General features: G+C 66.8%; 53 protein-coding genes, 1 tRNA gene and 1 pseudogene (1 of these 55 only partly in view). 38 read left to right on the forward strand and 17 right to left on the reverse strand.

The window, feature by feature from the left end; genetic code table 11:
* From NX1_RS15390 to NX1_RS15465, 16 genes are all read left to right on the forward strand, one after another.
* Positions 1–492: the 3' portion of a Gp37-like protein gene (locus NX1_RS15390; RefSeq protein WP_068058960.1), read on the forward strand. It extends 1,188 nt beyond the left edge of the window; the window shows 492 of its 1,680 coding nt (coding positions 1,189–1,680); its start codon lies beyond the left edge, outside the window; it ends in the stop codon at positions 490–492.
* 86 nt (positions 493–578) lie between these two features.
* Positions 579–1,016: a phage gene 29 protein family protein gene (locus NX1_RS15395; protein WP_084501453.1), complete on the forward strand. Its 438-nt coding sequence runs from the start codon at positions 579–581 to the stop codon at positions 1,014–1,016.
* Positions 1,013–2,398 carry a hypothetical protein gene (locus NX1_RS15400; RefSeq protein WP_068058964.1) on the forward strand — a complete coding sequence of 462 codons (1,386 nt, stop codon included), beginning with the start codon at positions 1,013–1,015 and terminating at the stop codon, positions 2,396–2,398. Before NX1_RS15395 ends, NX1_RS15400 begins: the two co-directional genes overlap by 4 nt.
* A 146-nt stretch (positions 2,399–2,544) precedes the next feature.
* Positions 2,545–2,880 carry an LtfC-like domain-containing protein gene (locus NX1_RS15405; RefSeq protein WP_068058966.1) on the forward strand — a complete coding sequence of 112 codons (336 nt, stop codon included), beginning with the start codon at positions 2,545–2,547 and terminating at the stop codon, positions 2,878–2,880.
* A 76-nt stretch (positions 2,881–2,956) separates the two neighbouring features.
* Positions 2,957–3,307: a phage tail fiber protein gene (locus NX1_RS15410; RefSeq protein WP_068058968.1), complete on the forward strand. Its 351-nt coding sequence runs from the start codon at positions 2,957–2,959 to the stop codon at positions 3,305–3,307.
* A 22-nt stretch (positions 3,308–3,329) separates the two neighbouring features.
* Entirely contained in the window at positions 3,330–3,836 is a 507-nt protein-coding gene (locus tag NX1_RS15415; protein ID WP_157119762.1) for a hypothetical protein, read from the forward strand.
* A 115-nt stretch (positions 3,837–3,951) separates the two neighbouring features.
* Positions 3,952–4,983 carry a hypothetical protein gene (locus tag NX1_RS15420; protein ID WP_157119763.1) on the forward strand — a complete coding sequence of 344 codons (1,032 nt, stop codon included), beginning with the start codon at positions 3,952–3,954 and terminating at the stop codon, positions 4,981–4,983.
* Between the two features lie 454 nt (positions 4,984–5,437).
* Positions 5,438–8,407: a hypothetical protein gene (locus tag NX1_RS15425; protein WP_068058974.1), complete on the forward strand. Its 2,970-nt coding sequence runs from the start codon at positions 5,438–5,440 to the stop codon at positions 8,405–8,407.
* 257 nt (positions 8,408–8,664) lie between these two features.
* Positions 8,665–9,225, forward strand: a complete 561-nt coding sequence (locus NX1_RS15430; protein ID WP_157119764.1) for a hypothetical protein — start codon at positions 8,665–8,667, stop codon at positions 9,223–9,225.
* A gap of 262 nt (positions 9,226–9,487) precedes the next feature.
* Positions 9,488–10,234: a hypothetical protein gene (locus tag NX1_RS15435; RefSeq protein WP_068058978.1), complete on the forward strand. Its 747-nt coding sequence runs from the start codon at positions 9,488–9,490 to the stop codon at positions 10,232–10,234.
* Positions 10,235–10,859: 625 nt separating this feature from the next.
* Entirely contained in the window at positions 10,860–11,222 is a 363-nt protein-coding gene (locus tag NX1_RS15440; RefSeq protein WP_068058980.1) for a hypothetical protein, read from the forward strand.
* A gap of 101 nt (positions 11,223–11,323) precedes the next feature.
* A complete protein-coding gene (locus tag NX1_RS15445) occupies positions 11,324–12,097 on the forward strand; it encodes an N-acetylmuramoyl-L-alanine amidase (RefSeq protein WP_068058982.1) in 774 nt (257 codons plus the stop codon).
* The gene (locus NX1_RS36280; protein WP_068058984.1) at positions 12,097–12,306 is read left to right on the forward strand and encodes a hypothetical protein; all 210 of its coding nucleotides are present in this window, start codon (positions 12,097–12,099) and stop codon (positions 12,304–12,306) included. The genes NX1_RS15445 and NX1_RS36280 overlap by 1 nt, the downstream gene beginning before the upstream one ends.
* A complete protein-coding gene (locus tag NX1_RS15455; protein ID WP_068058986.1) occupies positions 12,307–12,606 on the forward strand; it encodes a hypothetical protein in 300 nt (99 codons plus the stop codon).
* Positions 12,607–13,265: 659 nt separating this feature from the next.
* Positions 13,266–13,652 carry a hypothetical protein gene (locus NX1_RS15460; RefSeq protein WP_068058988.1) on the forward strand — a complete coding sequence of 129 codons (387 nt, stop codon included), beginning with the start codon at positions 13,266–13,268 and terminating at the stop codon, positions 13,650–13,652.
* A gap of 419 nt (positions 13,653–14,071) precedes the next feature.
* Positions 14,072–14,446 carry a hypothetical protein gene (locus tag NX1_RS15465; RefSeq protein WP_068058990.1) on the forward strand — a complete coding sequence of 125 codons (375 nt, stop codon included), beginning with the start codon at positions 14,072–14,074 and terminating at the stop codon, positions 14,444–14,446.
* Between the two features lie 183 nt (positions 14,447–14,629).
* Here NX1_RS15465 and NX1_RS15470 read toward each other — a convergent pair whose 3' ends face one another.
* Both NX1_RS15470 and NX1_RS15475 read right to left on the reverse strand, forming a co-directional pair.
* Complete coding sequence (locus tag NX1_RS15470; protein ID WP_068058992.1) at positions 14,630–15,715, reverse strand: glycoside hydrolase family 183 protein; 1,086 nt, start codon at positions 15,713–15,715, stop codon at positions 14,630–14,632.
* A 169-nt stretch (positions 15,716–15,884) separates the two neighbouring features.
* Positions 15,885–17,720, reverse strand: coding sequence for an acyl-CoA dehydrogenase (locus NX1_RS15475; protein ID WP_068058994.1), 1,836 nt, complete (start codon positions 17,718–17,720; stop codon positions 15,885–15,887).
* 231 nt (positions 17,721–17,951) lie between these two features.
* Here NX1_RS15475 and NX1_RS15480 point away from each other — a divergent pair, with 231 nt between their 5' ends.
* Entirely contained in the window at positions 17,952–18,548 is a 597-nt protein-coding gene (locus tag NX1_RS15480) for an alpha/beta hydrolase family protein (RefSeq protein ID WP_068058996.1), read from the forward strand.
* A gap of 48 nt (positions 18,549–18,596) precedes the next feature.
* On the opposite strand, the gene NX1_RS15485 is transcribed toward NX1_RS15480, so the two are convergent.
* From NX1_RS15485 to NX1_RS15495, 3 genes are all read right to left on the reverse strand, one after another.
* Positions 18,597–19,292 carry a class I SAM-dependent methyltransferase gene (locus tag NX1_RS15485; protein ID WP_068058997.1) on the reverse strand — a complete coding sequence of 232 codons (696 nt, stop codon included), beginning with the start codon at positions 19,290–19,292 and terminating at the stop codon, positions 18,597–18,599.
* Between the two features lie 76 nt (positions 19,293–19,368).
* Complete coding sequence (locus NX1_RS15490; protein ID WP_068058999.1) at positions 19,369–20,475, reverse strand: glycoside hydrolase family 183 protein; 1,107 nt, start codon at positions 20,473–20,475, stop codon at positions 19,369–19,371.
* A 143-nt stretch (positions 20,476–20,618) separates the two neighbouring features.
* A complete protein-coding gene (locus tag NX1_RS15495; RefSeq protein ID WP_084501463.1) occupies positions 20,619–21,383 on the reverse strand; it encodes a crotonase/enoyl-CoA hydratase family protein in 765 nt (254 codons plus the stop codon).
* A 134-nt stretch (positions 21,384–21,517) separates the two neighbouring features.
* Between NX1_RS15495 and NX1_RS15500 the strand changes: the two genes are divergently transcribed.
* From NX1_RS15500 to NX1_RS15510, 3 genes are read left to right on the forward strand one after another with little or no spacing between them, the layout of a single operon-like run.
* On the forward strand, positions 21,518–23,050 hold the full coding sequence (locus NX1_RS15500) for an acetyl-CoA acetyltransferase (RefSeq protein ID WP_068059004.1): 1,533 nt from the start codon (positions 21,518–21,520) through the stop codon (positions 23,048–23,050).
* Positions 23,047–23,811 carry a crotonase/enoyl-CoA hydratase family protein gene (locus tag NX1_RS15505; RefSeq protein ID WP_068059005.1) on the forward strand — a complete coding sequence of 255 codons (765 nt, stop codon included), beginning with the start codon at positions 23,047–23,049 and terminating at the stop codon, positions 23,809–23,811. The genes NX1_RS15500 and NX1_RS15505 overlap by 4 nt, the downstream gene beginning before the upstream one ends.
* Positions 23,812–23,815: 4 nt before the next feature.
* Positions 23,816–24,457: a TetR/AcrR family transcriptional regulator gene (locus tag NX1_RS15510; RefSeq protein WP_068059007.1), complete on the forward strand. Its 642-nt coding sequence runs from the start codon at positions 23,816–23,818 to the stop codon at positions 24,455–24,457.
* Positions 24,458–24,477: 20 nt separating this feature from the next.
* On the opposite strand, the gene NX1_RS15515 is transcribed toward NX1_RS15510, so the two are convergent.
* On the reverse strand, positions 24,478–25,269 hold the full coding sequence (locus tag NX1_RS15515; protein ID WP_068059009.1) for an alpha/beta fold hydrolase: 792 nt from the start codon (positions 25,267–25,269) through the stop codon (positions 24,478–24,480).
* Between the two features lie 98 nt (positions 25,270–25,367).
* Here NX1_RS15515 and NX1_RS15520 point away from each other — a divergent pair, with 98 nt between their 5' ends.
* From NX1_RS15520 to NX1_RS15530, 3 genes are all read left to right on the forward strand, one after another.
* Positions 25,368–25,592: a hypothetical protein gene (locus NX1_RS15520; protein ID WP_068059011.1), complete on the forward strand. Its 225-nt coding sequence runs from the start codon at positions 25,368–25,370 to the stop codon at positions 25,590–25,592.
* Positions 25,579–25,875, forward strand: coding sequence for a hypothetical protein (locus tag NX1_RS15525; RefSeq protein WP_068059013.1), 297 nt, complete (start codon positions 25,579–25,581; stop codon positions 25,873–25,875). Before NX1_RS15520 ends, NX1_RS15525 begins: the two co-directional genes overlap by 14 nt.
* Positions 25,876–25,940: 65 nt before the next feature.
* Complete coding sequence (locus NX1_RS15530; protein ID WP_157119765.1) at positions 25,941–26,324, forward strand: hypothetical protein; 384 nt, start codon at positions 25,941–25,943, stop codon at positions 26,322–26,324.
* A 56-nt stretch (positions 26,325–26,380) separates the two neighbouring features.
* Here the strand turns inward: NX1_RS15530 and NX1_RS15535 are convergent, their stop codons facing one another.
* Entirely contained in the window at positions 26,381–26,683 is a 303-nt protein-coding gene (locus NX1_RS15535; protein ID WP_068059017.1) for a DUF1905 domain-containing protein, read from the reverse strand.
* Between the two features lie 54 nt (positions 26,684–26,737).
* On the opposite strand from NX1_RS15535, the pseudogene NX1_RS35420 reads away from it, so the two are divergent.
* The 4 genes and pseudogenes from NX1_RS35420 to NX1_RS15550 all read left to right on the forward strand — a co-directional run.
* A pseudogene (locus tag NX1_RS35420) lies at positions 26,738–26,938 on the forward strand (50S ribosomal protein L11 methyltransferase); the annotation flags it as partial.
* A gap of 265 nt (positions 26,939–27,203) precedes the next feature.
* Entirely contained in the window at positions 27,204–27,461 is a 258-nt protein-coding gene (locus NX1_RS15540; protein WP_068059019.1) for an acyl-CoA dehydrogenase family protein, read from the forward strand.
* 30 nt (positions 27,462–27,491) lie between these two features.
* On the forward strand, positions 27,492–28,031 hold the full coding sequence (locus NX1_RS15545; RefSeq protein ID WP_068059020.1) for an NADPH-dependent FMN reductase: 540 nt from the start codon (positions 27,492–27,494) through the stop codon (positions 28,029–28,031).
* On the forward strand, positions 28,024–28,548 hold the full coding sequence (locus NX1_RS15550; RefSeq protein WP_068059022.1) for a flavin reductase family protein: 525 nt from the start codon (positions 28,024–28,026) through the stop codon (positions 28,546–28,548). The genes NX1_RS15545 and NX1_RS15550 overlap by 8 nt, the downstream gene beginning before the upstream one ends.
* Positions 28,549–28,569: 21 nt before the next feature.
* Here the strand turns inward: NX1_RS15550 and NX1_RS15555 are convergent, their stop codons facing one another.
* Entirely contained in the window at positions 28,570–28,824 is a 255-nt protein-coding gene (locus NX1_RS15555) for a hypothetical protein (RefSeq protein ID WP_068059024.1), read from the reverse strand.
* Between the two features lie 92 nt (positions 28,825–28,916).
* On the opposite strand from NX1_RS15555, the gene NX1_RS15560 reads away from it, so the two are divergent.
* Genes NX1_RS15560 through NX1_RS15570 form a run of 3 tightly spaced genes read left to right on the forward strand, consistent with a single transcriptional unit; the run spans position 28,917 to position 30,716 of the window.
* Complete coding sequence (locus NX1_RS15560) at positions 28,917–29,378, forward strand: hypothetical protein (protein WP_245668518.1); 462 nt, start codon at positions 28,917–28,919, stop codon at positions 29,376–29,378.
* Entirely contained in the window at positions 29,356–29,880 is a 525-nt protein-coding gene (locus tag NX1_RS15565) for a DUF6879 family protein (protein ID WP_068059026.1), read from the forward strand. Before NX1_RS15560 ends, NX1_RS15565 begins: the two co-directional genes overlap by 23 nt.
* Positions 29,877–30,716: a helix-turn-helix domain-containing protein gene (locus NX1_RS15570; protein ID WP_068059029.1), complete on the forward strand. Its 840-nt coding sequence runs from the start codon at positions 29,877–29,879 to the stop codon at positions 30,714–30,716. Before NX1_RS15565 ends, NX1_RS15570 begins: the two co-directional genes overlap by 4 nt.
* A gap of 239 nt (positions 30,717–30,955) precedes the next feature.
* On the opposite strand, the gene NX1_RS15575 is transcribed toward NX1_RS15570, so the two are convergent.
* From NX1_RS15575 to NX1_RS15585, 3 genes are all read right to left on the reverse strand, one after another.
* Complete coding sequence (locus NX1_RS15575; protein ID WP_068059031.1) at positions 30,956–31,504, reverse strand: MmpS family transport accessory protein; 549 nt, start codon at positions 31,502–31,504, stop codon at positions 30,956–30,958.
* A gap of 705 nt (positions 31,505–32,209) precedes the next feature.
* A tRNA-Gly gene (locus NX1_RS15580) sits at positions 32,210–32,280 on the reverse strand.
* A gap of 112 nt (positions 32,281–32,392) precedes the next feature.
* Positions 32,393–33,871, reverse strand: a complete 1,479-nt coding sequence (locus NX1_RS15585; RefSeq protein ID WP_068059032.1) for an FAD-dependent monooxygenase — start codon at positions 33,869–33,871, stop codon at positions 32,393–32,395.
* Positions 33,872–33,940: 69 nt separating this feature from the next.
* Here NX1_RS15585 and NX1_RS15590 point away from each other — a divergent pair, with 69 nt between their 5' ends.
* On the forward strand, positions 33,941–34,621 hold the full coding sequence (locus NX1_RS15590; RefSeq protein ID WP_245668519.1) for a TetR/AcrR family transcriptional regulator C-terminal domain-containing protein: 681 nt from the start codon (positions 33,941–33,943) through the stop codon (positions 34,619–34,621).
* Between the two features lie 85 nt (positions 34,622–34,706).
* Here the strand turns inward: NX1_RS15590 and NX1_RS15595 are convergent, their stop codons facing one another.
* Positions 34,707–35,357: a phosphatase PAP2 family protein gene (locus tag NX1_RS15595; protein WP_157119766.1), complete on the reverse strand. Its 651-nt coding sequence runs from the start codon at positions 35,355–35,357 to the stop codon at positions 34,707–34,709.
* 120 nt (positions 35,358–35,477) lie between these two features.
* On the opposite strand from NX1_RS15595, the gene dcd reads away from it, so the two are divergent.
* A complete protein-coding gene (dcd, locus tag NX1_RS15600; protein ID WP_068059034.1) occupies positions 35,478–36,077 on the forward strand; it encodes a dCTP deaminase in 600 nt (199 codons plus the stop codon).
* A gap of 109 nt (positions 36,078–36,186) precedes the next feature.
* On the opposite strand, the gene NX1_RS15605 is transcribed toward dcd, so the two are convergent.
* Positions 36,187–36,636: a hypothetical protein gene (locus NX1_RS15605; RefSeq protein ID WP_068059098.1), complete on the reverse strand. Its 450-nt coding sequence runs from the start codon at positions 36,634–36,636 to the stop codon at positions 36,187–36,189.
* Positions 36,637–36,911: 275 nt separating this feature from the next.
* Here NX1_RS15605 and NX1_RS15610 point away from each other — a divergent pair, with 275 nt between their 5' ends.
* The 3 genes from NX1_RS15610 (at position 36,912) to NX1_RS15620 (ending at position 41,364) form a co-directional block, all read left to right on the forward strand.
* On the forward strand, positions 36,912–38,249 hold the full coding sequence (locus tag NX1_RS15610; RefSeq protein ID WP_084501457.1) for a helix-turn-helix domain-containing protein: 1,338 nt from the start codon (positions 36,912–36,914) through the stop codon (positions 38,247–38,249).
* 35 nt (positions 38,250–38,284) lie between these two features.
* Positions 38,285–39,541 carry a pyridoxal phosphate-dependent aminotransferase gene (locus NX1_RS15615; protein WP_068059039.1) on the forward strand — a complete coding sequence of 419 codons (1,257 nt, stop codon included), beginning with the start codon at positions 38,285–38,287 and terminating at the stop codon, positions 39,539–39,541.
* A gap of 542 nt (positions 39,542–40,083) precedes the next feature.
* Complete coding sequence (locus NX1_RS15620; RefSeq protein ID WP_068059041.1) at positions 40,084–41,364, forward strand: YibE/F family protein; 1,281 nt, start codon at positions 40,084–40,086, stop codon at positions 41,362–41,364.
* Positions 41,365–41,643: 279 nt separating this feature from the next.
* Here the strand turns inward: NX1_RS15620 and NX1_RS15625 are convergent, their stop codons facing one another.
* Together NX1_RS15625 and NX1_RS15630 are read right to left on the reverse strand one after the other, a co-directional pair.
* Positions 41,644–43,074, reverse strand: coding sequence for a DUF7159 family protein (locus NX1_RS15625; protein WP_068059043.1), 1,431 nt, complete (start codon positions 43,072–43,074; stop codon positions 41,644–41,646).
* Between the two features lie 146 nt (positions 43,075–43,220).
* On the reverse strand, positions 43,221–44,543 hold the full coding sequence (locus tag NX1_RS15630; RefSeq protein ID WP_068059045.1) for a UDP-glucose dehydrogenase family protein: 1,323 nt from the start codon (positions 44,541–44,543) through the stop codon (positions 43,221–43,223).
* Between the two features lie 141 nt (positions 44,544–44,684).
* Here NX1_RS15630 and NX1_RS15635 point away from each other — a divergent pair, with 141 nt between their 5' ends.
* From NX1_RS15635 to NX1_RS15645, 3 genes are all read left to right on the forward strand, one after another.
* The gene (locus tag NX1_RS15635) at positions 44,685–45,221 is read left to right on the forward strand and encodes a YdcF family protein (RefSeq protein WP_068059047.1); all 537 of its coding nucleotides are present in this window, start codon (positions 44,685–44,687) and stop codon (positions 45,219–45,221) included.
* Positions 45,222–45,419: 198 nt separating this feature from the next.
* On the forward strand, positions 45,420–46,649 hold the full coding sequence (locus NX1_RS15640; RefSeq protein ID WP_068059049.1) for an acyl-CoA dehydrogenase family protein: 1,230 nt from the start codon (positions 45,420–45,422) through the stop codon (positions 46,647–46,649).
* Complete coding sequence (locus NX1_RS15645; RefSeq protein ID WP_068059051.1) at positions 46,649–47,797, forward strand: acyl-CoA dehydrogenase family protein; 1,149 nt, start codon at positions 46,649–46,651, stop codon at positions 47,795–47,797. Before NX1_RS15640 ends, NX1_RS15645 begins: the two co-directional genes overlap by 1 nt.
* A 12-nt stretch (positions 47,798–47,809) precedes the next feature.
* Here NX1_RS15645 and NX1_RS15650 read toward each other — a convergent pair whose 3' ends face one another.
* Positions 47,810–48,379: a PIN domain-containing protein gene (locus tag NX1_RS15650; protein ID WP_068059053.1), complete on the reverse strand. Its 570-nt coding sequence runs from the start codon at positions 48,377–48,379 to the stop codon at positions 47,810–47,812.
* Positions 48,379–48,900: a helix-turn-helix domain-containing protein gene (locus tag NX1_RS15655; protein WP_068059055.1), complete on the reverse strand. Its 522-nt coding sequence runs from the start codon at positions 48,898–48,900 to the stop codon at positions 48,379–48,381. The genes NX1_RS15650 and NX1_RS15655 overlap by 1 nt, the downstream gene beginning before the upstream one ends.
* Positions 48,901–49,060 lie beyond the last annotated feature (160 nt).

Below are 49,060 nucleotides of genomic sequence, written 5' to 3' on the forward strand. Positions count from 1 at the left end.
ACGACCGCGGTGGTGGACACCATCGCGATGGCGCTGCTGTCCGACACGCTGTTGGCCTGGATGGAGTTCAAATCGCCGCAGCGGGAGAATAATTCGGGCTGGTCGCACTACTACGAGCATTTCGAGAACAGCGCCGATCGCGCGTACACGCTCGGCTCGCTGCTCACCCTCGGTGAGGGTCTGTGGAAGACACGACGCCACTTCACCCACAAGTTCACCGTCGCGAACGGCGAACCGTATCTGATCGGCGATCAGGGCCAGGGGCACTTCTTCCTCGGCGACCGCGTCGGTTCCACCGTCAAGGGCATGCCCGAGGGCTCGATTTATGTCGACCAGGTCACCGAGCTCGAGCTCGCATGGTCGCGCACGGCCAGTCCCGCCTGGCAGATCACCATCGGTTCGGACCGCGATCACGACATGCCGTTCGCGAAGTCCATGCGGGTGGTCGCCGACATCGTCGACGACATTCACGCTCTCGCCGTCCAGATGTGATCCCGGCCGAGCTCGCCGCACCGCGGGCTCGGGACGGTCGAACAGGGCGGTCTCGCCAAATCTCATTTCTATTGCCGGAGAGAACTATGCCTATTCCCTTGCACGAGGACTGCGATCCCAACGATCCGTACGACGCGTTCGTGTGGGCACTCGTCGGATTGCCCGGACCGCGGAACTCGCCATTGCTGGTGCATCCCGACGTACTTCGTCAGTGGTCGAAACACCTCTGGGATCTCGGTTTTCGGCACTACGCCGACGAGCAGACCAAGGAATACATCCCGCCGGCGCGTGGCGTCACCCATTGGCTCAACGGCGCGGGCCAGTGGGCCGAGAAGGGCGCCCCCCGGCCGCCGGAGACCTCGGCCCCCGACGTGGCCCAGCTGACCCCGGACGAGCGGGCGGCGCTGGTGGAGCAGTTGCGCGAGTCGGGTGAGCTCAAGCATCTGGTCGATCCGCGCGAGCTCGACCTCAACCACGCGCAGGTCGGCGATGCCGAGAGTGCCGCGTCCGGTGGTGACAGATGACGAGTCCCGACAAGAAGATTCCCGCGGGCGCCTATACCGGAGGCTCGATCCGCAACCTCCAGAAGGTCACTTGGGCGTCGGCGCAAGCATCGATCATGTCCAATGTCATGCAGTCCTTCGCCGGCGTGGACGCCATCGGCGCGAACCTGAACTCAGCGACCAGCCGTGCGCTCGACGCGGCGAATTCGGCGCAGACCGATGCCTCCGACGCGCAGTCGACCGCGAACGCGGCGCAGAACACGTCGGCATCGAACGCGGCGGCGATCGCCAATCTGCAAACCGACCGGACGCAGAGCGAAGTGGGCGGCGCGGCGGTTACCGACAGCTTCGAAACCTGGGACACCACGAAGTGGTCGGTCGCCAAGTGGGCCGACGGAAGTCACACCGTGCCCGACATGGTCATCGTCAGCAACCAGGCTGGGATCGCGAAGAGCGGAAATACTGGCACGGGCGGCAATTTCGCGCTGTACAAGACCCCGCTCATGACCGACTCGCAGTCGGTGTCATTGGTGTTGGGGCGTGCCAACCAGGCCGGCTATTTCACCGGCAGCGGTGTCATCATCCGTGCGGCTGTCGACCTGTCGACCTTCGTACTGGTACAGATCGGGACGAGCAAGATCTCCCTCCAACGCGCGACGATGGTCAATGGCGAGCTGACCGTCACGGTCTGGACCGAAAAGACGAATCTTGCGCTGAACACCGGCGATACGGTGACTGTCGCGGCGACGGGGTCGTCCTACGAGGTGCTCGTCAACGGTGTCAGCAGGCTTGGCTACCAGGACACGGCTGTCACGTCCCCGGTCGGCGCGAGCAACCGCTGGGTCGGGTTCTTCAGCGCCTGCCTTGTCAGCACGAGCTGGTCTAGCACCACCCTGTACTTCGGTTTCGACATCGAATCCTTCGCCGCGGCCGACACATCATCGCCGCCCGTCGTCGGCACAGGCTGGTCGCTGTATCGCCAGAGCACCACGGCGATCTCGCAAAGCGCGGGAAATGCGCGGTACGGCACCATCTTCGACACGGTTCGTCAGGCGAACAAGGTCAACGTCCTCAATCTGGCGTCGGGCCAGATCCAGATCACCAAACCCGGCTGGTATGTGATGAGCGTCGGCGCCCAATGGGCGCAGGCTTGCGGATCGGGCTACAACTACAACGTCTCGTTGTGGTCCGCGCCGAGTCCCGAAGGGCAATGGAAGGTCGTTCGCAACAGCGGTGAGACCGCAGGAGACGCGGTCTACCGCGTTTCGGGAACATTCGTTGTTTTCGCGGGCGCGGGAAGCGTCTGGGCGCCGGGCTATTACATCCCCGGCGCCAACCAGATGTACGGCGACGCATCCGGCACCCACACCTATTTCGACGGGACGCTCAGCTCCTTCTCCTGAGTCCGGTCCACCTGCCGAAGCGCTTACCCGTCTGCGGTGCGCCGCGAGTGCGCGATCCGCATCGAATCGGCCGCAGTTAGGCCGAATCCCTGGCCGAACCTGTCCAGCGAACCCATGGACGAGGTCGAACAAAACAGAGGAACCCTATGAGCACACCGAACGATCCCGGATACCTGGGCTATCAGCCCACCCTTCAACCGCTGAAGCTGACCACCGGCGCCAGCTTCGTGCAGACTATTCAGCCCTCCGACGGAGCCGTTTTTCCCGCGGGCACTCAAGTTTCCATCGTGCTGACCGCGCCGGGCGGCACGTCGATCGGCGCATGGTCGGCCAACGTCAGCTCGACCACCGCGACCTGGACCGTGCCCGCCGCGACCTGCGACGAGATCCCGACCAACTCGCGGTACACGATGCTGGTCACCTACCCCACCTCGCCGGCGACCACCTACGCCTGGTACGCGGGCACCGTCATCCGCACCTAGACCCGAATCCGAAGTCGTTCCCGGCCTGCGGGTTCGACGACTCGCTGTTTCCATCACCTCGACAAGGAGCTCGACAATGGCCATCGCCGTCACCTCGACCAAGAACGCGCTGTGCACCGCCTACGCCAACATCGCCACCACCGTCTACGTCTCGGTCCACACCGCCGACCCGGGCACCAACGGCGCCAACGAGGCGTCCGGCGGTTCGCCCGCCTACAAGCGGGTCGCCACCACCTGGTCCGCCCCCGCCAACGGCCAGATCACCGGCAGCCAGGTCACCATCGACCTGCCCGCGGGCACCTACACCCACGCGGGTCTGTGGAGCGCTCTCAACGGCGGCACCTTCATCGACAAGGTCGCCATCGCTTCCACCACCCTCGGCGCTCAGGGCACGCTGCTCATCACCCCGACCTTCACCATGAGCTGACCGGCGCGAATCGGAGAGTTCGATGACACCACCAGGTCAGGTGATCACGGCGGCTCTGCCTGCGCCGCCGACGGTGGCTCTTTCCGTTCCGGCGCCGTCAGCCCGCGCGGGGGCGCTACCGAGGACACCGGTCACCGTCATCGACGGGACGCGGGTCCCAGTCGTGCCCGCCTTCGTGTACGCGGCCTTCGCGGGCGTCGCCGGTCCGGCCGCGCCCTCCACTCCGTCCGCGAGAGCAGCGGCCGCCGTCGGTGAAGCCGGTCTGCTGACGGCCGTGACGCGATCGTCGCAATCGGTCGTCCCCGGTTTCGGCGACACCGCGTCACCTACGGCGCGTGTGGTCGTCGGTTCCGGTGGGGCTGTGGTGCTGAACGCGTCGTTCGACGCCGACAACCGTGGTGTGGCTGCCGATGCCACGTTCACCGGTACCGGCGAGCTTTCGGCGGAAAGCGCGATGTACTGCGATGCGTTGCCGTCGTTCTACGCGCTGGGTACCGCCACGGCGGCTGTCTCCAGCAATTCCGGGTAGTCAGGGCCTTCGACCCGCAGGCAGAACCCGGGCGGCGCTTGCCGCCCGACGTGGTGCCGCGCTCGGCCAATGGTCGGGCGCGGCATTTCGTTTCCCGGAGTCTTCGTTTCCCGCCTTGGGCTCCATGCTCGCGGTTGCTCGCACGGGAGACGTGAATCATTGGATACCAATCGTTTTGAAGGAAGTCGCTGTGGCAGACCCTGCATTCAAATCGGCGAGACTGCCTGTGTCGCCATCGGCTACTCCAGCAATCCCGGCGTCGCCCGCCAGCCGCTCGGCGTTGCCTTCGGCGCCGGTGGCTTTCGTTGCGGGCAAGTACATTCCCGTAGTCATCCCGTTCATCCGTGCTGACACGACGGGTGCCGGCGCGCTGCTCGCGTCGGCCGTCGCATCGACATCCGAACAGGGCATCAGCACTGCGTCAGGACAATTGGCGGCACAGCACACCCCGAGCCAGTCCGGTGTCGTTGGCTTCGAGAGCGGCGGTTCGGCGCGTGCCCAGGTCGCGGCGGGGCTTTCGGCGAAGGTGCTGGTTTCCGCCGGGTTCGGCAGCGATGGCCGCGCGGCGGCGATCAACGCGATCGCGCGCGGCGCGGGTGAGTTGTCAGCCACCGTCGTACCGCATTCCGGTGCGGTGTCGGCGTTCTACGGCACGGCCACCGCGACCGGTGCGCTCGTCCTTCCGCCTGTCGCGGCTTCCGCGCAATTGGCAGGTAGCGGCACTCTCACGGCGACCGCCGCGCCGGGCTTCCGGCCGTCGGGAATGAACAAGAGCGGGACCCAGCCCGGGCCAAACGCCCAGAACGCCTGGGTACAGGTGATCAACTGGACCGCGGACACCGCGAATTACCCGGGCTCGACCGTGGATACGAATGCCCTGGTGAGCCAAGGCGCGCACGCCTCGGCCACGATCGTCGGCAGCGCTGGCTGGACGAACGGAACGTATTCGAACGCGATTGCCGTGCGCCTCAAGAAGAACAACACGGTCATCGCCACCGGTACGTCGGCCAATCCGGCGACCGCGAGCGCAACCGTCGCGGTAGCGCAGGGTGACCGAATCACGCTCGAGGTCACCGATACCAGTCAGTGGCCCGCCTTCTCGACGGCCACGATCAACGCGGCCAATACTTACCTGCGGATCACCTGACCGGCCGGCCCGCTACCCACTCGCTGTTCTACTTCCGCGTGCCGTCGACTGCGGCACTCCTGCCCGATGACGCACCTGTGCCGCTACTCGATCGCTTCGGCCGCCGGGCGTCTGATCGGCGGGGGGACCTCTGGATTAGAGGGGATGAGCCGTGTCTAACAACCGCATCCAGATACTGCCGATCTGTCGGTAACGGTCGGACTCGACCGTATCCCCGCCGACGTTCCTGCGGGGTATCGCCAGCGGCGCCTAACGGCTGGGTACGCCCCCTGAATCGGCGAACGGCCCATCGACATGCCGCTTTTCGGCCCCTCGTCGGGCCGGTCAATCGTTCCTTACCGCGTGATTGTCAGGCCGAATTGTGCACTGCGGCAGCCCCTCTGAGACCGGCTGGCTCTTGCGGCATTTCGAGCCGGATTCTGCGCGCCTGAAACCTTCGAGGAGGCGATGAGCCGTGGCAGATATCTACGGCCTGCCCGACACCACTGGCCGCAAGGAGGGCGATACGTGGACCACCACACTGCCCGACGGGCGAACCGTAGTGAACACGATCCCGCAGGGAAACGGTAATCAGACCGTCGACCAGGTCATTACCAATCCTGATGGCAGCAAGACGAACTCGCGTGTCGCGGGCAACGGACTGGGAGGTTGGCAACGGTGGAATGACGACTCCACTGGGACCTCTTCATATGCCGGCAAAGACACCCAGGACAGCGACGTCTACGGCCAGCACTTCAATCCAGGAGAATCGACCTCGGGTCGGCCGAGTCACGAATTCGGAATGTCGTCCGACTACAAGACTACGGCCACCGCCTCCTACGACCAGCAAGGCAACAGAGTCGGCACCGACGTAGGTCACGCCAACACGAACGGCCTCTACGACAACGTCCACGTCGACAACTACGGCAACAAGACGTTCTCCGCCACCACCCGAGACGGAAATGGCGGGCTGGTCAGCACATTCACCGGTCAGGTCGACAGTGACGGGTACGGCTGGAAGATCCTCGGCGACAAGCGATGGGATGTGTCCCCGGACAGTCAGGGCAAGCCGGTCCTGACCCGTACGGAAACGACCGACAAAGGTGTGCATCTATACCGTATCGACGAGAGCGGCAAGACCACTCATGAATTCCGCGGTAACAAGCCCGGTCAGTGGTACCGCGACACCATCGGCACCGATGCCGAAGGCAAGACGACGATCACCCGCCTGGATGTGCACCTCGGTGTCACCGTTTACGACACCGAAGGCAACATCCTCGAGGGAGGCCCCAAAGTCGCTCCGGGCACCATCGACACCCTGGGTATCGCCGATAAAGTCATCGACACAGTCTTCTTCTGGAACCCCATCGCCAAAGGCGGAAACAAAGCGGGCGTCCATGCCCTTGTCGGTCTCGGCGCCATGGCCGGGTTGTGGGACGACGTATCGGTGCCGCTGAATCTGCCGACGCAGGAGCAAGCCTTCGACGGTCTCGTCGACACCGGGAAGAACTTGGCGAAGGAATACCTCTACCTCGGGGGAACCTTCAAGGACACCAACGGGAATCCGATCTACAGCCCCGACGGCAAGCTCGACCAGCAGCACGCAACACTGAACTTCTACAACGACCTGTCGAAGGCCGTCATCGGCACCGACTGGAGCCAGTTTCCAGACAAACCCCTCGAAACACTCGGCACCGCAGGCTTCGGCATCGCAACCTTCTTCATTCCCGGGCCGAAGGGCTTGACCGGCCTCGCGAACGGTGAACGTCTCGCAGCAGGCCTCGGTGAGGCAGGTGCCCGTGCCGCCATACCCGACCAGCCTTGGCCGAGCCTGCCGGAACGAATCGGCGGTGCCACCGACGAAGGTGGTGTCGCGGCCGGAGGAGGCACCCGCAGTCCGGGAGCGGTCGATCGGGCTATGGCTGCGGCTCGTGAAGCTATGGAAGCGTTGCGGCGGCCGTGGGAGTCGCCCAAAGAGGCTTGGGAGGGAACGGGATTCGGACCAGGAACACCGCGCCGTAACCAACCGATGGACAGCGAGGGCGTGCTCGGCCCTGGCGGCGGACATCCCTCGGCCGGACACGGCGGAAACGCGCCCGAGGGCGGGACCGCGCCGCGCGGGCCGCGGCCACCGCTGCTGCCCGAGGGTGCGCTGGACCCACACCCGGCTCCGGATGCAGTGTCGCCCAGCGATCTACCGCGTTTGCCGGACGGCACGATGTTCGACGAGAACGGAAAGATCGTCTGGGACGGAAGTCTTCCCGATACGGAGACAGGCGTTCCGCTGGGCATGAAGCTCAGAGACGACGGCAAGCTGGTTTGGGATGGTTCCATCCCCGGCACCAGGAACGGAGCCATGCCTCCACGGGAAAAGTTGCCTGGTGGAAAGCAGCCGACCACGACCGGGGATCCAAAGCAAACAAAGCCGAACCCTCCACTACCTGAGCAGCGTGCACTCGAGCGTGTTACGCCGCCGGACCGCGACGGCATGGTCCAGAACCACCCTGACTGGAACGTCGAGAACATTGAGAAGGATTCCAATGTTCGAGGCTTCGTCGGTGACGCGCTCACACGGGCAAAACTCTTGCTGCAGGGCTATAGGATCATCGCGGCCGGAGAAAAGGCGAAGATTCCCGTTCCTGGGAAGCCTGGAGAGTTCTTCAAGCCGGATTTCATTGCGGTGGACAAGAATGGCAATCTTGTCTTGGTCGAATCGAAGTTCAATAAGTCACAGTATCAGCCAGACCAGTTCGACGGCTACCGATATTATGCGGGTAACGGCAAACAACTGGAGATAGACCTCGCTGAGAATCCGGATTTGCTCGCCCGCCTTCGGCGCAATCGGGTCGACCCGAGCGATATGGTTGTCGACCGTGTCGAGACAGTGCGCTGGGACGACCAATGGGCGCCGACGGACGAGGTACTCAGGCGAGCGGCCGACGATCCGACGATTCTCGGGGACCTGGTCGACGGTACGGTCAAGAACCCGGAGTGGCGAGATTCGGCGCTGAGCGCTTTTTCGGAACTGAATGCGGAGGCTGCTCGGCGCTCTTTCAATCTCGGAGACTATCCAGCTGCGGTCCATTATCAGGCTCGATATCAGGCGCTGGAATTGATTCGAAATCTCAGGCCAAGCCTGCAGGCGCTGGAAGAAAGCCTTTTGGGTGCGGGTGCTCCCCCTGGCCGTTCGATCGGAAGTCCGCAGGGAGGCAATATCAGTGCGTCCCTCGATTTGCGCGACGCGGTAACCGAGGGCGCTAATGGGCTTTCATTTTTGACGAACTCGCTGTCTGCGCCGAGTGGAGTGCTGCGGTCGATTGCGCGTGGGGTCGAGCGGCCGGTGGATCAATCGATGATCGTGAACATCCGAACTCCGCCTGCCGCTCCCGATCAGATCACCCGAGCCGAGGAACTGCGAGCGATGACTCATGCCGCGCATCTCTAGGGTTTGAACTGCCTGGTCAGGAACCTGGTCAGGGGTTGGTCTAAGGTGGTGGCGGCCTACTTCGAGAGGGGACAGTGATGGCCGTTGGTGAAGCACGGTTGACGACGATTGTGGTCCAGAGACTGACCGAGGCTTTGGCAGCGGAGGGCTTCGCTCCCTCGGGGCCTATGGACAGTTTGGGCACTGCTGGACCCACGGCCGAGAACCCGTCGTGGGTCAGGATCTGGTTTGTCGGGCCCGACAGCGGGGTGTCCAATATGACGTCCGCAGTGATGGCCACCATCCAGCGAAACGGTCACGGTGGCGTGGGGATCGCCGCAACCGCTTGGATCGTGTCCTCGGCCGTCGAGGAGGTTGTGCGCGATTGGCCAGCGGAAGCGTTGGCCAAGGGCGGCTGGGATCGAAACTATATGGAGTCGGTGGAGTTCGGGTACTTCGAGCGGCCTCTCGACCCCGGGGAAATTTCGGTGGGGGGTGAACCCGGCGTTGATCACGCCGTCCGGGAATTCATGCGTCTTCTCAAAGGGCCTGTCGCTGACTGGTTCTCTCAATTCGACAGTCCAGACAAGCTGCTCACGGCCGCGCGAACGTCAGCCACTCAAGACGACTGGGATCGGGAGAATCCAGATCCTGTTCTCCTCCGTGCGGCAGTTGTCCTGTCCGTTTTGAACGGCCAGGTAGAGGACGCGGCGACTCTGATGGAGTGGTACTTGAGTCGAGACAGGTTCCACCAGTGGGATTCTCTTGATCGCGCGCTGTCCTTCGACGCGGCGATGATCGAGCGCTTCCCAGTCTATGCCGACGCACGGGGACGCTGACGGGCGGGACCATCGCACCGGAGCGCACAGGCGAGTTGCGGGCGAGGAGATGTCACCCGCGCGATGCGGGCGGCTGCGAGAAGAGGTCGGCCACTGACAGGCCGCAGCCGGGCGGTAACACCCAGACCAACTGGAAAAGCTTAGTTTTCGCTTGCGCGACCATGGGCGGTGCAAGCGGCTGCAGACCAGCGCGTGGCCAGGCGGCTGGGCGATCTCGGTCGGCGCCGGATGATGACTACCGACAAGAATGCGGAGGTGACCGATGACGGTCGGGGAGCACGATCGTATCGACCAGGTCGCTGTGGGGCCGGACGGCCGTCTGGTATTGGTGATGGTCGAGGAGCGGTCGTATCGAGAGGGCGATCTCGCGGTGTTGAGCGAGGACTTTCGTCAGAAGTTGAACAGCTATGTTCATGCGGTTCGGTCGGGCTATGCGGAAGAGCTGGCGCGGGAGCGTGGGCTGATAGAGATCGCCGGGGTGGATATCGTCCTGTTCTGTGACACGCACCCACCCGGGATCGTGGAGCAGATGATCGGTTGGGTGAATCGCGAGCTGTCCAACGAAGGTATCGCCGCACGGTGGGAGTCCTGGTCGCCCGGGGCGGTCGGTATCGATGTCATCGAGCGTGCCCTCGTGACCGAGGCTGTCGAGATAATCGGCAGCGGTTGGGATTTCGCCCTCTTGTGGGTGACGCTGGTGGGCTCGTCTGGTGCAGCGGGCGTGCAGGTGCGGCGGGTCGACGGGACGGTGGTCAACGTGCGCCCGTCCGAGGGCCTGCTTCAGTTGCTGACCGAGCACAAGCGTGCTTCGTACGACGCGGAGACCGGAACTTGGTTGAGCGGCCAGATTTCGATCGCTGATCCGGACCGCTATCGGGCGGCGTTTTCGAACTCGGAGATTTCCGAGTGGATGCCCTCGCCATCCGTCGATGAGTTGCGTGCGGAGTTCACAGCCTTCAGCCGTCCGGACAGTGCGATCCCGGACTGGGTTCGACGACAGTTGTCGTAACCCGGCTCGCGGCGCGACGGGAAGGGGCGGCGGTAGCGTCGTGCCCGTCTCCTGCACGCCCGAATCCATCTGTTTCGGAATGGGTTGTCGCCTCGGCCCTGCCGCTCGAAAGCGGTTGTACTACAGACATCTTGGCACGATAGCCCGGCGGTTCGATTTGCGTAGCCGACCGCGCATACCGCCCGTTGTGCAGGTCGCCCCGCGATCTGCGAGACCCGAGGACGCGGCGTTGATCGAATCGCTTCGTCCGCTGTTCCGGCGGCGTCTCGGCATCGGAACCTGGTTTGGTGAGTCCGCCGAATGGGCCTGACCGCCGCACTGCGGATGAATTGACTGCGCCGCCGCATATTCCTTAGCTCGGCTGCTCGACGGTTGCCGACGTATCAAGGAATCATTCCGCGGCGAACACCGCGTAAAGAGGTCAGCGGCATCGAGCCGTCCGCCCGCGCGAAGAACATTCCGCGCGGCCATCGCCCAGGACCAACTATACGACTTCAACGGCACGGCCTTGAAGCACCTCCATTTGCGGTGGAACGGGTGCGCCGACGAAGCACCACGCGCGACCGCGCGGCGGTGGGTTCGGCAGGGAGCGTTTCGCACCTGCCCTGATCATGGGAGTTGTTCCATGACGAGAATTGTTCGCATCTCTATCGTCCCGAATACCGAGTGGTCCAGCATCGAGGTGCCTGCGGGCGGCGAGCTCGTGTGGGCCGAGCCGGGCGGTGGCGTCGTCGTCGGGGGCGGCGGTGGTGGTGTCCCGAGCGGCATCGCCACTTACTGGCGTACCGAGGACTTCACGTTCGGCGTCGAGCGGTGTCTGATTCGCCAGGGTTCGCGGACTAATCCAACGTCGCCGGGAGAGGAACCCAGCGAGTTCGAATACGTGGAGTCCGGCCTTCAGGGCGCGATCCCGTTCATGAACACCGACTATCTCCTGTGGTGGAAGAAGAGCATGTACGACGCCTTCCCGCCGAACTCAGGCGCGTAGCGAGCACGCCGCGAAGGCGTCGGCGTGCTGAATCGCCGGTGCCTTCGCGGGCGCGAATATCGCGCTCGCACAGCAAATTCGATTGGAAAGGCAGGGCAACCATGTCATGGACCGGCGATCCCGTCTGGTTGGCGGACGTCCTCCGTGAGGAGGGTTTGCGAGTCGTCGAATTCCCCGGCTGGCGCGAGCGCGGGCATGGAGATTTCGGCGAGATCTGGGGCGTCATCGCCCATCACACCGGCGGCTCCCACACGCCGTGCACCGAAATCGCTTACGGGTTACCGGATTTGGAAGGTCCGCTATCGCAATTGCACCTCGACAGGGACGGCACTGTCACGGTCGTCGCCGCGGGTGTTGCCTGGCACGCCGGGGTCGGGCGCTGGCCGGGGCTGCCCGAGGACGACGCGAACTTCCACACCATCGGCATCGAAGCCGTGAACAACGGCACCGAGGGCTGGTCGCCCGAGCAATACGACGCGTATGTGGGCTGCTGCGCGGCGATTCTGCGCAGGCTCGGCCACGGGGCCGATCGGGTGATCGGCCACAAGGAATGGGCCGGATCCAAGCAAGGCAAATGGGATCCCGGCGGCATGGATATGGACCAATTCCGCGCCGATGTCGCGGAACGATTGAAAGGTGGTGTGCTGGTGGCACTTTCCGACTTGGAGCAACGAGAACTGCTGGACAAGCTGCGCCGGGTGCACTTCGAGCTCACGTACGGATTCCAGTCTCGGGTGGCCGATTCGGAGTACCGGGACACGGTGGCCGGCTATGTGCTCAATTCCGACGCCGCCGATTACCGCAACGAGCAGCGTCTGAAGGCGCTCGAACTCAAGATCGATCGCCTGCTCGACGCCATGGAAGGAAAGAACTGATGGCCGTCACCAAACTTCCCGAGCCCGCGCTGATCCGCTCGGTGCTCGTCGCGATCACCGGGGTGATCGCCTTCGTCGTCGGCCATCGGATCGATGTCTCGTGGATCGAGTCGGTGCTGACGCTCTACGGCCTGCTCACCCCGGTGATCGCGGGTGTGGTCATCCGGCCGGCGGTCACGCCGGTCGCTCGGCCGGACGGCGGACGATGAATGGCGCAGAGTTGGTTGAGTCCGGAATTCGTGCAGGCCTTCGGCGCCGCTGCGGCCACGGTCATCGGCGCCGTCACCGCCTGGCAGGCGCGTGAAGTCGCGAAACTGCGCGCGCGGATCGAAACTCTGGAGAGCCAGGCGGTCGACGACAAGAAGCGCTTCCGCGACGCCATCCGCCTGATCCGCGCCCTCCAGCAGCACATCGACGAACTGCGCGGCTTCCTGCGCCTGCACGTTCCCGGCCAGGAACCCCCGGCGGCCCGCTACGAGATCCCGCCTTTGTTGCAAGAGGAACTCTGAGCGGTTATCGGGCCGCTGGGACAGCCCCGTCTCCCGGGTGGGAGGCGGGGCGTTTTGTCGTTCCAGGCGGGAAATCTGAGGTCGAACCGCGCAGCGACTACTTTCGAGTGCAAGGTTCGAACAGAAGCTTTCGTGGCGAAGCTTTCGAGGCGAAGCTTTCGAGGCGAAGCTTTCGAATTGTCGGAGTATTGCCGACGGCTTGCTTTCAAACTTCCCGTCATTTGGCCAGGTGAAACGTTACATATTGGTTTTGTGAAATAGATCTCACCGGTCGATCCGGTCTCCGACCCGTTAGTAACATTGCGCGCTTGTGGTCGAGTGAAGGTCTGGCATCGATGGTCGGCGACGGTGCGGTCCGGTCCGGAAACTGGCGGACTATAGACCGTATTGGGAGGTATCCGTCCTGGTAGGGAGGGCATTTGGGGTGATGTGCTGGCACTGGGGATCAGCTGTTCGAAGGCTCGGATCGACCGTTGAAAACCGTGAGCCGACCATTTGTGAACCTTTCATCCCGAGTTGCTCGCAGATTCCGGACTGCGCGCAACCGTTCGAATTGCTACCGGTTCATCGTTAACGCTTGGACCCCTGTGATAGAACAATCCGGTCGGCCGCCAGCCGGTTGCCGACGGAGGAAAAACTTCCAAGGGGATATCTCGAAGATGAAGATGATTCGTTCGTTCGGTTTCGCTTTCGCCGCCGCTGGAATCGTGCTGGCCGGACCCGGCCTCGCCAGTGCCGCCGATACCGGTTCGGCCGCCGAGCCCAACGGCGTCATCGCCAACGAAACCACGACGGGTTCGGCGGAGTTGCTGTCGACTCTGGTCGAGGCATTGGCGTCCGGTTCGGCCGCCAAGCCCACCGCGAACGCCGCCATCGCGAACGAAACCACAACCGGTTCGTCCGAGGTGCTGACCGCGCTGGCCGAGAACCTGGCGTCCGGCTCCGCCACGAAGCCCACCGCCTCGGACGCCGGTTCCTCGGAGTCGACGACCAAGCTGCTGGAGACGCTCATCACCGGTTCGGCGAACCTCGACCTCACCAAGTGAGCGCGTAGCTCGAATACGCCCCGCCTCATCGAGGCGGGGCATTTTTTCGTTTCGGGGGAGTCCGCGAGTTTGCTGAAACACTACTCGCTATACCGCGCCGAACAACCCATCCAATCAGCGCGATCGGATATCCGCAGCTTCGAAATCCCTTCTGCGCGGAAGTATTTGCCGACCGGCTGGCAATCGGCGTGAACCCGATGTCGCATAAGGTCCGCTATCGCCGCACGTCATCGCAGAGATCCAGGCACGGGCGTCAGGGGGCGAGTTCACGCGTCGGAACGCGTGAAGGTGAACTACCCGTAACTGAGCATTTGCGATGCGTTCATCATCACGTCGTGGCCCGCAAATCTTGCGTGATAGACATAGGCGCGTCGGCCGCAGGGTGTAGTCGACGAGAACTTTCCAGGAAGAAGAATTCCATGAGCAAGATTCGCGTGCTCGGCATCGCTGTGGTCGCCGCCGGTATCGTCCTCGGTGGTTCCGGTGTGGCCTCGGCGGAGACCGGTTCGGCCGCCGGTTCGTCCAACTTCGCCACCGGTCTGTCCAACCTGCTGGCGACCGGTTCGGGCGGTGTGAAGCCGCTGCCGACCGCGGGTGAGGCCACCGGTTCGGCCACCGGTTCCTCGAACTTCGCCACCGGCCTTTCCAACCTGCTTGCCACCGGCTCCGGCGGCGTGAAGCCGCTTCCGGTCGCGGACGGTTATGTCAACCCCTGGCTGGACGGCTGGGGCGCCGGCTCCTCCAACCTGCTCGTCGGCCTCGGCAACCTGATCGGCACCGGCTCGGCGAAGTGACGCCGCTGAACTGACCGCGGTGAGCGCGGCGTCGACCGCGTCGCGCACTACTGCTCGCGTCGGGCAACGGCCTCCGGGTGACGATCGTCGACATCGCCCCACGCACGCCTCACTGCTCCGCGAGCGCATTGCTACAGACGAGAACGGCCCGGGGACGCCTGGGCCGCTTTCGTTTTCACGCACCTACAGCGGCGTCTTCATGAGCACCACGTTGTACTGCGTGTGCACCGTCAGCAGAAAGTACAGATCCGACCCGGTCTGATACGGGAAGATCATCGGCGCGTACGCGGTCGGCAGCGACGCGGCCTCGATCAGCACCCGCGGCGCGCCCCACGGCCCCTGCGGCGACGAAGCCGTCCGCATGACAATGGAGTTCGCCGGATCCGTGGTGAGCATGACGAATTGCCCGAGATGGTCGTTCCACATCACCGACAGTTCGGCCACGCCGTCCACGATGGGCGCCGAGGCAATGGGGTCGTTCGGCTTCCACGCGCCGCCGTCCCAGTACTCGTAGGAGTCGATATTCGCGATGTCGGCTTCCCTTGTCCGCGAGACGAACCCGGGGTTGTTACGGCCTGCGGCGGTGCCGTAGCGGTAGACGTAGCCGTCGTGCTTCAGGAAGGCGTTCTGCTGGAAGCGCTCGTGCCCGTCGACGTTCGCGCGGCGGGTGGTGGTGAGCGGCACCCAGGTCTGGCCGCCGTCACCGGAGGCGGCGAGGGTGGAGAAGTTGGTGTTCCACTTGCCGTGATCACCCCACTCCCGCACCGACATCAGGCTCATGTACTGCACGCCGCCCACCGAAATGCCCGCGGTGGGGATGAGACTGATCTCGATGCCGGGAATCTTGGGGCTCGGCAGCGGATTGGGGACGATGCTGTCGAAGAAGATCCCGCCGGACGGATCCTTGGTGGTGCTGCGGAACAGCACGTTCGATGTCCAGGCCCACATGCTGCCCGCGAAGAGGTTCGGGATGCCGAGACCGGCGCTGTCGCCGAAGGCGGTGATCATCCGGCCGCTGCCGTCGTCCCACATGATCCCGAGGTCGGTGCCGAGCACGTTGACGTTCTGCGTGCGGTTCGGACTGTCCATACCGGTCATCTGGAAGACCGCCTTGGTCGGGCCTGGCAGCTGCGGTAGTCCGCGCCAACCGTTCAGCACCGGAATGGGATTCACGTTGTTCGGGTCGGCGGCGGCGGGGCCTGCCAACGCGACCGTGCAGGCCGCGGCGAGGGCCCCGGCTCTGGCGAGTGCGGACAGCGATCGGTTCATCCGGATGGATCCCTTCTGTGGCGCGCGCGGTCTGCCTCGAACATTGTGCCTGTCCGTTGCGATTTCGGTCGAGGATGGCGTTGTGTGACCCGACACGTCGCGAACGCGAAAGAGCGGCCCGGACGAATCCGGGCCGCTCTCGCGGTGTTTCGACGGTGTCGGCGAGACCTTAGAAGGCGGCCTCGTCCAGCTCCATGATGTCGTTGTCCAGGTTGGCCAGGACGGCGCGGGTGGCGGTCAGCTCGGGCAGGACGTTGCGCGCGAAGAACTGCGCGACACCGACCTTGCCGTTGTAGAAGGCCACATCCGAGCCGGACGCGCCCGCGTCGAGCGCCGCGATGGCGACCTCGGCCTGGCGCAGCAGCTGCCAGCCGATGAGCAGGTCACCGACGGCGAGCAGGAAGCGCACCGAACCCAGGCCGACCTTGTACAGCTCGGTCGGCTGCTCCTGAGCGCCCATCAGGTGGCCGGTCAGGGTGGCCGCCATGGCCTGGACGTCCTCGAGCGCGGTGGCCAGCAGCTTGCGCTCGCCCTTCAGGCGGCCGTTGCCCGCCTCCGAGTCGATGAACTTCTGCACCTGGCCCGCCACGTGAGCCAGCGCGACGCCGCGGTCACGAGCGATCTTGCGGAAGAAGAAGTCCTGCGCCTGGATGGCGGTGGTGCCCTCGTAGAGCGAGTCGATCTTCGCGTCGCGGATGTACTGCTCGACCGGGTAGTCCTGCAGGAAGCCGGAGCCACCGAAGGTCTGCAGCGATTCGGTCAGGTACTGGTAGGCCCGCTCGGAACCGACACCCTTGACGATCGGCAGCAGCAGGTCGTTGACCCGGAAGGCCACGTCCTCGTCGGCGCCGGAGACCAGGTTCGCCACGTCGGCGTTCTGGTGCGCGGCGGTGTAGAGGTAGATGGCGCGCAGGCCCTCGGCGTACGCCTTCTGCAGGGCCAGCGAACGACGCACGTCCGGGTGGTGGGTGATGGTGACGCGCGGCGCGGCCTTGTCGGTCATCTGGGTCAGATCCGCACCCTGCACGCGCTGCTTGGCGTAGTCGAGGGCGTTCAGGTAACCGGTCGACAGGGTCGCGATGGCCTTGGTGCCGACCATCATGCGGGCGTTCTCGATGACGTCGAACATCTGCGCGATGCCGTTGTGCACCTCGCCGACCAGCCATCCCTTGGCGGGGATGCCGTGGCCGCCGAAGGTGACCTCACAGGTGGCCGAGACCTTGATGCCCATCTTGTGCTCGACGTTGGTGACGAACACGCCGTTGCGGTCGCCGAGGGTCTGGGTCTCGAAGTCGAAGTGGTACTTCGGCACGAAGAACAGCGACAGACCCTTGGTGCCGGGGCCGGCGCCCTCGGGGCGAGCCAGCACCAGGTGCATGATGTTCTCGAACAGGTCGTCGGAGTCACCCGAGGTGATGAAGCGCTTGACGCCCTCGATGTGCCAGGTGCCGTCTTCCTGCTTGATCGCCTTGGTGCGGCCGGCGCCGACGTCGGAGCCCGCGTCCGGCTCCGTCAGCACCATGGTGGCGCCCCAGTTGCGATCGGCGATGATCTGGGCCCACTTCTTCTGCTCGTCGGTGCCGTTGTTGTAGAACACCTGCGCGAAGCCCGGGCCCGCGCCGTACATCTGAGCGGGCGGGTTGGCGCCGAGGATCATTTCGCTCAGTGCCCAGACGACGCTGGCGGGAGCGCCGAGGCCGCCCAGCTCCTCGCGGACGCCGACCTTCATCCACTCACCCTCTTCGAGGGCGCGGTAGGACTTCTTGAAAGCTTCCGGCAGGGTGACGACGTGAGTCTCGGGGTCGAAGGTCGGCGGGTTGCGGTCGCCCTCGACGAACGACTCGGCCAGCGGGCCCTCGGCCAGGCGACGCACCTCGTTGAGCATCTCCTTGACGGTGTCGCTGTCCAGGTCGCCGTAGGCGCCCGCGTCGAGCAGGCTGCCGAGTCCGAGGACCTCGAAGAGGTTGAACTCAAGGTCGCGGACGTTGCTCTTGTAGTGACCCATTGTCTGTACTCACTCTCCGTTGAGTTGGTGCGGTCGGTTTGGTTGCCGTTCCCGCCCGTTGTCGCCACCGGGGATGTCTTCCGGTTTTCCGCATGCTACTCGCGGGTAACTTATGCGCCATATTACCGGTCGGTAAGGGGCAGGCAAAGACGGCGACGGCCAATGTGACGCGATAAACAGCCCCTGAGCGTTGCGTCTGCGCTCTCCGCTCGACGGCGGCTACGGTGAGGTGTGCAGATCGAGACGAGCGCGGGGCCCGCCGAGATCGAGTTCGACCGGCCGCGCAAGCCGTCGTTCCTGCTGTTGCTCACGCACGGCGCCGGCGGCGGCGTCGAGGCGAAAGATCTTTTGGTCGTTCGCGATTCGGCCCTCGAGCTGGGCGGAGCGGTGGCCAGGGTGGTGCAGCCCTATCGCGTCGCCGGGCGGCGGGCGCCCGGCTCGGCGGACAAGCAGGATCAGGCCTGGCTGGAGATCGTGGCGGCCCTGCGGAAGAAAGTCCGCGGCGTCCCCGTCGTCCTGGGCGGGCGCAGCAATGGGGCTCGGGTCGCGTGCCGCACCGCGGTCGCCGCGCGTGCTCGGGGCGTGCTCGCGCTCTCGTTTCCGCTGCATCCGCCGGGTAAGCCGGAGAGATCGCGGCGCGAGGAGTTGCTCGCGCCGGGTGACATCGAGGTCGTGGTGATCAATGGGGCGAACGATCCGTTCGGCGTCCCTGATGCGGCCGACGCCGCCGAGGTGCGCGTGATCCCCGGCCAGCCGCATGCGTTCCGCGCCGGATTCGACACCATCGCGGCGACCGTGCAGCCGTGGTTGCGGCGCTGGTCGGAATAGAACGCCGGTCGGCCTGAGAAATCGCGGCCGACGTGAAGCCGTCCCGGATCAGGAGGTCGACGCGTCGGCTTCCACGGGCTCCGGCGCGGGCTTGATCGCGATGACCAGCGCGTCGATCGCGTCGCGGCCCTCCGTGGGGCGCAGCACTCGGTCCGCGATGTGGATCTCGAGGCCGGACTCCGAACCCAGGTCGGCGACGACCTCGTCAGGGGTGAAGAGAATCGATGGGTCTTGCGGGCCACCGAAGCCCTCCGTCAGGTTCAGCGTGTCGTGTCCGAGGACGAGCAGCGTGCCCGCAGGCGCGAGCATTTCCGCGGCGCGACGCAGTACGGTGCGGCGCTGCTCGGCGGGCAGATGCAGGAAAACCATCAGCACCAGCTCGTAGGGGCCGGTGATCCCCGCGGCGTCGAGATCGGTGACATCGGCGCATTGCCAGGTGATTCGTCCCCGCACTGATCGGGACAGCCGGGTGGCCACCGTCCGCCCCTTGTCGATGCCGACCTGCGAGTAGTCGACCGCGTGCACCTGCCAGCCGTGCGTGGCCAACCAGACGGCGTTGCGTCCCTCGCCGCAGGCCAGGTCGAGCGCACGTGGCAGGCCGAGCTCCTCGCCGTCGGCGGTGTCGGGTCGCAGCGGCGCGCGCCGGTCCAACCCGTAGACGTGCTCCACCACCGTGCTGTTCGGCGGTGCGCCCCAGACCAATTCACTCTGCGCGTAACGCGCGTCCCAATCGGCCGCATCCATACCGGCGAGTCTAGGAACCGCTGTATCCGGCCAACCAGTCGGCACCGCGCCCGTATCCACTCGCGCGGCACGATGATCAGAGGGTGGTGCGCATCAGGACGACGTTGTACTGGCTGTGCACGGTGGTCAGGAAGTACAGGTCGCGCCCGGTCTGGTACGGGAAGATCGAGGGGGCGTAGGCCGACGGCAGCTCCCTGGTGTCGATCAGGACCTCGGGATCGCTCCACGGCCCCGCGGGCGAGGAAGAACGCCGCATCACGACCGAGTTGAACGCGTCCGTCGTCAGCGTGACGAACTGTCCGAGATAGTCGTTCCACATGACCGACAGCTCGCCGACGCCCCACATGATCGGGGCCGCGGCGTTGACGTCGTTCTTGCGCCAGCCCTCGCCGTCCCAGTACTCGTACTCGCCCAAGTTCTGGATGTCGTGCTCGCGCACCCGCGCGACGTACGCGGTGTTGTTGCGTCCGGAGGGGGTGCCGTACTCGTAGACGTAGCCGCCGTTCTTCAGGAAGGCGTTCATCTGGAAGTTGGCGTTGCCGCCCTCGTTCGGGCGCCGGGTGTGCCCGAGATCCGCCCAGGTCTCCCCGTTGTCGGCGGACGCGGCCAGGCCCGAGTAGTTGGTGGTCCACTCGCCGACGTTGTCCCAGGTCTTCACCGACATCAGGCTCATGTACTGCACGCCGTCGACCGCGATGCCCGCGGTGGGGATGCGGCTGATCTCCAGGAACGGAATCTTCGGGCTCGGAATGAGATCGCGCGCCTGCCCGAAGATGTCGCGCACCGCGCTGTCGAAGTAGATGCCGTTGGCCGGGTCCTTGGTGTTGCTGCGCACCAGGATGTTGCTGCGCCAGGCCCACATGCTGCCCGCGAGCAGGTTGGGGAAGCCGAGACCCGCGGTGTCGCCGAACGCGGTCAGCATCTCGCCCTGGCCGTTGTCCCACATGATGCCCAGGTCGGTGCCGAGCACGTTGTAGGTCTGGGTGTTGTTGGGGCTCGCCATGCCGGTCACCTGGAACACCGCTCGGCTACGACCCGCCAGATTCGGCAGACCGGTGGTGCCGTTGAGCACCGGAATCGGATTGATCGCGTTTGGGTTCGCCGTGGCGGGGGTAGTTGCCGTGAGAAGCAAGGCCGTGCCACCCGCCAGAGTCGAAAGCAGGATTCTTGCGGTCTTGTTCAAGGTCGTGGGCCCTCCGGGTCTCACCGAAACGGGCCTCGATACACCACCCCCCGATGTGTTCCGAAGCACATTTCGAATGGCTGGCAAATCGACGGAAATGCTAGCAGTCGAACCGGGAAAATTGGTGGCTTGCGATCTTGTCCCTACGAAATGAAGTCCTCCTTGTGTGATCTTCCATCTCGCTTCGTGACCAAGCGCAGGATCAGCGGCAGCTGTGTGGCGCGCTCGATTCCGAAGGTGCGCCGGGCTGATGCGTGCCAAGACCGCTCGAACAGCCGCTTGGCGCCCGCCACCGCGTGCGGGGAGCGGGACGCGATGCGATCGGCGAGTTTCTCGGCGGCCGCGATCGGGTCGTCGGTCACTTCGGTGACGAGGCCGATGCGTTCGGCGTAGGCGGCGTCGACCACGTCGGCAGTCATTGTCAATAGCAAAGCCTTATCAATGCCGATCAATCGCGACAGTGTGGCGGCGCCGGTCATATCGGGGACCAAGCCGTGCTTGGCTTCCATGACCGAGAACTCCGCGTCGGGTGTCGCGAAGCGAACATCGGCGGCCAGCGCGATCTGGAGGCCGCCGCCGAAACAACGGCCGTGCACCGCGGCGATCACCGGGACCTTCAAGCGCCGCCAGGCCCAGCAGGCCTCCTGAAAGGTATTGGTACCGCGCCACGGCAGCGGCACGAAGTTGAGCGCACCGGCGAGCGGATCGCGGGTCGCTTTGGCGACATCGAGGCCGCTGCTGAAACTCGGACCGTTGCCGGACAGGATCACCGCCCGCACGTCCTCGCGCTTCGCGACGGTGTGCGCGGCGTCGACCAGGTCGCCGAGCATCTCGATGGTCAGTCCGTTGTGCTTGTCCGGGCGGTTCAGGGCGACGTGTGCGCGGTCGCCGTCGAACCGTAGTGCGATATCGGATCCCATGCCCGGATCTTACTCTCGAGTCAGTTCTTGTTCATGTGCTATTGCCCTGGTCGGAGCGGTCTGCTTCAATCGAACCAAATTACCGTCAATGTTGACGGTAATTTGTCGGAGCGGAGGGAAGAATGCTGCCAGCCGGAATGGATCCGCGGACGCCGGTGCTCGTCGGCGTCGGGCAGGTCGTGCACAGAACCGGGGAGCCCGGGCTGCCCGGCCCCGTCGAACTCGCCACCGAATCGCTGCGCCGCGCGGGGGCGGACAGCGGCACAGGGGACCGGCTGCTGCGGGGGGCCGATCTGGTGGCCGCGGTCGCCCCGGTCAGCAAGCCTTATCCGGATCTCGGCGCGCTGGTGGCAGCCGAGCTGGGGGCCGCGCCGAAGCGCACGATGCAATCCGTGCGGTTCGGCGGCGACGCGCCGCAGCGGTTGCTCAACGTGGTCGCGCAGGCCATCGCCGACGGAAAGTCCGAGATCGCACTCATCACCGGCGCCGAGTCCGTGGCTTCCTGGAACGCGGCGACTCGCGCGGGCGCGAGCCCGGAATGGCCCGAACAGCCGGAGGATGTCGTGCCCACCGAGCTGATCGGTTCGGACAAGGCGCCCAACTCCGAGATGGAGACCGCGGCCGGACTATGGGGCCCTGTCTACTTCTACGCGCTGATGGAGACCGCGCTGCGCGGCAGGCTCGGCCTGAGCGAGGCCGAGCATCGCGAGCGCATCGGCGGGCTGTGGTCGCGGCTGTCGTCGGTCGCCGCGGACAACCCGTACGCGTGGCTGCCCAAGTCTCAGTCGGCTCTGGATCTGGCGACGCCCTCCGCGAACAACCGGCTGGTGTCGACGCCGTATCCAAAGCTGCTCGTCGCGAACCTCTCGGTGGATCTCGGCGCGGGCCTGATCGTGTGCAGCGCGGCAGCGGCCGATGCTGCGGGAGTGCCGCGCGATCGGTGGGTCTTCCCGCACGGCGGCGCGACCGCCACGGACGTCTGGTTCGTGTCCGAGCGCGCCGACATGAGCGCCTCGCCCGCGATCGCGGCGGCGGGCGAGTCCGCGCTCGGCGCGGCGGGTATCGGCATCGACGAGGTCGCCCACATCGACCTGTACTCCTGCTTCCCGGTCGCGGTGCAGGTCGCGGCGGAGGCGCTTGGCCTGCCGATCGACGATCCCGCGCGGCCGCTCTCGGTCACCGGCGGTCTGACCTTCGCGGGCGGACCGGGCAACAACTACGCCACGCACTCGATCGCCGCCCTCGCCGAGCGGCTTCGCGAGGACCCCGAGTCTTACGGTCTGGCAACCGCGCTCGGCTGGTACATCACCAAACACGGCGTCGGCGTCTACTCGGCGCGCCCGCCCGCCACGCTCTTTCGCGCGGCCGAGGTCGTGGCGCCCGTCGCGCGTCGCGACACCGAGCCCGGCTACACCGGTCCGGCGACCGTCGAGGCCTACACCGTCGCCTACCGCAAGGGTCCAGCGCCGGAGCGCGCCGACGAGCCAGAGGCGGTGGTGATCAGCGCGCTGAACCCGGCGGGTGCCCGCATACTGATTCGGGTTTCCGACGCCGAGACCATGGCGGCGTTCACCGACGGCGACCCGATCGGCGCGACCGCCGAAATCACCGCCGCGGACCAGCTCATCCTGCGCAACGAGAGGACCCCCCGATGACCGATCAGGTACTCGTCGAACGCCGCGACGCGATCACGCTGCTGACCGTCAACCGCCCGGAGGCACGCAACGCCATCGATCTCGCCACGGCGCAGGCGATCGAGGCGGCCGTCGACGCCTTCGAGGACGACGCAGACGCGCGTGTGCTCGTGCTCACCGGCGCGGGCGGAACCTTCAGCGCGGGAATGGATCTCGTCGCTGCCTCCAAGGGTGAGATGCCGATGACGCAGCGGCGGGGTCCGCTCGGCATCACCGCGAAACCGCCCGCCAAGCCGATGATCTCGGCCGTCGAGGGTTTCGCGCTCGCGGGTGGTTTCGAGCTGGCGCTCTCCGGTGACCTGATCGTCGCGGCGCGCGACGCCCAATTCGGAATCCCCGAGGTGAAGCGCGGTTTGGTGGCCGCGGGCGGCGGCGTGCTGCGGCTGACCCAGCGCCTGCCGCGGCCCATCGCGGCCGAGCTCGCGTTGACCGGCGGACGCGTCGGCGCCGAGCGGCTCTACCAGCTCGGCCTGGTCAATCGGGTCACCGAGCCCGGCGCCGCGCTGGCGGGCGCGTTGCAGCTGGCCGCCGAAATCGTCGCGGCCGCACCGCTTTCGGTCGCGGCGAGCAAGCGCATCATCGACGAGTCGCCGGACTGGTCGGTGGCCGAGTCCTTCGCCAAGCAGGGCGAGATCGCGCTGCCCGCGCTGTTCTCCAAGGACGCCGCGGAGGGTGCGCTGGCGTTCGCGCAGAAGCGCGAACCGCAGTGGCAGGGGCGCTGACCCGATGCCGGAACGCGTCCGGGAGACGCAGGCGCAGCGCCGCGCGCGAATGCGCACGCGGCTCCTGGACGCGGCGATCGAGAGCCTGGTCGAGGTCGGCTACGCCGGGACGACGACGCTCGAGGTGCAGAATCGCGCAGGCGTTCCGCGCGGCACGTTGCAGCACCATTTCCCGACCAAACCGGATCTGCTCGCCGGGGCAGTAGAGCATCTGGCCGCGCGCCGATTGGAGCAGCTGACAACGGAATTCGCGGCGATCCCGGACGGCGCCGACCGGCTGGCGACCGCGGTCGACCTCACCATGCGCATGTTCAGCGGGTCGTCTTTCCTAGCCGCGCTGGAGATCTGGGTCGGCGCGCGCACCGATCACGAGCTGCGCGCCGCCTTCCTGCCGCTGGAGCAACGCCTCTTCGAGCTGATGCACACCAGCATTCGGGACATCTTCCGCGCCGAGTTCCCCGACGATCCCCGGGTGCCGACGATCGCCGAGTTCACCATCGAGATCATGACCGGGCTCGCCATGCGGGCGTTGCTGACCGGAAACGTGGAGCGGAACCGAATCCTCCAGCAGCGTTGGGGGAATGCGGTCCGGGTGCTGCTGGGCACGGCCGCGGCCGATACGTTGCTCGAGCCTCGGCCTTTGTGAGTCCGGCCCGGTCCAGCCTCCTACCGGCGGCTCGGATCCAGCTGGTCGAGCAGCAACCCGGCGCACCCCTCGGGGTCGTCCGGAAACGGCGAGTGCCCGCTGCCGTGCAGGGTGACGTGGCGGGCGTTGGGCAGTGCCGCGCGGGCCTTGCGGTGCTGGGTGGCGTAGGTGAGCAGCACGTCACGACTGCCCCAGGCGACGGTGACGGGAATGTCGGCGAGCGCGCCGATCTCGGACAGTCGCGCGTCGGCGAAGGAGGCCAGCGCTTCCTCGAATCCGGTCGCGTCGATCGCTCCCTCGGCGGTGCCGATCGCGAACTGCGCGTCCACCGCCCACGGTTTGCCGAAGATCAGGTACAGGAATGTGGTTCGGCCCGCCGCGGTGCCGAGGATCGTCGGCAACAGCGGACGCAAGTTGCGAGCCAGGGCGACCGACTTGCCGAGCGACTGCTGACACCACACCCGGCCTGCGGTGTCCCAGAACCCGATGGGCGAGTACGCGGTGACCGAGCGAGCCAGCCCGCGCGCGCCCAGTTTCAGAGCTATCAATCCGCCCATCGAATTGCCGCCGAGGTGCGGGCGTTCGATGCCTTCGGCAGCGAGCCAGTCGGCGAGCGCGTCGGTGAGTTCGTCGACGGACGTGTGCGGCAGCGGATCCGAGCCGCCGAAGCCGGGCAGATCGACGGCGATCACCTCGAAGGATGCGGCCAGTTCGTCGATGATCGGCTCCCAGATCTGCCAACGGCTACCGACTCCGTGCACCAGCACCAGCGGTTCGCCCGCGCCGACCCGATGATGGTTCCACGTCGTCATGCTCGTCCTCGGATCCGATCTGTTGGCGGTGCGCCAATAGTATCAGCGCATCTGCATTCCCGCTGGCAGACTGCTCGCTCGCGGGTACGATAAATGGTATGGCAACGCGTAAGGTCACTCTCTCGCTGGACGAGGCGGCCTGGTCGTTCGCGGAACAGGCGGCGGCACGGGCCGGTATGTCGCCGTCGGCGTGGATATCCAAGGCCGCGCGCCGGGAAGCGGTGCGCACGGGCGTCGGTCCGATGACCGATGTGGCGGCCGAGGCCGCGGCCGACGAGGCGGAGCTGGCCGCCGCCGAGGAGGCGATGCGTGCGCAGGGGTGAACTGTGGAGCTATCACCCGCACGGTTCGCCTCGGCGTCGCACCGTCGTGCTCATCAGCAGTGACGGCATCAACGAATCGCCGCGTCAGTGGCTGATCGCCGCCGAACTGCTCGACCAGGATCCGCAGGACATCCTCGCGGTCCAGGTGCCGGGGCGCGGCTGGGTGCACGCGGGCAATATCGGCCGCATCTATCGCGGCTGGCTCGCCGAACGCATCGATGACATGGAATCCGAGGTGCTGGAGCGGTTGGACACCGCGTTGCGCGCCGCGATGGACTTGTGACGCGGACGCCTCGCTGCGGGTACGGTCCCGGTCGTACGGGAACCGTTGGAAGCGAGGGGATTCGGATGAGAAGAACGATCGCGGTGCTGTGTATCGCCGTGCCGCTGCTCGGGGGGTGCGGAGACGATTCGAGCGCGGAGTCCGGCCCGTCGACCACTGTCGCGGCGTCGACCACGAAGACGACGACCGGCACCGTCGCACTGCCCGCAGGGGATTTGAGCCAGGCCGATATCGTCACTGTGCTGGCCGGCAAAGGACTTCCGCCGAATCAATCGGAGTGCGTCGCGCGAATCTATCTGGAGGAGAAGATCTCTCAGGATGGATTGCGCAGGATTCTCGGTGCGAATCTGTCGGGTCCGGTCGACCCTGTCTTGCTCGGGTTGAGCGCCGAAGACCAGACGCGGGTCGGCGCTGCCACCCGGCGGATGGTGCAGGAGTGCATCTTCTGACTCCGTCGGGTCGCCGCAGACTCCGATTCGCGGCGCGTGATGCGCCCGATCGACGCTCAGAGCGCGATCGTCAGATCGATCTCGGCATCCGAACCCGCGACGAGATTCTCGGCGACCCGGACCGGCTTCTTCACCGGCAGCACATAGGTGGCGCGCTTCTTGTCCGGAAACAGCGCGGTGGACCAGCTGCTCGCGCCGATCCTGACGTGCACGCGGACCGCTCCGAACCCGCCTGACCGGTGCCCGTAGCGCTCCTCGATGTCGTCGGCGATCTCCTCGGGCAGCGACACGAAATGCCACGCGCCTTCACCGGAGTGCTCCCACACCCGCGCCGTGAACGAATACCGCGAACCAGCCACGCGCCGACCTTAGTGCCGGGCACCGACAAGTCGCCCTCGCGGACCACTCGGGTCGCTCCCACCCGCGACGAGTACATCGATCTCGTTGCCCATGCGCCCTTTCCCGCAGGCGCCGATCACCCCGTCGTGTTCGACATCGGCACCGGCACTGGGGTGCTTGCTGCCGTTCTCGCCCGGCGCGGCGCGAGAGAAGTGCGAGCGACCGAGATGAACCCCCGCGCGGTGCGGTGCGCGCGGGAGAATATGCGGCGAGTAATCCGTTCTCGAGGCGACGAACCGGCGCCCGTGCCCGCTCGTCTCGCGATGCGATCGCGCAGATTCAAACCCTCGTTTCGGTTCCTGGCCGGTGTTGCACTGGGGATAGCCGGGTGCGCCAGCAGCCGCGCCCGGCTACCCGACACGGATTTCAGGACAGCACGGAGCGGCCATGACGACGGAGCGGATGGAGTTACTTCGGCGCGAAAGTCCCTCCGCTGGTGCGAGCACTGGAGGCCACCCGCGGACCGGTCGCGGCGGTGCGGTGATCACTCTGGTCGCCGCCGATCGCATCGCGTCCGCCGCCCAGGCGTCCTCGGTCGCCACCCGGCTCGCGGAAGAGTTCGCCGTGCGGGCGTCGCAGCGCGACCGTGACGGGGTGCTTCCGCACGCCGAGATCGCGCGGCTGTCCGCGAGCGGGTTGCTCGCCATCACGATCCCGGCCGAGTTCGGCGGCGCGGACCTGCCGCCGAGCGTGGTGGCCGACGTGGTGCGGACGCCGGCGGTCGCTGACGTCATCTGACAGGTAAACAGCGAAAGGAAGGACACAGCAGTGACAGTCACCGTCGTGGTCGGCAATCCGAAACCGGCGTCGCGCACGCGGGCCGCGGGCACCCTGGTGGCCCGCGGTCTGCGGCCCGACGTCGAACCCGCCGTGCTCGAGCTCGCCACCTATGGGCCCGCGCTGCTCAGCTGGGGTGACCCGGCGGTGGCGGAGGCCGTACGAACCGTGGCGGAGTCCGAGCTGGTGGTGTTCGCCAGCCCGACTTTCAAGGCGACCTACACCGGGCTGCTCAAGCTCTTTCTCGAACAATTCGACGGCGGAACGGGTTTGGCGGGAGTGCTGGCCGTCCCGGTGATGCTCGGCGCAGGACCGGCGCACGCGCTGGCCCCCGACCTGCTGCTCAAGCCCGTGCTGGCGGAACTCGGTGCGACCGCGGCGCTGCCCGGTCTGTACCTGGCCGATCGGACCTTTGCCGAGGACGGGGTGATCGGCGCGTACGCCGATCGGTGGCGGCACGTGGCGCAAGCGCTGGGTCGATCCGGCGTCGATTCCCCTGTGAACGCGAGCAAGGCGGTGGAGCATGCATGACCTCTTCGAAACACCCGCCGGCGGAACGGGATTGCGCCGTGCCTTCGCCAACTTCCCCAGCGGCGTCGTCGCGGTATGCGCCGAGGTGGACGGCGCGCCGCACGGGCTCGCGGTGAGCACCTTCGTGCCCGTCTCCCTCGACCCGCCGCTGGTCTCCTTCTGTGTGCAGAACAGCTCGTCGACCTGGCCGCGCTTGGCGAGTGCGACCCACCTCGGCCTGAGCCTGCTCGGCACCGGCCAAACCGATGCCGCCCGCGCGCTCGGCGCCCGCGACGGCGATCGCTTCCGCGCCAGCGAACTGCACCGGGGCACCGGCGGTGCCGTCTTCATCCACGGCGCGTCCGCCTGGATCGAGGGTGTCCCCGAGGCCGAGGTTCCCGCGGGCGATCACCTCGTCGTCATCCTCCGCATCCACCGCCTGGCCACCCGCCACGACATCGACCCACTCGTCTTCCACGGCAGCCGTTTCCGCCGCCTGCACGCGGAACCCAGTGAGATAGCCGACGTGGCGAGCTGACCGTCGCGGCGCCTAACCCCGTCAGTGTCTCTGTCTGCCCGAATCGGGCGTCAGGCGCCCCGCCTCTTCGAGAGCGCGGTGCGCGGCAGATTTCGCCGGGCATTGGCCGACCAGGCATTCGAGGTGAACCTGCATCGTCCGGTGCGCGGCGCGCAGGCTCGATGCGGGGTAAGCGGTGTTGTCGCAGCTGAGGTGGTCGATCAGCACCGCGTCGTCGAAACAGGACATCATGACCTCCATCGCGGTGGCCTTCCGCGTCAGCGTATTCGGGAGCATCCGACGCCGATGATGTGGTCGCTCGTCGGCCGGCGCGGGGGTCCGGGCCGATCGGCCCGGCATCGAGTGCTGTAAAGGACAGTACGAACGGAGTGGCACGCGCATCCACAAACTTGCGCGAACTTGCGCGCCTGTCTTCAAAGAGTGACGAAAATGCCCTGGCTGATGGACTATTGGGGGAAGTGCGCAAGCCGTCGCACACTGCTGGAAGGGACAGCACGATGCGATTGAGGTTCCTGGGCAAGTGCGGATCGAACCAGGGTGGATGCCCGACGTTGTACGCGACCGACCGCGACACCTATGTCGTGCAGGGTTGGCGGACCAACGACGAGGCGACGGTGGAGATCCCACACTCGCTACTCGGTTTCGCCGAGGCCGACACCTTTGTCGGCGCGACGATGGCGGACACCGGCCGCGGCACGTTCACCGTGTCGGGCGAGCCGCTCGTCGACCCAGAGGCGCTGGCGCACATGAGCTTGGCCATCGACGAGACCGCCATCGAGGTACCGAAGCGAGAGAGGACTTTCTACGGTGCTGTTGATCACGGCCGCTGAGTTCGCCGCCGCGCTGGGCGAATGCAAGCGTGAGGCCCTGCATCTCGAGGTCCAGGACACCTACGAGACTCCCGAGGAGTCGGAGCCTTTCGCTCGGTTCCTCGCGGGCGAGCCGGACGATTACGCGTGGATGGGCGATTGGGCGGCGCTGATCCGGGAGACCACCGGCCGCGGCGTCGCGGTGCGGCGGGCGCGCGTCGTTACCGTGCCGCACGTCGACTACCAGCGGTGGACCCTGGAAGTGTCGCGGGTCAATATCGCCGCGGGCGAGGAGGTCCGCTACCTACCGCGACATCTCGTCTCGCCCGATGACCTCACCGCCGATGACTGGTGGCTGCTCGACGACCGTGCCGCGTTCACCCTGTTCGAGCCGGACGGGCGATGGGCGGGTCTCGCCGTGACCGGCGATTGGCAGATCGTCGACCGGTGCCGCGCGGTGTGGAATATCGTGTGGCAGCGCGCCGTTCCGCACGCCGAGTACGCGGTGGCCGGTCAGCGGTGACGAGCTCCGTTCACGAGGCCCGGGAGGCTCTCGGACTGCGGCTCCGGGAGCTTCGCCGCGACGCGGACCTGACCGCGCGCCGCCTCGCCGAGCTCGGGGGCTGGCACGAGTCCAAGGTGTCGCGTATCGAGCACGGCAAGCAGTCGCCATCGGAGATCGATCTACGCGCATGGTGCGAGCACACCGGCAACGGCGACCATCTCGCCGACCTCGTCGCCACGCTGCGCAACATCGAGGCCGCCTACCTCGAATGGCGGCGCATCCTCGGTACCGGCATGCGCCGTCCTCAGAAGGCGCGTGTGCGCCTCGAGTCCGAGACGAACTCGATGCGATGGTACGAGCCTTACGTCTTCCCCGGGTTGTTGCAGACTCCGGCCTACGCCGAGGGCATCCTGCGCAAGGTGATCTCGTTCTACGACGTTCCCGACGACCTCGAGGAGGGCGTCGCTGCGCGCATCGAGCGGCAGCATGTGCTCTACCGCGGGCGGCGCCGCTTCAATTTCGTTGTGGCCGAACAGGTGCTGCACACCACTGTCGGCGACGACAAGGTGATGTACGGCCAGCTCGATCGCCTGCTCAACGTCATGACCTTGCCGAGCATCGCGTTCGGCATCATCCCCGCCGCCTCCTCGTACGCCGCGCCCGCGACGAACGGGTTCGCCATCTTCGACAACAGGCTCGTCCAGGTCGAGACGATCAGCGCCGAGCTGGCGGTCACCCAACCCCGCGAGATCACGTTGTACGAGAGGATGTTCACGGTGCTCGCCGGGCAGGCGGTCTACGGCGATGGCGCCCGCGCGCTGATCGGTCGGGCGCTGGAGGCGCGCAGCGGGTGATGATGTCTTCGGCGCCGACTCGGACGGAAGGTGCGGATCACCCCGCGGCGTGGGGATCGACAGCGGACTCCGGCTGAAAGCGACGAGCTCGGCGCGGGCCGCCCAGCTCGGTTCAGTAGGGGCCTGGGTGCACATCACCTGAGCCGCCGTGTTCGACGCGCCTACGGTCTGTAGCTCGACCGGAAGCGACCGCGCCCCGGCCGATTCGGCGGGGGCGCGTTTCGTGTGTCCAGGGTTTGTCAGAACGCGGCAGCGGTGCAGTTGACGACCGCGTACTTGCCGGTCGAGGTCTTCTCGTCGGCCACCTTGCCGTCCACGATGATTCGACACGTCACCGAGGACCCGTTCGTTTGGGCGCCCAATCCGATGAGCGCCACTGTGGACGAGTTCGTGAGCGACTTCGACCACGGCGCGGTGGCGCTGGTCTCCTGCTGCAATTCGCTGTTGCTGTCGTAGTAGGTCACCGAGCTCAGCTCGTCGTCCGACACGATCTCGTAGGTGATGTTCTTGCCCTTGCCGGTCGACTTGCCGGGAACGAGGGGCGGGATCGACGCGGGCGCAGGCGCTTCCGGCGCGGCCGACTGGATGGAACTCGCCGCGGCGTCGATGGACTTGCTCACTTCCTCGCCCGCCTTGCCGAGGACGGCGATGCACCCGCCGAACCCGCAGAGCAGGACGACGGCGACGGTCCCAAGCACGATCCATTTCGTGTTGCTCTTTTTGGGCGGCTGGGGAGGAAGGCCGGGCTGGTAACCGTAGGGCTGTTGCGGGTACTGCGGTGTGGTCAAGGTTTCCCCCTGCTGTCGAGGTTGGATGTCGCGATGTGATCGCCGTCTCGGTTTGAAGTGTTACCGAATGGGAAAGGTGCGCAATCGAGGCGAGCTCGGTCGAATCCTCTTCGGCGGCACCGGCGTTAACTGGCCACCACCGCTACACAGAAGCGCCCGGCCCCGTGTGGGGTCGGGCGCATTTCGTGTATCGACACGGCTACAGCTGCCTCGTCGGTCGGCTCCGTCCTGCCCGTCGTCGTCACGGTTCGGCTCGCTCGTTCCAGTTGTCGTGCGCGTTGCCGTTCACACGGGCGTAGTGATCCGGTCGGTGCTGGGATCGGCGGGATAGCCTCCGCAAAAGTGGTGTTGCGCCCCGAGCGGGGTGCAGCTGAGTCACGTCGACGCCCGGCACCTCGGCGGCGAGCGCTGCTGCGGGAGCGAGCATCTGACGCCAGGTCGACCCGTCGGTCCAGTGGAGGTGCCACGCGCGGCCGCGGATGTGGATGCTGTCGTGGTAGTCGAGATTGACTGGGGTGCAGGCGTGTTCGGTGAGCAGCTATGCCCATGCGCCGTGCCTGGCGGGTGCGGTTGATGCTCATGCTCGACCGCCCGTGGCCGCGGCAACGAAGGGTCGGGGGGTCGGCTACACGTTCGGCTACACCCGGGGATAAACAAAGGCCCTGACCGGGCAACATGCTGGTCAGGGCCTTCTTTACCTTCCGGAGCCGATGACGGGAATCGAACCCGCGCTGTCTGCTTGGGAAGCAGAAGTTCTACCATTGAACTACATCGGCCTGCGCGTAGACGCGTCCGCGACTCTATCAGACCGGGCCCTGGGCCGGTCAACTTCCCCACTGCCTCGTCGGCTCCGTCTGTGGGCGGCCAGGCGCCGCCCGGACGGGTCGGTCAGTGGGTGGCGGTCGGGGTGAGCCAGTTGCCGAAGGTGTCAGGGAGGGCGGCGGTCGGGTCGTCGGTCGCCCACGCGGTGTAGCCGTCGGGACGGATCAGGAGGGCGGCGGGACGGGGGATGTCGCCGACACCGGGTACCGGCCAGTGGTTGGCCTGGCTGCTGGCGAGGACTGTGTCGAAGTGGCCGTTGCTTTCGGGGGTCGGCGACGTGTCGTCGAGGCGGAGGAAGATGGGGCGAGCAGGGCGGAGCAGTTCGTGGATTCGGGTGGGTCCGTCGGCGGTAACGAGGTCTGCGTCCGGGATGCGGCGTCCAGCGAGCGGGTGGTCGGAGGCGGTGTCGTAGTCGATGTCGAGGGCGGTGATCATGAGGCCGATGCGATGGCGGACGTCGTCCAGGGTGATCAGGTCGCCCATGATGTCGCGCAGGGCGTCGGTGTGCGGCCCGGGGCGGGAGAGTGCGGTCTGCGCGCGGGTGTTGTGCAGGACACGGGCGGCGACCGGGCGGCGTTCGGACTCGTAAGTGTCGAGCAGATCGTCGTCGGCGCCGTCGCGCAGCGCGGCCGCGAGTTTCCAGCCCAGGTTCACGGCGTCCTGCACGCCCAGGTTGAGACCCTGTCCGCCCGCGGGGTAGTGGATGTGGGCGGCGTCGCCGGCGAGGAACACGCGTCCGGCGCGGTACCGGTCGGCGTGCCGCGCCGCGTCGCCGTAGTGCGACACCCAGCGAGGGCTGTGCATGCCGAGGTCGGTGCCCGCGATCTCGGTGAAGTTGGCGCGGAAGTCGTCGAAGCTGACCGTCGCGCCGCGCTCGAGGACCAGGTCGTGCCGCTGGACGACGAGCCGGTACCAGCCGGGTTGTAGCTGCACCGCGGAGAAGTCGCCCACCCCACGGCGATGACCGAAGAATTGTTCGGCGGGCGGGTCGGCCAGCTCCACATCGGCCAGCATGCCGGTCATCGTCGCGTCGGTGCCGGCGAAATCGATCCCGGCGAGCTTGCGGACCGCGCTGCGCCCGCCGTCGCAGCCGACCAGATACGCGGCACGCATGCGACGGATTCCGTTCGAGCCGCCGATCTCGATCTCGACGCCGTACGCGTCCTGCCGATAGCCGGCGACTGGTGCGTCCCATTGCACCGTGACGCCGAGTTCGGCTGCGCGGCTTTCGAGTTCGCGTTCGATGAGCGACTGCGGGATGACGAGTGTGAACGGGTAGCGCGTCGCGTAATCGCTGAAATTCACCGGAATCCCGGCGAAGTGCCCGACCTGTCGCGGGTCGCCCTGCGCGAGCATCCCGTCGAGCAGGCCACGCTGGTCGAGGACCTCCATGGTCCTGGCGTGGATGCCGCCCGCCCTTGATTCGCCGGTCCGCGCCGGCAGCGCGTCGAGCACGGCGACCGCGAGGCCGAGGGCGCGCAGTTCGCACGCCAGCATCAGGCCGGTCGGCCCGGCACCCGCGATCACCACATCGGTCGTGTCCATAACGTCTCCTTAACAACGTTAAATCCTTAACTGCGTTAAGGAGAGCAGGAACGTTGTTAAGCTGTCAAGGTGTCGAACAAATCCGGTCAGACCAAGCTGGACGCCCAAGTCATCGCGGGGGCCGCGCTCGCACTGCTGGACGAGGTCGGGCTCGACGGCCTGACCATGCGCAAAGTGGCCGCGGCGCTGAACGTGCAAGCCCCCGCGTTGTACTGGCACATCGCGAACAAGCGCGAGTTACTCGACGCCATGGCGCGGGCTGTCTTCGTCTCCGCGGTCGACGGCGTCGAGGCGCCGCGACGCGACGAGGACTGGCGAGACTGGCTCATCGCGCTGGCGAGCAGGTTGCGGCGGGCGATGCTCGGTTATCGGGACGGGGCGAAAGTGGTGGCGGGCACCTACGTCAGCGACGAAGCGATGTTTCGCACAGTCGAATTGACGCTGCGCACGCTGGAGGACGCGGGTTTCTCGAAAACCCGAGCGGCCCGGGTCTTCCCGATCCTGCTGCACTACACCGTCGGCTTCGTCATCGAGGAGCAGGCGCGCTTCGGCGGCGAGTACGGCGACCACAACCCGTACCTCCCCGAACGCCTCGCAACCCTCGTCGACGCCGAGCGCTACCCCCTGACCGCCCAACTGGTGACCGACGTCTTCTCCGGCGACACCGACGCCGAGTTCACCGACGGGTTGCACGTCATCCTCGCGGGCATCGATGCCGCCGGACGGAATGAATCCGCACCCGCCGACTGACCACGCCCCAGCATGACCGCGGAACGCACGCGTCGCGCGACCGCCGATGGGCTTGACGCAGACAACCCACACGCCTCGCAGCGGTTCAACGCCAGGTCGGGTAGTGGAAGACGGCCAGGCACAGCAGTATCCACAGCGCTCCGATGGACCAGCCCGCGAGCACGTCGGTGGGCCAGTGCACGCCCAGATAGACGCGGGATGCGCCGACCGCGGCGACGAACAGGACGGCGATCAGCGCCGCGGCCGCTCTGGCGATCGCCCGCCGGAGCATGGGGATGAGCACGATGGCCACGATCCCGACGACCACGAAGGTGCCGGTGCTGTGCCCGGACGGATACGACAGGCTGTTCTCCACCGCGAGTCGATCGGCCACCGGCGGGCGTTCCCGGCCGACCAGTCGTTTCGCGATCGCGATGATGAGACCGGCGCCGAGGGCGGTCACGGCGACGAGCGCGGCGCGCCTCCGGTCGCGCACGCTCAGCAGCGCCACGCAGACGAGCGTGGTGAGGATCGTCATGCACAGGGTGTCCCCGCAGTTGCTGACCATGTGCGCGGCGGGTGTGAGCACTCCGTTGCGGTTCTCGACCGCCCACCCGGAGACCTCGGGGTCCATCGTGGCCAACCCGGTGCTGTCGAGAACATTGCGGGTCAGCACGGTGATGAACGCCGCGAGGAGTACGCCGAGCGCGGCGAGCGTCGGGACCGTTGGCACCGTCCTGCGGGGTTTCGAGGTCACTGGTCCCAGGTTGCCCGCTGCCGCTGAGAATTAACTGAAGACCGGCGAAGAGCGCGTCGCCGATGCGGCCCTTCCCCGTGCGGCCGAACGACCCGATTCGCCGGACGCTACGCTCGTGCCGTGCTGCTTTCCGATCGTGACCTCCGCGCGGAGATCGCCGCTGGGCGTCTCGGGGTCGAGCCGTTGCTGGAGAGCCTGATCCAGCCGTCGAGTATCGACGTTCGCCTGGACCGGATGTTCCGCGTCTTCGACAACACCCGCTACACCCACATCGATCCCGCGCAACGCCAGGACGAGCTGACCAGCCTGGTCGAGCCCGCGCCGGGCGAGCCGTTCGTGCTGCATCCCGGCGAGTTCGTGCTCGGCTCGACGCTGGAGGTGTGCACGCTGCCCGACGATCTGGCCGGGCGGTTGGAAGGCAAGTCGAGTCTCGGCCGTTTGGGCCTGCTCACGCATTCGACCGCGGGCTTCATCGACCCCGGCTTCAGTGGTCACATCACGCTGGAGCTGTCGAACGTCGCGAACCTGCCGATCACCTTGTGGCCGGGGATGAAGATCGGCCAGCTGTGCCTGCTCCGGTTGACCAGCCCCGCCGAGCATCCATATGGCAGCGCCGTCGCGGGTTCCAAATATCAAGGCCAGCGCGGACCTACGCCTTCACGCTCCTACCTGAACTTCCCGCTGTCCGCCGATGTGGTCGACGCCGCCGAATCGCGATAGCCGATTCGTCTGGGGCGCAAGAGGACCCACGACCGAATCCGCCCCGCCGACTGCCAGGAAATAGGGGCGGATTCGGCCGCACCGTCGGCGACGGGGACCGACGACGCATTCAGTCCCCGCCGCCCGCTCCCACCGCAAGCGCCGTCGTCACCACGGCGGATAGCGGAGGGAGCGTGTCGCCGCGGCTCGGCGGAGTGACCCAGAAGCACCCTTCCCGGGTCCATCGGCCGAGCCCCGTCGGCAACATCACTGCACTGCCTATGGCAGGTATCCCGATATCGAGACGATTCAGCACCTCCAGTACCTGTGCGCCGGGACGGCTGTCCGGCTCGGCCAGGAAGCTCCAGCGGATCTGCCTGGCCAGCATGGGACCCCTCGTTCCCTGCTGTTCCAGTGCCGCCCTGACCTTTTCGGCCCGAGCCGTCGGAAGGTGAACGACACAGACCCGGCCGCTGATGGGCAGCATCACGAAACCGCCACGCTCGGTGACGGGTAGCCCGAACTCGTGCCGGTAGAAGGACACCCAATCCTCGACTGTCCTGAGTTTCTCCACGTTCACGGCCAACTCCTTGCCTCCTGCTACCAGATTCGGGCCAACGACCGCGACGCGGCATCGCCCCCATGCCCGCCTTTCACTGCCAATCCGCTGCCTTTGGCCGGTAGCAGCCGCTCGCGCGGATGCCGAGGCGCGAAAAGCCCATAGCAACAGGGAATTATCTGTGGCCGTAGCCACAAAGCCCTCGTACCCTGGATGAAGGTTCGTGCGGAAGGGATGACATCGTGGTCCGGCACTGGTCAGGGAAAGAGACCCGCGCCCTTCGCGATGCCAAGCGGATGAGCATCCGGGAATTCGCGGCGCATCTCGGCGTTCACGAACGCCTGGTGTCCAAATGGGAGGCCGGGGGCAACCGAGTTCATCCGCGCCCCATCAATCAGGCCGCACTCGACACATCGCTTGCCAGGTCCGACGACGTTGTGCGGGCACGGTTTGCGGCGCTGATCGGTGAAACGCCGATCGATGGACCTGCCGCCGGTTTCGATGTGCGTTCCGCTGCGGGGACGCGTGCCAGTTATTCGAGCGACGCGGACCTTCTTGCTCTCATAGACGCCGGTGCGATGAGAGGTGATGCGTTAGCAGAAATTTCGGAGAGGGATCTGATCATGGCGGCTGCCCACGAGGCCAGCGAACACGCAGGCCGGGCCGAGAGCACCAATGTGGGTGCGACCACGTTGGAACAGCTCGACGCCGATGTCACGCGCATCGCGAACGATTACGTGCACATCCCGCCGGTTCCGATGATGGTGGAGATGCTTCGGGTTCGGCGCCGGGTGTATCGCCTGCTGGAGGGGCATCAGCGGCCTGCCGACACCAGTCACCTCTATCTGCTCGCCGGCACGCTGTCCGGCCTGCTCGCGAACGCGAGCACCGACCTCGGCTACCTCGACGCGGCGGGTGAACAGGTCAGAGCGGCCTGGGCCTACGCCGAGCTATGTGGCCACAACGGATTGCGCGCATGGACCCGCGGCATGCACGCGTTGATCGAATACTGGTCGGAGCGCCCGCGCCGCGCGGTGCTACTGGCACAGAGCGGGCAGGAGTTCGCCGATTCGGCGACCGCGAAGGTGCGGCTGCTCAATATCGAGGCCAGGATCTGGTCCAAGATCGGCAGCGCCACCGACACCGATCGCTGCATCCGCGCCGCCGACGACGCGCGCGAGGTGGCCGCGACCGACAACCTGCACGACGAGGTCGGCGGCGTCTTCGGTTTCCCCGACGCCAAGGCGCAGTACTACGCGGGCGCCACATACATCCATCTCGGTCAGGCCGAGCCGGCGCTGACGGCCACCGAACGCGCCATCCATCTCTACGCCAACGGCCCCTCCGAGAAGCGCTCCTACGGCGCCGAGGCGCTGGCGCGTGTCGACTGCGCGGCCGCGCATCTGATCAACGGCAGCCTGGACGGTGCGGCCGAGGCCCTGAACCCGGTGCTCGGCTTGGCCGAGGACAAGCGCATCGCCCAGCTCGAGGAGCGGCTCGCGGGTGTGCGCCGGCGGATCGCCAAGCCCGCGTTCCGCGACGCCGTCGAGGCCCGTTTCCTGGACGAACGCATCGAGGAGTTCTGCGCCGCGACCGCCGCCAAGGGCATCCCGCCTGGGAATTCGACACCCTGACGCGATCGATCGACCCCCTGAGGGGGGATGGCACCATGGGACGGGTGAGCCCGAGCCATCTCCACCACCGTCCGCCGCGCGTTCTGGAGCAATCCACGAAACTGCAGAACGTCGTCTACGAGATTCGTGGACCGGTACACGCGCACGCGGCACGGCTGGAGGCGGAGGGCCACCGCATCCTCAAGCTGAACATCGGCAACCCGGCGCCGTTCGGTTTCGAGGCGCCCGACGTGATCATGCGCGACATCATCGCGGCGCTGCCCTATGCCCAGGGTTACTCAGAGTCCAAGGGCATCTTGTCGGCGCGGCGCGCGATCGTGACCCGCTACGAGCTGGTGCCCGGATTCCCCGAACTGGACGTGGACTACGTCTACCTGGGCAACGGCGTCTCCGAGCTGATCACCATCACCATGCAGGCGCTGCTCGACAACGGCGACGAGGTGCTGATCCCGGCGCCGGACTATCCGCTGTGGACGGCGATGACCAGCCTGGCAGGCGGCACACCGGTGCACTACCTGTGTGACGAGTCCAACGGCTGGCAGCCCGACGTCGCTGACATCGAGGCCAAGATCACCAGCAAGACCAAGGCGCTGCTGGTGATCAATCCGAACAATCCGACCGGCGCGGTCTACTCGGCCGAGGTGCTCCAGCAGCTGGTCGACCTGGCTCGCAAGCACCAACTGCTGCTGCTCGCCGACGAGATCTACGACAAGATCCTCTACGACGATGCCAAGCACATCTCGCTGGCCACCCTCGCGCCCGACCTGCTGTGCCTGACCTTCAACGGTCTGTCCAAGGCTTACCGGGTCGCCGGATACCGCTCGGGCTGGCTGGCCATCACCGGCCCGAAGGATCACGCCGCCGGCTTCCTCGAGGGCATCGATCTGCTCGCCTCCTCCCGGCTGTGCCCGAATGTGCCCGCGCAGCACGCGATTCAGGTCGCGCTCGGCGGGCACCAGAGCATCGAGGATCTGATCCTGCCCGGCGGGCGGCTGCTCGAACAGCGCGATGTGGCCTGGGAGCGGCTGAACATGATCCCCGGTGTGTCCTGCGTCAAGCCGAAGGGCGCGCTGTACGCGTTCCCGCGGCTGGACCCGAATGTGTACGAGATCTACGACGATTCGAAACTCGTCCTGGATCTGCTGTTGCAGGAGAAGATCCTGATGGTGCAGGGGACCGGTTTCAACTGGCCCGATCACGACCATCTGCGGATCGTCACGCTGCCGTGGGCCAGGGACCTCGCGGTCGCGATCGAGCGCTTCGGCAATTTCTTGGCGAGCTACCGACAGTGACGTGCGTCGCGGGCATCTGAGCCGTAATCGCCCTGCTTCTGGGCCTGAAACATACCGAATGTACGGATAGGGGCGAGTTTTGAAGACCCGCTAGCGCAAAAGTGCAACTTTTGTGTACAGTGGCTCTTGGCACCTCGAGTGCCCGGTCGGGTTGCCTACCCCCCCTGGGCAACCTGGCCTCGGGTTCGGCCGCCTACCCCCCTGGGCCGCCGGCCTGCGGGCGGCGGAGACATCCCCCTGCTCTCCGCCGCCCCCTCCGAACCGCCTCTCCGCGACTCAGGCCAGACTCAGGTGCTTGGAGATTTGCGTGGGCGGCTGGCGGTCGGTGTGTTGGGTCGAGTCAGCCCGTACCCGGTGAGTTACCCGGGTTCTTGCGAGATCAGTTGTTACGTTCTCGATGTTCAGTTGTGTGCCGGTGGTGGTTGGCGTACTGATCTTGAAAACGACATCCTTTAAGCTCGGCACCGCGCAGCTGTCTCGGGTCAGCCGCTCCTGTCGTCAGGCACGGGCGCCCGGGGCCACGACGGACAAGTAGGAGCCCGGTGACCGACCACCATCATCACCACCACCACGACCACTCCGGCCCGATCGCGATCGGCGCCACCGCGGCGCGCGTCGTGGTCGGGCTGCTCACCGTCATCGGGGTGCTCACCGTCGTCGCCGCCATCGCGCTGTGGCCGAGCAGCCAGCACGTGGAGATCCCGCTGCCGATGCAGAACGCGGGCGGCGGCGCGGTGGAGACCGAGGCGGGCACGGTCGTCGCGCAAGACGTCGGGCCGTGCGGCAGTCCCTCCATCGGCAAGGTGTTCGCCGACAAGCCGGAGCCGCCGCGCACCAACGCATACACCTGTCAGCGCAGCCTGATCACCATCGAATCCGGTCCGCACCAGGGCAACAAGACACTGCTCGAAATCGCGCCTGGCCCAGGACAACCTGATCTGCGCGCCGGCGACGAGATCCGGCTGGTGCGCCAGACCGACCCGAACGGCACGCCGCTGTACTCCTTCGAGGACTACGCGCGCGGGATGCCGCTGACCCTGATCGTGATCGCCTTCGTCGTGGTGATCATCGCGGTGGCGCGCTGGCGCGGCCTACGCGCGCTGCTCGGACTCGGGTTCGCGTTCGCGGTGCTGGTGGCGTTCCTGTTGCCCGCGCTGCTGGACGGCAAGCCGGCGATCCCGGTCGCGCTGGTGTCAGGATCGCTGATCCTCTACGCCGTGCTGTATCTGGCGCACGGCGTGAACCTCCGCACCAGCTCGGCGCTGCTCGGCACGCTGACATCGATGCTGCTCGCCGCGGTGCTCTCCTGGCTGGCGATCGAGATGACCCAGCTCACCGGCCTTTCCGAGGAGCAGAACACCAACGTCGCCACCTACCTCGAGCACGTCAGCATCACCGGTCTGCTGCTCGCCGGCTTCATCATCGGTTCGCTCGGTGTGCTCAACGACGTCACGATCACCCAGGCCTCGACCGCCTTCGAGCTGGCCGCGCTGGACGAATCCGCCTCGCGCCGACAGGTTTTCGCCGCGACCATGCGAGTCGGCCGGGACCACATCGCCAGCACCGTCTACACGCTGGTGCTCGCCTACGCGGGTGGCGCGCTGCCGTTGCTGCTGCTGTTCAGCGTGGCGGGGCGTTCGATTCGCGACGTGCTCGCCGGTGACGCGGTCGCCATCGAGATCGCGCGGTCGGCGGTCGGTGGTATCGCGCTCGCCCTCTCGGTGCCGTTGACCACGGGCATCGCGGTGCTGCTCGCCAGGCCGTTCGGCGGCAAGAACACCCCGGCGCCCGCGCCTCGGCATGGGCGGCACTCGCGCGGTTGACGGGCGATGCCGCTCGTCGGGGGCGCGGTGGTGATATCCGCGCCCGGTGAGGATGGCGTGCGTGCGGCCGGGTCTGGTCTCGGCGGGTCGGCATGTACGGCCTGACTTCGGCGGAACCGGCGGTGTCGCCGCAGGCCCTCTCGGTGCCGTTGGTCACCGGCTCGCGCTCCTGCTCGCCCGCCGTTCGGTGGCGCGGGAATGCCTGCGCCGCGGGAATGCCTGCGCCGCGCGGAACGCCTGAACCGCGGCGCGGACGGTACGCGCGCGGTTCAGGGTCGTTCAGCGTGGCGGCGGCGGCGGGAAGGGGAAGACCTCGGGCGGGATCGTCGGCACCACGATCGGCGGGAGACCGGGGACAACAGTAAAGGTGTTCGGGCCTTGGGTGGGCGACGGCGGCTCGGTGGTCGTCTGCCTGCGCGGCGGCGGCGCGGCGACCGACTGCTCGGTCTCCGTCGTGGTGGCAGGCGCCACCGCGATCTGCGGATCGAGAGTGGTGGTGCGCGGCAAGCCGGTCTGCGAGACCGACGGCGAGCCCTCGCTGCTGTGCGAATCCCGTTCCAGCACTTGCGGTCCGTAGCCGAGGCCGAGGCCGATCGCGGCGACCACGGTCAGTGCGCTGACGGTCAGCACTGCGCCGTTCAATTCGCGCTTCTCGCGGCGGCGCGGATTGGCGGCCAGCCAGTCAGGCGCGAGACCGTCGATATCGTCGAATTCGTCCGGCTGCGCATCGACCTTCGGTCGCTTCGGGCGGCGCTTGGGCGGCGCGGAGAGCCAAGCGGGCGAGAGATCCTCGTCGCCATAGCCGCCCGTAGGTGCCTGGTTCGGAACCGGACCGGGATGAGCGACCGGGGCCGGGCGGACCGGCCTTGCGAGCAGCGCTGCGCCGCGCGCGATCACCGTCTCGGGGCTTTCCGGCACGATCACCGGCACGCCCATCCAGCGCTCGAGCACCTTGCCGATCAGCGGAATCCGCGCGCAGCCGCCGATCGCGAGCACGCCGTGCACCGGGCGGTCCGAGCGCACGATCACATCGCGGGCCATCCGCGCCGACGACTCGATGGCCAGCATGATCAGCGATTCGAAGTTCTCCTGCGCCAACAGCACCAGGCCCTGCTCGCTCGGCAGCGCGACCGCGGTATTGCTGGACAGCTGTTCCTTGGCCTCGCGGCACAGCGCGTCCAGCGCGGCAAGGCCCGCCGGGTCCTGCGGGTGCGCGATACGGCCCGAGGCGATCTGCTGTTCGCGGATGAGCGAATCCAGGTAGTCGCCGCTGATGTCGCTGGTGCGCTCGCTGTGCCTGACCTCCCTGGTCTGGGTGTCGACCACGCTGACCGAGAGCCCGGTGCTGCCGAGGTCGTAGACGACAAGCGAGGAGATGCCGCGGATATCGCCGGTGGCCTGGGCGAATTCGAGCGCGGCGAAGATCTCGGGCACCAGCTCGTAGTTGGTGACCTGCTGGCGCGCCATCGCGGCGCGCACCCCTCTGGCCTGCTGTTCGCTGCGATACGCGATCGCGGTGGCGCCGATCTGATGGGTCGCGAGGGTGACGCCGACCGCCTCGGCGGTCAGTTCCTCCGCGCGGTGCTCGGTGACCGGGATGGTCTGCAGCTCGAAGGCATCGGGTGTGACATGACCGGGGGGATTTCCGGTGTGTGGTCGCGCCATACGGACAGCGCCGGCCCCCACCGAAACCCCCAGTACCGAACTCATCAGTTGCCCATCTCGTTTCACGCTTCACGACAAAGCGAGATCGCGTCGCCAATGACGCGACCCGCTCCCGGGACCCTACCGGCGGCGCTCAGTCGCACACGAGGCAGGCAGGACCGGGTGGTCGAGCGCGGCCTCGTCAGGCAACTCTACGGTGTGCCGAGTCCGGCGTACACCCATCCCGCCGCTCTCCAGGTGGCACGATTGAGACAGTTGCGGCCGTCGATGATCGACCTGCCGCGCACCACTCGATCGAGGTCTTCGGGACGCAGCGCGGTGAACTCGTCCCATTCCGTCAGGACGAGCACCATGTCGGCGCGGTCGCACGCCTCGGCCACCGAGGTCGCGTAGTTGAGGGTGGGGAAGACCCGGCGCGAATTCTCCAGCGCCTTCGGGTCGTATACCGTCACCACGGCGCCGTGCAACTGAATCATGCCCGCGACGTTCAAGGCGGGGGAATCGCGCACGTCGTCGGACTCGGGTTTGAAGGCCGCGCCGAGCACCGCGACATTGGCCCCGAGCAGCGAGCCGCCGCACGCCTTGGCCGCCATGTCGACCACCTTGGTGCGACGCCGCATGTTGATGTTGTCGACCTCGCGCAGGAACGCGACGGCATGGTCGGCGCCCAGCTCACCGGAGCGCGCCATGAAGGCGCGGATGTCCTTGGGCAGACATCCACCGCCGAAACCCAAGCCCGCGTTGAGGAATCGGCGGCCGATGCGCGCGTCGTAGCCGAGCGCGTCGGCGAGCACGGTGACGTCGGCGCCGGTCGCCTCGCACACCTCCGAGACCGCGTTGATGAACGAGATCTTGGTCGCGAGAAAGGCATTCGCGGATACCTTCACCAATTCCGCTGTAGCCAAATCGGTCAGCAGGAAGGGGACTTCCGCCGCGATGAGATCGGCGTAGATCTCGCGCACCGAATTCTCGACCCAGTCGGCGTTTTCGCGAGAGCGATCCACGCCGAGCACCAAGCGGTCGGGGCGCAGCGTGTCCTGCACAGCGAAACCCTCCCGTAGGAACTCCGGATTCCACGCCACCTCGACCTCGGCGCCCGCCAGCTTCCGCGCCCGCTCGCCCAGCGCCGTGGCCGTGCCAACGGGAACCGTCGACTTGCCGACGAGCACCGAAGGGCGCTCGAGCATCGGCGCGAGCGTATCCACCACCGCGTGAACATATTTCAGGTCCGCGGCGTACTCGCCTTTCTTCTGTGGCGTGCCGACGCCGAGGAAATGCACATCGGCGTGGGCGGCGGCCTCCGGATAGGAGGTGGTGAAGCGCAGCCTGCCCGCGTCCAGATTCCGGCGAAGCACCTCGTCGAGGCCGGGCTCGTAGAACGGCACCACGCCGTCGGACAGCTTCGCCACCTTGCCCGGATCGACGTCCACCCCGATCACGTCGTGGCCGAGCTCGGCCATGCACGCGGCGTGCGTGGCCCCCAGGTACCCGGTTCCGAAGACTGTGCATCGCATGATCGATTGGTAAGCCCCGACGATGGCCGCGCCGCGTCAGTGAGGCAAGGGTCACGGCAACAGCAGGTGTACAGGTGGAAACAGCCCCCGGTCGGCGGCGGTGACCTGCGGTGATGTGGTGCCCGCATACCATCGGAAGTCGTGCGACGACGTTCGGTGACCCGTGCCGTGATCGGCTTTGCCGCGGTGCTCGTCCTCGTGGTGGTCGCGCTCTGGCCGGTCTACGTCCGGCCCCGCACCGACCCGCCCGCGACGGCCGACGCGATCCTGGTTCTCGGCGGCGCGCGCGACGGTCGCGAGCAGCTCGGCCTGCGCCTGGCCGCGGCGGGCTACGCGCCGCGGGTGCTCCTCTCCGACCCGTACGAGTACAGCGCGACCATGAACCGCATCTGTCACGGCGGTTACCGCTTCGAAGTCATCTGCTTCGACCCGTCGCCGCGCACCACCCGAGGCGAGGGGCGCGAACTGGCCCGCAGGGCGCGCGCCGAAGGGTGGCGCCGCGTCATCGTCGTCACCTTCACCCCGCACGTCTCCCGCGCCCGCTACATCCTCGGAAAGTGCTGGGACGGAGAACTTTTGTTCGCCGACCCCGAACCAGACCTCTCCATCGCCCGCTGGGCGTACGACTACGTCTACCAATCGGCGGGGTATGCGAAGGCCGTCTTCGAAGACTGCTGAACGTCGAGCTGCCACGGACATTCCACACGGTCATGACCCTTGTGAAGGGTGTTCGAGGGTCCGCGGAACCTTCACGTGCGGGCAACTGTGGGCGGGTTGCTTCAGTTTGATTTCGGGAGGTGGGTGGGCTTACATTGGGGGCGTGTTGGCCTGTGGCCAATAGTGGTGCACCGTGGCATACCCCCGCCGGGAGGACAGATGGATTACGACTGGTCAGCGGCCGATCTGGCCTTTCGGAACGAGGTGCGGGGGTTCCTGGACGCGAAGCTGACGCCGGAGTTGCGGCGGGCGGGGCGGCTGGCGACGAGCGTGTATCCGGACCACGAGGCCAGCATGGAGTGGCAGCGGATTCTGCACGAGCGCGGCTGGGCCGCGCCGCACTGGCCGGTGGAGCACGGCGGGTGCGGCTGGAGCCTGACCCAGCACTACATCTTCAGCAGGGAATCGACGCTCGCGGGCGCGCCGACGCTTTCGCCGATGGGAATCAGGATGGTCGCGCCTGCGATCATCGCGTTCGGCACGCCGGAGCAGAAGGCCTTCTATCTGCCGCGCATCCTGACAGGTGAGATCTTTTTCTGCCAGGGCTATTCGGAACCGGAAGCGGGCTCGGACCTGGCCTCGCTCAGCATGTCGGCCGTCGACGACGGTGACGAGTTCGTCTGCACCGGAAGCAAGATCTGGACCACCCACGCCACCGAGGCGAACTGGATCTTCTGCCTCGTGCGCACCTCACGCACAGGCAAGAAGCAGCAGGGCATCACCTTCCTGCTCATCGACATGGCCACCCCGGGCATCGAGATTCGTCCGCTGGTGATGACCTCCGGCGAGCAGGTACAGAACCAGGTGTTCTTCGACAACGTGCGGGTGCCGAAGAGCAATGCGCTCGGCCGCATCGATGACGGCTGGACGGTCGCGAAGTACCTGCTCGTGCACGAACGCGGCGGCGCGGCGGCGCCGATGTTGCAGGTCATGGGCCAAGAGCTGGCCGAAGCCGCGGCGCGGCAGCCGGGCCCGGACGGCAAACCGCTGATCGACGACCCGAGCTTCGCTATGCGATTGGCCGACGCGCGAATTCGCACCGAGGTGCTGGAAGTGCTCGAGTACCGGACGATTTCGGCGATGGCCCAGGGCAAGGACCCGGGTCCGGCGTCCTCGATGCTGAAGATCCTGGCGACCGAACTCAGCCAGCAGCTCACCGAACTAGCGCTGGACGCGGCGGGTCCGATCGGGCGCGTCTACCAGCCGCACGCCACAGCGCCGGGCGGGCCGATAGCCGAATTCTCCGCGCCAGCAGACGATTACCGCAGCGGCGCGGACTGGCAGGCCGTCGCGCCACTGCGTTACTTCAACGACCGCGCCGGATCGATCTACGCGGGCAGCAACGAAATTCAGCGAAACATCCTCGCCAAGGCAGCATTGGGGCTCTGATGGACTTCACACTCACCGAGGAGCAGCAGCTGCTGCGCGACGCGGTCGCCGGATTCCTCGGCGCCCGCTACGAGCTGGAGAAGAGCAGGGCCGCCGCCAAATCGGCGCAGGGCTGGCAGCCCGCCGTCTGGCGCGGATTCGCCGACGAACTAGGCATTCTCGGCGCGACGCTGCCCGAGCGGGTCGACGGGATGGGCGGTGGCGTCATCGAATTGATGGTCATCGCCGAGGAATTGGGGCGGGCGCTGGTGGTCGAGCCGTTCGTCGACACCGTCGTCGTCGGTGCCGGTCTGCTGGAACGGTCGGGTGGTTCGCGCGCCGACGAGGTGCTGCGCGGCATAGTCGCGGGCGACGTCCGCACCGCGTTCGCGTCGCTGGAACCGACGTCCGGACCGACGCTGCACGACGTGAGCACCGTGGCACGGCGCGACGGCGATTCATGGGTGATCGACGGCGCGAAGTGCGTGGTGACCAGTGCGCCGCTCGCGACCCACCTGCTCATCACCGCCCGCACCTCGGACGAGCGGCGCGATCGGGACGGAATCTCTCTGTTCCTCACCGAATTCGACGCGGCGAACCCGCCCGCCGGGGTCGAGGTGCACGCCTACCGCACCATCGACGACCGCGTCGGAGCCGACCTCGTCCTCACCGAATTCCGGCTCCCCGCCGACGCGTTGCTCGGGGCTGAGGGCGCGGCCTGGGACGTCATCGAACCCACCGTGGACGCGGCGATCGCCGCGATCTGCGCCGAAGCGGTCGGTTGTCTGCGAAAAGTGCTCGCCGACACCGTCGAATACGCCAAGCAACGCCAGCAATTCGGCGTGCCCATCGGCAGTTTCCAGGCGCTGCAACACCGCATGGTCGACATGTATATGGAACTCGAGCAGGCCATCGCGGCATCTCACCTCGCCGCCCACGCCCTCTCCGCCGCCCCGGCCGACCGCGCCCGCGCCCTCTCCGCCGCCAAGGTCACCGTCGGCCGCGCCGCCCGCTTCATCGGCCAGAACGCCGTCCAACTCCACGGCGCCATGGGCATGACCGAAGAACTCGCCATCGGCCACTACTTCAAACGCCTCACCGCCCTGGAGCGCGAATTCGGCACCACCGACTACCACCGCGCCCGGTACGCGCAGTTGACCAGGCCGTAGTCGCGGTTCGGATCATGCGCCGAGCATCAGTTCGACGGCTTCGTGCATCTTGTAGCGGGTAGCGAGGAGGTCGAGCAGTTGCTCGGCGGTTTGCGCTGGGTCCCGGTGACGCGAAGAAATCTGCCGAACGGCAGCGAGAGCGCGGACTGGATCCACGGCGCAAGTGTTTGCGGCAAACTCGGCGGCGCCGACGACATGCAAGCCCCTCGGCATCGAATGCGACGGGAAATGGCGCAAGTTCTCTGTGACCAGTGCTCCCGCATTGCTGACTACCGCCGCCGCGACGACGTGTTCGTCATCCGGATCGGGCAGACCGAACGAACCTTCGAGCGGTTCCCACCCGTGCACCAACGCGTCGTCGAAGGCGCGCGTCATCACCGCGATGAGACCGGACGCTCGCCGCTGCGCGGTTTGCGGATCCATGCCGCGGCGGACGAGCTTGCGCTCCTCATGGAGCTCCAGTTCGGTGAGGATGGCATCGTTCCAGAGCGGCCGGTAGAAATTCTCCACGGCCAGCGAAAGGAGGAAGTCGCGCTGCAGGCTCGGCCAGAGGACGCAGGTGTCCAGCACCGCGCCGAACATCAGCCGCGCCGTCTTCGCGCGACCTCCTCGCGAATCTCGCGTAGCTGCGCGCGCACGGCATCCGGATCGTCATCGTCGTCGAGTTCGACCGAGCTGGCGGCGAGCGCTTCGTACTGCCGCCTTCGGCGCTCGTCCCGGTAGGCGAGGACATCGGTCAGCAGGACGCGGCGGCGGGACCCGGTTCGCTCCGCCGGGATCTCGTTCGCATCGATCAGACGCACCACGGTGGGCCGACTGACGCCGAGCAGGTCGGCGGCCTGTTGAGTGGTCAGCGTCATGCTCTGCGGCGCGACGGTCACGGCCTTGCCCTCGCGAAGCGCTGCGACGACCTGGACCAAGACGCGGTGCACCGATTCGGGAACCTCGACCTGGTCGTGCTCATCCGCGCCGACCAGTAGATAGCGGGGGCGGATGCGGTCACCGCGACGCGATTCGTGGGCAGCGAGGAAGCTCACGACAGGGGCGAGTTCCTCGCTCGGCTCGGGCAGGTAGGTGTGCTGCAGCAGGGCTTCGGACGTCATCTGTTTGGCCTCCTTCCGAAGGAAGCGTAACCGGTTTCGAATTTTTCGCCTAGCACCTGCTCGAAAACAGCTCGGCCCGGGTTCTGATCGAACCCGGGCCGAGCTTTGTGTTCAGTTGGGGGCCGCGTCAGTTCTTGCGGCCGGGGGCCTTCGCGCCTGT

This window comes from Nocardia xishanensis NBRC 101358, assembly GCF_001613365.1.
In the GTDB taxonomy this organism is placed as follows: Bacteria; Actinomycetota; Actinomycetes; order Mycobacteriales; family Mycobacteriaceae; genus Nocardia; species Nocardia xishanensis.

Bases quoted from the DNA above. Each gene is read 5' to 3' on its own strand.
- NX1_RS15395 (WP_084501453.1), top strand. From the start codon at position 579: ATGCCTATTCCCTTGCACGAGGACTGCGATCCCAACGATCCGTACGAC.
- NX1_RS15400 (WP_068058964.1), top strand. From the start codon at position 1,013: ATGACGAGTCCCGACAAGAAGATTCCCGCGGGCGCCTATACCGGAGGC.
- NX1_RS15405 (WP_068058966.1), top strand. From the start codon at position 2,545: ATGAGCACACCGAACGATCCCGGATACCTGGGCTATCAGCCCACCCTT.
- NX1_RS15410 (WP_068058968.1), top strand. From the start codon at position 2,957: ATGGCCATCGCCGTCACCTCGACCAAGAACGCGCTGTGCACCGCCTAC.
- NX1_RS15415 (WP_157119762.1), top strand. From the start codon at position 3,330: ATGACACCACCAGGTCAGGTGATCACGGCGGCTCTGCCTGCGCCGCCG.
- NX1_RS15430 (WP_157119764.1), top strand. From the start codon at position 8,665: ATGACGTCCGCAGTGATGGCCACCATCCAGCGAAACGGTCACGGTGGC.
- NX1_RS15435 (WP_068058978.1), top strand. From the start codon at position 9,488: ATGACGGTCGGGGAGCACGATCGTATCGACCAGGTCGCTGTGGGGCCG.
- NX1_RS15440 (WP_068058980.1), top strand. From the start codon at position 10,860: ATGACGAGAATTGTTCGCATCTCTATCGTCCCGAATACCGAGTGGTCC.
- NX1_RS15445 (WP_068058982.1), top strand. From the start codon at position 11,324: ATGTCATGGACCGGCGATCCCGTCTGGTTGGCGGACGTCCTCCGTGAG.
- NX1_RS36280 (WP_068058984.1), top strand. From the start codon at position 12,097: ATGGCCGTCACCAAACTTCCCGAGCCCGCGCTGATCCGCTCGGTGCTC.
- NX1_RS15455 (WP_068058986.1), top strand. From the start codon at position 12,307: ATGGCGCAGAGTTGGTTGAGTCCGGAATTCGTGCAGGCCTTCGGCGCC.
- NX1_RS15460 (WP_068058988.1), top strand. From the start codon at position 13,266: ATGAAGATGATTCGTTCGTTCGGTTTCGCTTTCGCCGCCGCTGGAATC.
- NX1_RS15465 (WP_068058990.1), top strand. From the start codon at position 14,072: ATGAGCAAGATTCGCGTGCTCGGCATCGCTGTGGTCGCCGCCGGTATC.
- NX1_RS15470 (WP_068058992.1), bottom strand. From the start codon at position 15,715: ATGAACCGATCGCTGTCCGCACTCGCCAGAGCCGGGGCCCTCGCCGCG.
- NX1_RS15475 (WP_068058994.1), bottom strand. From the start codon at position 17,720: ATGGGTCACTACAAGAGCAACGTCCGCGACCTTGAGTTCAACCTCTTC.
- NX1_RS15485 (WP_068058997.1), bottom strand. From the start codon at position 19,292: ATGGATGCGGCCGATTGGGACGCGCGTTACGCGCAGAGTGAATTGGTC.
- NX1_RS15500 (WP_068059004.1), top strand. From the start codon at position 21,518: ATGCTGCCAGCCGGAATGGATCCGCGGACGCCGGTGCTCGTCGGCGTC.
- NX1_RS15505 (WP_068059005.1), top strand. From the start codon at position 23,047: ATGACCGATCAGGTACTCGTCGAACGCCGCGACGCGATCACGCTGCTG.
- NX1_RS15510 (WP_068059007.1), top strand. From the start codon at position 23,816: ATGCCGGAACGCGTCCGGGAGACGCAGGCGCAGCGCCGCGCGCGAATG.
- NX1_RS15515 (WP_068059009.1), bottom strand. From the start codon at position 25,269: ATGACGACGTGGAACCATCATCGGGTCGGCGCGGGCGAACCGCTGGTG.
- NX1_RS15520 (WP_068059011.1), top strand. From the start codon at position 25,368: ATGGCAACGCGTAAGGTCACTCTCTCGCTGGACGAGGCGGCCTGGTCG.
- NX1_RS15530 (WP_157119765.1), top strand. From the start codon at position 25,941: ATGAGAAGAACGATCGCGGTGCTGTGTATCGCCGTGCCGCTGCTCGGG.
- NX1_RS15550 (WP_068059022.1), top strand. From the start codon at position 28,024: ATGCATGACCTCTTCGAAACACCCGCCGGCGGAACGGGATTGCGCCGT.
- NX1_RS15555 (WP_068059024.1), bottom strand. From the start codon at position 28,824: ATGCTCCCGAATACGCTGACGCGGAAGGCCACCGCGATGGAGGTCATG.
- NX1_RS15585 (WP_068059032.1), bottom strand. From the start codon at position 33,871: ATGGACACGACCGATGTGGTGATCGCGGGTGCCGGGCCGACCGGCCTG.
- NX1_RS15610 (WP_084501457.1), top strand. From the start codon at position 36,912: ATGAGCATCCGGGAATTCGCGGCGCATCTCGGCGTTCACGAACGCCTG.
- NX1_RS15615 (WP_068059039.1), top strand. From the start codon at position 38,285: ATGGGACGGGTGAGCCCGAGCCATCTCCACCACCGTCCGCCGCGCGTT.
- NX1_RS15625 (WP_068059043.1), bottom strand. From the start codon at position 43,074: ATGAGTTCGGTACTGGGGGTTTCGGTGGGGGCCGGCGCTGTCCGTATG.
- NX1_RS15630 (WP_068059045.1), bottom strand. From the start codon at position 44,543: ATGCGATGCACAGTCTTCGGAACCGGGTACCTGGGGGCCACGCACGCC.
- NX1_RS15640 (WP_068059049.1), top strand. From the start codon at position 45,420: ATGGATTACGACTGGTCAGCGGCCGATCTGGCCTTTCGGAACGAGGTG.
- NX1_RS15645 (WP_068059051.1), top strand. From the start codon at position 46,649: ATGGACTTCACACTCACCGAGGAGCAGCAGCTGCTGCGCGACGCGGTC.
- NX1_RS15650 (WP_068059053.1), bottom strand. From the start codon at position 48,379: ATGTTCGGCGCGGTGCTGGACACCTGCGTCCTCTGGCCGAGCCTGCAG.
- NX1_RS15655 (WP_068059055.1), bottom strand. From the start codon at position 48,900: ATGACGTCCGAAGCCCTGCTGCAGCACACCTACCTGCCCGAGCCGAGC.